The 57671-nt window shown below is 42.0% G+C and carries 59 protein-coding genes and 1 other annotated feature (2 of these 60 only partly in view); of the genes, 54 read left to right on the forward strand and 5 right to left on the reverse strand.

Annotated features, from left to right (window positions below):
* Positions 1 to 889: the 3' portion of a CAP domain-containing protein gene (locus ACQKIC_RS09410; RefSeq protein ID WP_402956176.1), read on the forward strand. The gene continues 152 nt to the left of window position 1, outside the view; the window shows 889 of its 1041 coding nt (coding positions 153–1041); its start codon lies off the left edge, out of view; the stop codon is at positions 887 to 889.
* Between the two features lie 23 nt (positions 890 to 912).
* Here the strand turns inward: ACQKIC_RS09410 and ACQKIC_RS09415 are convergent, their stop codons facing one another.
* Positions 913 to 1413 (reverse strand): PaaI family thioesterase, encoded by a 501-nt coding sequence (locus ACQKIC_RS09415; protein ID WP_402987768.1) that lies wholly within the window; start codon positions 1411 to 1413, stop codon positions 913 to 915.
* 126 nt (positions 1414 to 1539) lie between these two features.
* On the opposite strand from ACQKIC_RS09415, the gene ACQKIC_RS09420 reads away from it, so the two are divergent.
* From ACQKIC_RS09420 to ACQKIC_RS09440, 5 genes are all read left to right on the forward strand, one after another.
* Positions 1540 to 1974, forward strand: coding sequence for a YlbD family protein (locus ACQKIC_RS09420; protein WP_402868128.1), 435 nt, complete (start codon positions 1540 to 1542; stop codon positions 1972 to 1974).
* A gap of 24 nt (positions 1975 to 1998) precedes the next feature.
* Positions 1999 to 2241 (forward strand): YlbE-like family protein, encoded by a 243-nt coding sequence (locus ACQKIC_RS09425; protein ID WP_402868130.1) that lies wholly within the window; start codon positions 1999 to 2001, stop codon positions 2239 to 2241.
* A 60-nt stretch (positions 2242 to 2301) separates the two neighbouring features.
* Positions 2302 to 2721: a hypothetical protein gene (locus ACQKIC_RS09430; RefSeq protein WP_402987771.1), complete on the forward strand. Its 420-nt coding sequence runs from the start codon at positions 2302 to 2304 to the stop codon at positions 2719 to 2721.
* A 60-nt stretch (positions 2722 to 2781) separates the two neighbouring features.
* Entirely contained in the window at positions 2782 to 3231 is a 450-nt protein-coding gene (locus tag ACQKIC_RS09435) for a YlbF family regulator (RefSeq protein WP_402868134.1), read from the forward strand.
* 249 nt (positions 3232 to 3480) lie between these two features.
* The gene (locus tag ACQKIC_RS09440; RefSeq protein ID WP_402868136.1) at positions 3481 to 3756 is read left to right on the forward strand and encodes a YlbG family protein; all 276 of its coding nucleotides are present in this window, start codon (positions 3481 to 3483) and stop codon (positions 3754 to 3756) included.
* A gap of 40 nt (positions 3757 to 3796) precedes the next feature.
* Here the strand turns inward: ACQKIC_RS09440 and ACQKIC_RS09445 are convergent, their stop codons facing one another.
* Entirely contained in the window at positions 3797 to 4186 is a 390-nt protein-coding gene (locus ACQKIC_RS09445) for a DUF7147 family protein (RefSeq protein WP_402868138.1), read from the reverse strand.
* Positions 4187 to 4653: 467 nt separating this feature from the next.
* Here ACQKIC_RS09445 and rsmD point away from each other — a divergent pair, with 467 nt between their 5' ends.
* On the forward strand, positions 4654 to 5217 hold the full coding sequence (rsmD, locus tag ACQKIC_RS09450; protein WP_402868565.1) for a 16S rRNA (guanine(966)-N(2))-methyltransferase RsmD: 564 nt from the start codon (positions 4654 to 4656) through the stop codon (positions 5215 to 5217).
* A 12-nt stretch (positions 5218 to 5229) separates the two neighbouring features.
* Positions 5230 to 5721, forward strand: coding sequence for a pantetheine-phosphate adenylyltransferase (gene coaD / locus ACQKIC_RS09455; RefSeq protein ID WP_402868140.1), 492 nt, complete (start codon positions 5230 to 5232; stop codon positions 5719 to 5721).
* A gap of 39 nt (positions 5722 to 5760) precedes the next feature.
* Here coaD and ylbJ read toward each other — a convergent pair whose 3' ends face one another.
* Positions 5761 to 6990: a sporulation integral membrane protein YlbJ gene (gene ylbJ, locus ACQKIC_RS09460; protein WP_427591068.1), complete on the reverse strand. Its 1230-nt coding sequence runs from the start codon at positions 6988 to 6990 to the stop codon at positions 5761 to 5763.
* Positions 6991 to 7233: 243 nt separating this feature from the next.
* On the opposite strand from ylbJ, the gene ACQKIC_RS09465 reads away from it, so the two are divergent.
* Both ACQKIC_RS09465 and ACQKIC_RS09470 read left to right on the forward strand, forming a co-directional pair.
* On the forward strand, positions 7234 to 8031 hold the full coding sequence (locus ACQKIC_RS09465) for a patatin-like phospholipase family protein (protein ID WP_402956184.1): 798 nt from the start codon (positions 7234 to 7236) through the stop codon (positions 8029 to 8031).
* Positions 8021 to 9046 carry a SepM family pheromone-processing serine protease gene (locus tag ACQKIC_RS09470; RefSeq protein ID WP_402868146.1) on the forward strand — a complete coding sequence of 342 codons (1026 nt, stop codon included), beginning with the start codon at positions 8021 to 8023 and terminating at the stop codon, positions 9044 to 9046. The genes ACQKIC_RS09465 and ACQKIC_RS09470 overlap by 11 nt, the downstream gene beginning before the upstream one ends.
* Before the next feature lie 63 nt (positions 9047 to 9109).
* Here the strand turns inward: ACQKIC_RS09470 and ACQKIC_RS09475 are convergent, their stop codons facing one another.
* Positions 9110 to 10333: a nucleotidyltransferase gene (locus tag ACQKIC_RS09475; protein ID WP_427591069.1), complete on the reverse strand. Its 1224-nt coding sequence runs from the start codon at positions 10331 to 10333 to the stop codon at positions 9110 to 9112.
* 217 nt (positions 10334 to 10550) lie between these two features.
* On the opposite strand from ACQKIC_RS09475, the gene ACQKIC_RS09480 reads away from it, so the two are divergent.
* From ACQKIC_RS09480 to ACQKIC_RS09495, 4 genes are all read left to right on the forward strand, one after another.
* A complete protein-coding gene (locus ACQKIC_RS09480) occupies positions 10551 to 11072 on the forward strand; it encodes a YceD family protein (RefSeq protein ID WP_402868149.1) in 522 nt (173 codons plus the stop codon).
* A gap of 65 nt (positions 11073 to 11137) precedes the next feature.
* Positions 11138 to 11311: a 50S ribosomal protein L32 gene (rpmF, locus tag ACQKIC_RS09485; protein WP_402868151.1), complete on the forward strand. Its 174-nt coding sequence runs from the start codon at positions 11138 to 11140 to the stop codon at positions 11309 to 11311.
* Positions 11312 to 11451: 140 nt separating this feature from the next.
* The gene (locus ACQKIC_RS09490) at positions 11452 to 12210 is read left to right on the forward strand and encodes an enoyl-CoA hydratase/isomerase family protein (protein ID WP_427591070.1); all 759 of its coding nucleotides are present in this window, start codon (positions 11452 to 11454) and stop codon (positions 12208 to 12210) included.
* 79 nt (positions 12211 to 12289) lie between these two features.
* On the forward strand, positions 12290 to 12922 hold the full coding sequence (locus ACQKIC_RS09495) for an RsfA family transcriptional regulator (RefSeq protein WP_427591071.1): 633 nt from the start codon (positions 12290 to 12292) through the stop codon (positions 12920 to 12922).
* Positions 12923 to 12959: 37 nt separating this feature from the next.
* On the opposite strand, the gene ACQKIC_RS09500 is transcribed toward ACQKIC_RS09495, so the two are convergent.
* Entirely contained in the window at positions 12960 to 13445 is a 486-nt protein-coding gene (locus ACQKIC_RS09500; RefSeq protein WP_402868156.1) for an N-acetyltransferase, read from the reverse strand.
* Between the two features lie 443 nt (positions 13446 to 13888).
* Between ACQKIC_RS09500 and ACQKIC_RS09505 the strand changes: the two genes are divergently transcribed.
* The 40 genes from ACQKIC_RS09505 to pyrE form a co-directional block, all read left to right on the forward strand.
* Positions 13889 to 14770, forward strand: coding sequence for a 2-dehydropantoate 2-reductase (locus ACQKIC_RS09505; RefSeq protein WP_427591072.1), 882 nt, complete (start codon positions 13889 to 13891; stop codon positions 14768 to 14770).
* Positions 14771 to 14774: 4 nt separating this feature from the next.
* Entirely contained in the window at positions 14775 to 15167 is a 393-nt protein-coding gene (locus tag ACQKIC_RS09510; RefSeq protein WP_402868159.1) for a DUF3397 domain-containing protein, read from the forward strand.
* Positions 15168 to 15276: 109 nt separating this feature from the next.
* Positions 15277 to 16905: a bacillithiol biosynthesis cysteine-adding enzyme BshC gene (gene bshC / locus ACQKIC_RS09515; RefSeq protein ID WP_402868161.1), complete on the forward strand. Its 1629-nt coding sequence runs from the start codon at positions 15277 to 15279 to the stop codon at positions 16903 to 16905.
* A gap of 277 nt (positions 16906 to 17182) precedes the next feature.
* The gene (gene mraZ, locus ACQKIC_RS09520; protein ID WP_402868162.1) at positions 17183 to 17614 is read left to right on the forward strand and encodes a division/cell wall cluster transcriptional repressor MraZ; all 432 of its coding nucleotides are present in this window, start codon (positions 17183 to 17185) and stop codon (positions 17612 to 17614) included.
* Between the two features lie 50 nt (positions 17615 to 17664).
* Positions 17665 to 18597, forward strand: a complete 933-nt coding sequence (gene rsmH, locus ACQKIC_RS09525) for a 16S rRNA (cytosine(1402)-N(4))-methyltransferase RsmH (protein ID WP_402956194.1) — start codon at positions 17665 to 17667, stop codon at positions 18595 to 18597.
* 32 nt (positions 18598 to 18629) lie between these two features.
* Positions 18630 to 18986 carry a cell division protein FtsL gene (ftsL, locus tag ACQKIC_RS09530; RefSeq protein WP_402868166.1) on the forward strand — a complete coding sequence of 119 codons (357 nt, stop codon included), beginning with the start codon at positions 18630 to 18632 and terminating at the stop codon, positions 18984 to 18986.
* Positions 18986 to 21145 carry a penicillin-binding protein gene (locus ACQKIC_RS09535; protein ID WP_402956196.1) on the forward strand — a complete coding sequence of 720 codons (2160 nt, stop codon included), beginning with the start codon at positions 18986 to 18988 and terminating at the stop codon, positions 21143 to 21145. Before ftsL ends, ACQKIC_RS09535 begins: the two co-directional genes overlap by 1 nt.
* A 120-nt stretch (positions 21146 to 21265) precedes the next feature.
* The gene (locus ACQKIC_RS09540; protein WP_402868170.1) at positions 21266 to 23188 is read left to right on the forward strand and encodes a stage V sporulation protein D; all 1923 of its coding nucleotides are present in this window, start codon (positions 21266 to 21268) and stop codon (positions 23186 to 23188) included.
* A 153-nt stretch (positions 23189 to 23341) separates the two neighbouring features.
* The gene (locus ACQKIC_RS09545; protein ID WP_427591073.1) at positions 23342 to 24814 is read left to right on the forward strand and encodes a UDP-N-acetylmuramoyl-L-alanyl-D-glutamate--2,6-diaminopimelate ligase; all 1473 of its coding nucleotides are present in this window, start codon (positions 23342 to 23344) and stop codon (positions 24812 to 24814) included.
* Between the two features lie 75 nt (positions 24815 to 24889).
* Positions 24890 to 25867, forward strand: a complete 978-nt coding sequence (gene mraY, locus ACQKIC_RS09550; RefSeq protein ID WP_402868174.1) for a phospho-N-acetylmuramoyl-pentapeptide-transferase — start codon at positions 24890 to 24892, stop codon at positions 25865 to 25867.
* Position 25868: 1 nt separating this feature from the next.
* Positions 25869 to 27221: a UDP-N-acetylmuramoyl-L-alanine--D-glutamate ligase gene (murD, locus tag ACQKIC_RS09555; RefSeq protein WP_402987778.1), complete on the forward strand. Its 1353-nt coding sequence runs from the start codon at positions 25869 to 25871 to the stop codon at positions 27219 to 27221.
* Between the two features lie 162 nt (positions 27222 to 27383).
* Complete coding sequence (gene spoVE, locus ACQKIC_RS09560; protein ID WP_427591074.1) at positions 27384 to 28490, forward strand: stage V sporulation protein E; 1107 nt, start codon at positions 27384 to 27386, stop codon at positions 28488 to 28490.
* A 361-nt stretch (positions 28491 to 28851) separates the two neighbouring features.
* Positions 28852 to 29763 carry a UDP-N-acetylmuramate dehydrogenase gene (gene murB, locus ACQKIC_RS09565; protein ID WP_402956204.1) on the forward strand — a complete coding sequence of 304 codons (912 nt, stop codon included), beginning with the start codon at positions 28852 to 28854 and terminating at the stop codon, positions 29761 to 29763.
* Between the two features lie 113 nt (positions 29764 to 29876).
* On the forward strand, positions 29877 to 30653 hold the full coding sequence (locus ACQKIC_RS09570; RefSeq protein WP_403080034.1) for a cell division protein FtsQ/DivIB: 777 nt from the start codon (positions 29877 to 29879) through the stop codon (positions 30651 to 30653).
* Positions 30654 to 31030: 377 nt separating this feature from the next.
* Positions 31031 to 31264, forward strand: a complete 234-nt coding sequence (locus tag ACQKIC_RS09575) for a DUF1290 domain-containing protein (RefSeq protein WP_403080066.1) — start codon at positions 31031 to 31033, stop codon at positions 31262 to 31264.
* A gap of 225 nt (positions 31265 to 31489) precedes the next feature.
* Positions 31490 to 32788 carry a cell division protein FtsA gene (ftsA, locus tag ACQKIC_RS09580; protein WP_402868185.1) on the forward strand — a complete coding sequence of 433 codons (1299 nt, stop codon included), beginning with the start codon at positions 31490 to 31492 and terminating at the stop codon, positions 32786 to 32788.
* A gap of 41 nt (positions 32789 to 32829) precedes the next feature.
* Complete coding sequence (gene ftsZ / locus ACQKIC_RS09585) at positions 32830 to 33993, forward strand: cell division protein FtsZ (RefSeq protein ID WP_402868187.1); 1164 nt, start codon at positions 32830 to 32832, stop codon at positions 33991 to 33993.
* A 493-nt stretch (positions 33994 to 34486) separates the two neighbouring features.
* On the forward strand, positions 34487 to 35413 hold the full coding sequence (gene spoIIGA / locus ACQKIC_RS09590; RefSeq protein WP_407407287.1) for a sigma-E processing peptidase SpoIIGA: 927 nt from the start codon (positions 34487 to 34489) through the stop codon (positions 35411 to 35413).
* Positions 35414 to 35470: 57 nt separating this feature from the next.
* Positions 35471 to 36190: an RNA polymerase sporulation sigma factor SigE gene (gene sigE / locus ACQKIC_RS09595; protein WP_230158218.1), complete on the forward strand. Its 720-nt coding sequence runs from the start codon at positions 35471 to 35473 to the stop codon at positions 36188 to 36190.
* Positions 36191 to 36299: 109 nt separating this feature from the next.
* Positions 36300 to 37121 carry an RNA polymerase sporulation sigma factor SigG gene (sigG, locus tag ACQKIC_RS09600; RefSeq protein WP_402868568.1) on the forward strand — a complete coding sequence of 274 codons (822 nt, stop codon included), beginning with the start codon at positions 36300 to 36302 and terminating at the stop codon, positions 37119 to 37121.
* A 216-nt stretch (positions 37122 to 37337) separates the two neighbouring features.
* Positions 37338 to 37607, forward strand: a complete 270-nt coding sequence (locus ACQKIC_RS09605) for a YlmC/YmxH family sporulation protein (protein ID WP_402868193.1) — start codon at positions 37338 to 37340, stop codon at positions 37605 to 37607.
* Positions 37608 to 37676: 69 nt separating this feature from the next.
* Entirely contained in the window at positions 37677 to 38510 is an 834-nt protein-coding gene (gene pgeF / locus ACQKIC_RS09610; protein WP_402868194.1) for a peptidoglycan editing factor PgeF, read from the forward strand.
* On the forward strand, positions 38507 to 39184 hold the full coding sequence (locus ACQKIC_RS09615; RefSeq protein ID WP_402868195.1) for a YggS family pyridoxal phosphate-dependent enzyme: 678 nt from the start codon (positions 38507 to 38509) through the stop codon (positions 39182 to 39184). The genes pgeF and ACQKIC_RS09615 overlap by 4 nt, the downstream gene beginning before the upstream one ends.
* 15 nt (positions 39185 to 39199) lie before the next feature.
* Entirely contained in the window at positions 39200 to 39667 is a 468-nt protein-coding gene (locus ACQKIC_RS09620) for a cell division protein SepF (protein ID WP_402956212.1), read from the forward strand.
* A gap of 6 nt (positions 39668 to 39673) precedes the next feature.
* Complete coding sequence (locus ACQKIC_RS09625) at positions 39674 to 39940, forward strand: YggT family protein (protein ID WP_402868199.1); 267 nt, start codon at positions 39674 to 39676, stop codon at positions 39938 to 39940.
* Between the two features lie 152 nt (positions 39941 to 40092).
* Positions 40093 to 40866: an RNA-binding protein gene (locus tag ACQKIC_RS09630; protein ID WP_402956214.1), complete on the forward strand. Its 774-nt coding sequence runs from the start codon at positions 40093 to 40095 to the stop codon at positions 40864 to 40866.
* An 85-nt stretch (positions 40867 to 40951) separates the two neighbouring features.
* Complete coding sequence (locus tag ACQKIC_RS09635; protein ID WP_402868201.1) at positions 40952 to 41467, forward strand: DivIVA domain-containing protein; 516 nt, start codon at positions 40952 to 40954, stop codon at positions 41465 to 41467.
* A gap of 63 nt (positions 41468 to 41530) precedes the next feature.
* Positions 41531 to 41778: a binding site (T-box leader), on the forward strand.
* 89 nt (positions 41779 to 41867) lie between these two features.
* On the forward strand, positions 41868 to 44633 hold the full coding sequence (ileS, locus tag ACQKIC_RS09640) for an isoleucine--tRNA ligase (protein ID WP_427591075.1): 2766 nt from the start codon (positions 41868 to 41870) through the stop codon (positions 44631 to 44633).
* Between the two features lie 208 nt (positions 44634 to 44841).
* Positions 44842 to 45312, forward strand: coding sequence for a signal peptidase II (lspA, locus tag ACQKIC_RS09645; protein ID WP_402868205.1), 471 nt, complete (start codon positions 44842 to 44844; stop codon positions 45310 to 45312).
* Positions 45305 to 46222 carry an RluA family pseudouridine synthase gene (locus tag ACQKIC_RS09650; protein WP_402868207.1) on the forward strand — a complete coding sequence of 306 codons (918 nt, stop codon included), beginning with the start codon at positions 45305 to 45307 and terminating at the stop codon, positions 46220 to 46222. The genes lspA and ACQKIC_RS09650 overlap by 8 nt, the downstream gene beginning before the upstream one ends.
* A gap of 195 nt (positions 46223 to 46417) precedes the next feature.
* Positions 46418 to 46960: a bifunctional pyr operon transcriptional regulator/uracil phosphoribosyltransferase PyrR gene (pyrR, locus tag ACQKIC_RS09655; RefSeq protein WP_402868570.1), complete on the forward strand. Its 543-nt coding sequence runs from the start codon at positions 46418 to 46420 to the stop codon at positions 46958 to 46960.
* Positions 46961 to 47115: 155 nt separating this feature from the next.
* Positions 47116 to 48426: a solute carrier family 23 protein gene (locus tag ACQKIC_RS09660; protein ID WP_402868208.1), complete on the forward strand. Its 1311-nt coding sequence runs from the start codon at positions 47116 to 47118 to the stop codon at positions 48424 to 48426.
* Between the two features lie 191 nt (positions 48427 to 48617).
* Positions 48618 to 49553 carry an aspartate carbamoyltransferase catalytic subunit gene (locus ACQKIC_RS09665; protein ID WP_402956219.1) on the forward strand — a complete coding sequence of 312 codons (936 nt, stop codon included), beginning with the start codon at positions 48618 to 48620 and terminating at the stop codon, positions 49551 to 49553.
* The gene (locus ACQKIC_RS09670; RefSeq protein WP_407407294.1) at positions 49516 to 50802 is read left to right on the forward strand and encodes a dihydroorotase; all 1287 of its coding nucleotides are present in this window, start codon (positions 49516 to 49518) and stop codon (positions 50800 to 50802) included. The genes ACQKIC_RS09665 and ACQKIC_RS09670 overlap by 38 nt, the downstream gene beginning before the upstream one ends.
* On the forward strand, positions 50799 to 51905 hold the full coding sequence (locus ACQKIC_RS09675; protein ID WP_427591076.1) for a carbamoyl phosphate synthase small subunit: 1107 nt from the start codon (positions 50799 to 50801) through the stop codon (positions 51903 to 51905). The genes ACQKIC_RS09670 and ACQKIC_RS09675 overlap by 4 nt, the downstream gene beginning before the upstream one ends.
* A complete protein-coding gene (gene carB, locus ACQKIC_RS09680) occupies positions 51884 to 55090 on the forward strand; it encodes a carbamoyl-phosphate synthase large subunit (protein WP_402956225.1) in 3207 nt (1068 codons plus the stop codon). Before ACQKIC_RS09675 ends, carB begins: the two co-directional genes overlap by 22 nt.
* Positions 55087 to 55866, forward strand: a complete 780-nt coding sequence (locus tag ACQKIC_RS09685) for a dihydroorotate dehydrogenase electron transfer subunit (RefSeq protein WP_402956228.1) — start codon at positions 55087 to 55089, stop codon at positions 55864 to 55866. The genes carB and ACQKIC_RS09685 overlap by 4 nt, the downstream gene beginning before the upstream one ends.
* A complete protein-coding gene (locus ACQKIC_RS09690; RefSeq protein ID WP_427591077.1) occupies positions 55863 to 56804 on the forward strand; it encodes a dihydroorotate dehydrogenase in 942 nt (313 codons plus the stop codon). The genes ACQKIC_RS09685 and ACQKIC_RS09690 overlap by 4 nt, the downstream gene beginning before the upstream one ends.
* Positions 56776 to 57492, forward strand: coding sequence for an orotidine-5'-phosphate decarboxylase (pyrF, locus tag ACQKIC_RS09695; protein ID WP_427591078.1), 717 nt, complete (start codon positions 56776 to 56778; stop codon positions 57490 to 57492). Before ACQKIC_RS09690 ends, pyrF begins: the two co-directional genes overlap by 29 nt.
* On the forward strand, positions 57486 to 57671 hold the start of the coding sequence (gene pyrE / locus ACQKIC_RS09700) for an orotate phosphoribosyltransferase (protein ID WP_427591079.1). 450 nt of this gene lie beyond the right edge of the window; only the first 186 of its 636 coding nucleotides appear in the window; its start codon is at positions 57486 to 57488; its stop codon lies beyond the right edge, outside the window. The genes pyrF and pyrE overlap by 7 nt, the downstream gene beginning before the upstream one ends.

Genomic DNA, 57671 nt, shown 5'->3' on the forward strand with positions numbered 1-57671 from the left:
AATGGCTAAAGAAGGATTAGCGATTACAATTGGGAAGAATATAAAAGAGGTCAAAAAGGAATTCGGTGAACCGGATCGAATTGATATGTCCGCATATGGATATGATTGGTGGATATATAATAAAGATTATAATGACTATTTTCAATTGGCCATGGAAAATGGGAAAGTCGTTTCTGCATACGGAATCGGGGACAATGTGAATATTTCCCCTTTTAAAATCGGCCAATCCATTGATGCTATCTATTCTAGCTTATATATAGAACCAACGGTTGATATAGAGGCTGGCGATAGCGTCTACCGTTTCGAATTGTCTGAAGAGGATATGAATATGAGACCATTGATAGAACTTGGGGATATTCATGTTCAGTTGTATTTAGATAAGTTTTCTGGAACCGTTTCGAGTGTCCGGTTTTTGGATGATTCCACTCTTTTAAAACAGCAGCCATATGAGCTGACCTATCATGGTTCGCTAGTGCCTGTTAAGGATCTTTCCGAAGAGGAATGGACTAATGTGAGAGTAGGGAATGAACGGCAAATATTTGATATTGCGAATATCATGCGTAGTAGGTTTGATTTGAAGCCATTAAATTGGAATGATTCAATTGCAAAGATTGCTTACCTTAATAGCCAAGAGATGAAAGGCACTCAGGAAGAAACACAAGTCTCTGAAACCAAAGGGGATTTAGCTGACCGATTAAAAGCGGGGAATATCCAGTATAGTGCGGCAGGCGAAAATATTGCAGCAAATTATGTGGACGCAGCGGCTGTTATGGAAGGCTGGCTGAATAGCGAGGGTCATCGGGAAACGATGTTGAGTGAAGAGTTTACCGATTTAGGTGTAGGGGTTTATAAAAAGTATTACACACAGAACTTTATTGCGAAGAAATAAAACGGATCCTTCTGGGATCCGTTTTATTGTCCTTTCATATTCACGATGAAAAAACTACCAGTGGAAACGGCACAAAGTAATCCGTCATCTCGATAAACCTTTCCTTCAAGAATGATGGTTTTATTGCCTGTATGCATAATGTTACACGTACAAGTCAACTGTTCACCGATAGCAGGTTTTACATATCGTACCTGAATGTCCGTTGTCAAAGTAGCATAACCCTTTGGGACTGTCGAGCCGGCAAGAGTGCCCATTGCTGAGTCAATTAGTGTGGCGATGATTCCTCCGTGAGTGATGTTCAATTCATTATGGGATAAAGGGGTGATAGGCATCACCATCGAAAGAGATGTGCCGTCGTGGCTAACCTGTTTGTTAAGCTTAAGGAGATTGGAGATATAGGAGTATTTTTCATTTTTTCTTTTCTCCTTCAGGCTGGAGATGATTCCTGATAATACGCGTAGATCTGCTTCATCGGCCGTGATTGCCAAGTTCTTGAAATCCTCGACAAGTGCTTCTATACTCATAAAAAAACATCCTTTTTTCCAATATTATACTATATGTAGCCGGATGAATGAATAAGATCCATGCACTTTTTCATACATAGAGGCATATCGTAAAATAGGCGATGTCTTAGTGTGAGGTGAAGAGTAATGGCAAAAAAAAAACGCCCCTCCATTGATGGATTTAGGGAGTTTGTCAAGGTGCATCCATATTTAGTGAATGAAGTGAGAAATAAGCAAGCAACATGGCAGGAGCTTTTTGAAGAATGGTACCTACTCGGTGAAGATCATCCACGCTGGCAGGCTGAGGACAGTGTGCAAGCTTCTGTAGGAAAGACTGAACCGGTGGTAACCGCCACAGAAAAGGGAGAGCAGAGCTCTGAGTTACTGGGTACGGTTATGAGTGCCGTTAAAAACATGGATATCGGACAAATACAACAATATATTTCAAGTGCCAACCAAGCAATTGGAGCCATTCAAGGTGTGCTATCGGCTTTCCAGGGAAATAAATCGGGCGGGGACTCCACTCCTCCGCCAAAAGCACCTGAGCAGAGAAGTAATCCATTTTTATTTAACAAGGATTAAGTAGCGGGAGGGAGGAAGGATTCCATGCGTCAAAATGTGTATGACTTCATCCAGACTAATGAGGATATGAAAAAGTATTTAAGGATTCAGCCTGCTTGGTATAAAAGGTTAATGCGTAATCCCCATGAGTTGGATAAATTTGAAACAGAAGCAAAGTACTTTTTTGAAAAATCAATTCCCCATCGAATCTCTAAATTCTCCGATAGTGTTCAGGTTGCTTCGATGATGCTCCATATGTTCCAAGCGATGAATGTACCAAGCGAATGAAGAAAAAAAGAGTAAATTACTCCTTTTGGCAAATAATATTGACAAAAGGGGGACGATGTCATGAAGAGAATGATTATAGTTCTAACAGTGCTGATGGCAGCAACAGGTTGTGGAAAGAAAATCCCTGAACCCAAAAATGTCTCGGCTGCTAGTGTTTCTGACCTTAAGGCTGCCACCACTGTACAAAGCGCCCAAACGATGGATGAGGATTTTCAAGTGAAGACTTTTGTCAAAGGAAACTCTGTATATGTGGAATGTTACCTGAACGACTATAGTTTTTCAGGAGATACTTCAAAACAGTTGGCCACTGTTTCTGTCCTTTTAGATGATAAAAAGAGAATCAATAAGCATACGGCAGCCTTTATCCTAAAAGATATTCCACATGGCGCGCATAAGATCAGGCTGGAGATATTGAATGACTCGGGTCAAAAAACGGGTCTGAATAAAGAGATCGAAGTACATATCACGTCCACTATGTAATCATAGCAATGGCATATGAAAAGAATAAATGGTAAAATGATGGTGGAGGTGAGCTTATTTATGCTTGCTACTATGGAAATTGTTGATATTTTACAACATGCAGACGGATTAGCAGAAACGATCCTTCATTCTGATATAGGGGAAAATTATCTTCTTAGTTTATATAAATTACAAAGCGATAAAGAGGCGCAAACAAAAATCTCCAAGTTTACTTCTCTAAAGGATCTTTTTGAAGATGTACAAAGGTTCGGTAAGTATCATCCGGACTATAAGCGCATCAATATGGAGACCCGAGAGGCAAAACGGGATATGGATATGCACCCTACCATTGCTGAGTTCAAGATGGCAGAAACGGAATTGCAGAGTATCCTAGATGAAATTAGTGGCTTAATCGGCCATGCTGTTTCGGAACAAGTGAAAACACCTGCAGGAAATCCATTTTTCGTATCTTCAGGCGGCTGCTCTTCAGGAAGTTGCGGAACAGGTGGAAGCTGTGGTTGTTCTGCATAAGATGATGAAAGCCTGGACATTTCACCAGGCTTTTTTTTTCGGCAAATGTTCATTTCACTCACGAGCAAGATACAGTCTGGACAATCATTACTTCTTAGTCACTCAATGGTTTTTATCCCCTTTTACTCATGACCCCGAAATGATTCATAATAGTAAGAGAATTTTGTTTATAATCATTTTTCTTGGTTGAAAGAAAGGATTCTGCTATGCTAAAATTAGTTAAAGCCTTTATAAAAGGGAGTTATTGATATGCTTGGAGCAAGACAAGGAATTATCGTCTATTTACATACATTAAAACAAGCCAAAATGCTTAGGAAGTTTGGAAATATCCATTACGTTTCAAAGAAGCTGAAATATGTCGTCCTTTATACGAACATGGATGAAGTTGAACCATTGGTTGAAAAGCTGAATAATTACTCCTTTGTCAAAAAGGTTGATCTTTCTTATAAACCTTTCCTTAAAATGGAATTCGAAAATTCTAAACCGGATAAGGCTAAGGAATACGATTATAAAATGGGTATCTAAAAAGTGCTGACTCGAGGAGTCAGCACTTTTTTTCATCTCTTCAGCCCAATGGCGGTAGGTATCTATTCATACGCAAAATACCTATCAAGTGCTGATAGTACAATTCTATTTCGGCGAAAAGTTTTGAAGACTTCACATCTATTTCTATAATTGGTCTGTCTAGTTCTTTAGCCAGATCTTCAAATAGTTGATATCGTTTATTGGCGGTAAAATGAGGGTTTGGGATCCCCTCACGGCAAATATATAGAGGTTGGAATTTTCCCGGATCTGTTGGTTGCATGACGATAACCAATGAAGTTACCTTTTTATCATCAAGCGTAGTATGCATGGCCAGCATCCTAGCTACACGGTGTTGCTGATTGCGCCCTACCTCGATCAGTTCATATATATCTGAATAACCTTGTCCAAGTTCTATAAAACGTTGAATCAATTAAACCTCTCCTCACTAACTTATCTTTCATTACTTTATCATTTTATCCCGTAAAAGAGAAGAGCCAACTTAAAGCTGAATCGGTTCTAAAAGCCCATGATAACGGCAGTTTCATAAAAAAAACCCTGCACTTTCATGCAGGGTCCTTCTATGTCTAATTAAGGACCAGAAGGCAAAGGGAGAGGAGAAACCGGAGGAAGACTTATGGGGAAACGTAAGCCTTCTCCGCGGTTGGCAACAACACTTAATAAGTCATGTTGTTATTTTCATTATGACCAAAATCAGCTTATCTATTCAAACTATTAGAGATTTTAATGAGGAGGATATGCCCTTTTTATTTAAAGGGGGAATGTATTTAAATTGTTCTCGCTTAAACGGGTGTATTTGGCTTTTGTTATTGGCTAGTAATTTCTAATATGTTAGGATAGGAAAGTAACAGAAATTTGTCATAAAATGTGGTGAGAATGATGAGGGTCGTTTCCGGAAGTTGCAAAGGAAGACCACTTAAGGCTGTACCGGGTACAGGAACCCGGCCGACTACGGATAAAGTCAAGGAATCCATTTTTAACATGATTGGTCCTTATTTTGAGGGCGGGATTGTTTTAGACTTGTTTGCCGGCAGTGGTGGATTGGGAATCGAGTCCTTGAGCAGGGGGATGGATCGAGCTATCTTTGTAGACCGCGATTTTAAAGCTAACCAAACTGTCAAGGCGAACTTGGAATTATGTAAATTCACGGACTGTGCTGAGGTTTATAAAAATGATTCAGAACGTGCTTTAAAGGCGTTGGTGAAAAGAGAAATGATCTTTGATTTGATTTTTCTTGATCCACCTTATAAAAAGCAAAAGCTCGTGGATTTATTGGAAGAGATACATAAAAACCGCTTGCTCAGCGATATGGGGTATATTGTTTGTGAGCATGGCGATGATGTTTCGTTGCCAGAACAAATTGGCGACTTTACAATCAAGAGAAAAGAAGTATATGGGAGTATTGCGGTAACGATTTATCAGTGGGGGAACGTACACGAATAGGGGGAACGATGAATGTCGAAAATAGCGATTTGTCCGGGAAGTTTTGATCCGATTACTTTTGGCCATCTTGATATCATTCAAAGGGGAGCTAACGTATTTGATGAGGTCTATGTAGTTGTTGTGAACAATTCAGCAAAACATTCACTGTTTACTGTAGAAGAGAGATTGAAGTTAATCACTGAAGCAACGGCTCATATGCCGAATGTTAAGGTGGATTCCTACCAGGGATTGACGGTCGATTATGCTGAAAGCGTTTCCGCCAATGCAATTATCAGGGGCTTGAGGGCGACTTCAGATTTTGAATATGAGATGCAAGGAACCTCGATGAATAGATTTTTGAACAACAATATTGAGTCATTTTTCATCATGACGAAAAATCAATATTCATTCTTAAGTTCCAGTATCGTAAAAGAGGTCGCGAAATATGGTGGGGATATAACAGAATTAGTACCGCCTGTTGTTCAGAAAGCTTTGACACAAAAGTACGAAGAACAAAAAGCATAGGAAAGAGAGCATGGCCCGCTTTGTGGACTGTGCTCTTTTTTATTTATGAAAGTCGCTGATGAGACGTTTAGCGAATAAGATGATGTAAATCATGAGAAAAGCGAGTGTGAGAAGCGGACCAAAATCCAACATGTATTGGTAAAGAGAATGTGCACGTTCTCCTGTAAATCCATTGACCGGGAAATCATTAATTACATTTCCATTGTAATCAGTGCCTCTATAGAAGGGTTCCCAGAGTATAACGGTAAAAATGGCGGCAAAGAAGCCATGTGCAATTCTGGCCAGGAAAAATGGCATAAAACGAATATCGGTCGTTGCGATGATACTGGCCACTTGGGCTTGAATGCTAAATCCATTGAAAGCAAGGATGAAACTAGTCATGATTGTCTGTTGCAGGAGGCTCGCATTTTCTATCTTGCTGGTTAATTTAGATCCAAGAGTCATTTCAAACATGCCTGAGATGAATGGAAGGCTTAAAGAATCGGGAAATTTCATGAGATGCAATATCCCTCCGATTCCTGTCGCAAGCAGGCTGGTTATATTCATATGAAATAAAAGTCGATTGACAACAGAAAATAGGATGATGAATCCACCTATCATAAGGAGCGTTTGAATGGAGGATAGAACGGCATCACCAAGCAACGTTCCAAACGGCCGGGTTTCTTTTAAGCGTGTGCGGTGCATTTGACTAAAGGCTTGTCTGATGGAAGGCAGTTTAGCTGTGCTTTTGGGCTGGAGTTTCCCCTTTTCCTCTTTTCTCCGATAAAAGCGCATCAAAATCCCTACACACAGATTGCCTAAATAATGGGCAAGTGCCAGGATGATGCCCAAGTGGGGATTGTGGAAAAATCCTACGGCAACTGCAACGAATAGGAACAGAGGGTTGGATGAATTAGTGAAGCAAACGAGTCTTTCCGCTTCAATTTGGCTGACTTGTTTCTCTTGACGGAGCCTTACCGTGAATTTGGCTCCTGCCGGAAAACCTGATGCAAGCCCCATAGCCCATACAAACCCTCCAACACCGGGTACGCGGAATAAGGGTCGCATGAAAGGTTCGAGTATCACACCGATGAACTTGACTACGCCAAAGCTAATTAATAACTCCGAAAAAATCAAGAAAGGAAGGAGGGAGGGAAAAACAATTTTCCACCACATATTTAATCCACCTTTAGAAGCGTCAAAGGATTCCTGGGGGAAGATGACTAAGCCAACTGCCATCATGGTAACCGTGATGGCTAATACTATTGTTTTAGATTTTGATTTAAGCAAGTTCTGAGCCTCCTCCTAAAAGGGTTACGAATAGCGTAGGGTCTACTGGTAAAACATGATAAAATGTAGATAATAGATACAGTGAAAGGCTATATGCTTCGGAAAGTTATCTGAATCTTCTGTTGTTTGGCTTGTTTTACTGTCAATATAAACAATATGCTTCTATAAAACTGTTTAAGACCATAACTTTGTATGAGTACGATTTTGAAAAGAATTGAACTTTTATAGTGAGGGGAGATTTTTATGCCGCATCCAAAGATCGGGTTAGCACTCGGGTCGGGGGGAGCGAGAGGTTTTGCACATATTGGAGTAATTAAGGTGTTGCAAAAAGAAGGCATTCCAATAGATATGATCGCCGGAAGCAGTATGGGAGCGATGGTGGCTACCTTTTATGGCGCGGGTTCAGATATTGAGAGGCTTTATACACTTTCGCGAGCATTTAAACGTAAATATTACTTGGATTTTACGATACCAAAAATGGGCTTTATTTCAGGTAAACGAACGAAGGATTTAATCCGGGTTTTCACATACGGCAAGAATCTTGAAGATTTGGATATACCGGTGGCTGTTGTTGCCACGGATATCAGGACGGGGGAAAAGGTCGTATTTCGTGAAGGACCGCTAGCCCCTGCGGTAAGAGCCAGTATCTCGGTCCCGGGAATTTTCGTTCCTGAGAAAATTGGAGATCGACTCCTTGTCGATGGAGGGGTAATTGATAGGGTCCCGGTTTCGGTCGTAAAGGAAATGGGAGCGGATATTATCATTGCTGTGGATGTTGCACATGTGAAACAGGACGTAGAAATAAATTCGATATATGACGTTATCATGCAGAGTCTCGACATCTTGCAAATGGAATTGGTCGAAAGTAGAGTAGTTGCCTCGGATGTCATGATCCGACCAAGAGTGGAAAAATACAGTTCAAAGGCATTTACAAATATACAGGAAATAATTAGTATTGGAGAAGATGCTGCTAGGGATAAGGTAGATCAGATTAAGCAAAGTATCAGTGCTTGGAAGGAGTCTTATGTAGATGAATCGTAAAATGTTTGTACGCACTATCCTGGTGGCCGCTATACTCCTTATAGCCTCGGCGCTATATTCTCTCCCATATTATGTGACGAAACCAGGAATGGCTAAAGAATTGGAGCCGATTATTCAAGTATCGGGTGCGGACGAAGAGCAAGGGAGCTTCATGTTGACTACCGTAAGGATGGGGAAGGCGAATATTTACTCCTATTTATTAGCTAAGTGGAGTAAGTACCAGGAAATTTATCCGGAGACCTCGATTCGTAGTCAAGATGAAACAGACGAAGAATATAATGTCAGGCAGTTGCATTTAATGGACGGGTCTAAAAATAACGCAATTAAGATTGCTTATGATAAAGCGGGCAAAGAGGTAGATTATCAATACTTAGGTGTATATGTTCTGGATGTACTCGAAGAAATGCCGGCAGCGAAGGAATTGAAGGCGGGAGATCAGATTATACAAGTCGATCGTGTGAGATTCAAGTCAGCCCAAGAGTTCATGGACTATATCAATGGTAAGAAAGCTGGAGACGAGATTGATTTGGTGTTTAAAAGGGAAGGTGAAGAGAAAAAGGTCACGATTCCTTTAAAAACATTCAAGGATGATTCCAGTAGGGTAGGAATAGGCATCTCCCTTGATGATTATCGTAAGGTTATCACGAAGCCGACCGTTACGATCGATACGGATCAAATTGGTGGGCCCTCAGCTGGATTGATGTTCTCCCTTGAAATTTACAACCAATTAACAGAGGGGGATATTACAAAAGGCTACGATATAGCGGGGACAGGAACCATAACGGATGATGGGACGGTTGGTCCAATCGGCGGAATCCAGCAGAAGATTGTCGCAGCTGATAATTCCGGAGCCGAAATCTTTTTTGCCCCTAATGAAAACGGCGCGTCAGGGTCGAACTATGAAGAGGCGATGATAGCAGCGAAGGACATTAAAACGAAAATGAAAATCATCCCCGTGGATAGTTTTGATGACGCATTAGAGTATTTATCCAAGATCAAGGAAACGAAAAAATGAAAAAAAGCGCAAGCAGTCTAACTGTTTTGCGCTTTTTTGTGTGATAGGGAGAGGATCTGCCTTTCATGTGTCCAACGAATTGGTTTTTATGATTGGAGCTTCAAACTCCCTCTTCATTAGCGCCGTTTGATAAGGTTCGCGTAGCCCCATTGCATATACCTGTGCAGCTCGCATGTCCGTATCGATATGATGATCTTGATAGGCTGAAAGCCTGGATATGAGCGGGACCGGCAACTCTTTTTTTACTTTTCGAAGGTGAGCTTGCCCCCTACGATTCATCCCAAGCAACCTGATATAAGAAGGTTGCTCGGCATGAATCATATCTTCTTTTAACGTATGGGTCAAAATATGGACACACATCCGTTGAATTCGGGTCCAGGTATAGCGTTTTGTTTTCATGGCGGTCATGAAGTCATGAAAGTTCATAGCTTCCTTTGCCATTTCCTTCATCCGATACTCGATTCCTTCCTCTATTTCATAGATGTCGGCCAACTCTGTCAGGGAGGATGCGAGAATCCGATACTTCAATAAAGGCCAATACATATTCCATTCATGTAAAGCATGATAGGTGGCTAGGTAATGTTGAAGCCCATGCAAGGTTGAAGGGGGGATATAAGTCCCCACTGCCTCTAATTCCTGTTTTTGTTCTAGTAGCGCCTTGCGGATCCCTGTTGCGCTCGCGATGGGGCTTGAAGATAGCTGGACATCATGGTAGCCAGCGGCCACCCGTTGTATCGTATAGGGTTCAATCGAGAATCCATTGGATAGGGCCGTACTAACATACTCTTTACCAAGGATATTATTTGGCTTTGTTAAATCCAACATCTCCGTGTTCTTGCTTATCGCTTGGAATGCCTTTGATGCACTTGCAGGGTAACTGTTTCCCTTTTCCATCAAAGATTTAAGAGTTTCGTTATATGTTTCGGCATTTTCAGATAGAATGCCATGGGCCTCGATGAAGGGTTCGATTCGGCCATCTTCACTGCCGAAACAGAAGGAGTCACAGCCCAAATATTCGAGAAGGGATATGGAACCTTTCGCGAATAGTTCCGCTTTTTGGACAGCAAAGGAATAGGGAAGTTCAATGACAAGGTCAATGCCACCCAGTAGGGCCATTTCCGTTCGTGACCACTTACTGACAAGCGCCGGTTCACCTCGCTGTAAAAACGGTCCGCTCATCACAGCAACTACTATATCCGACTCTGTCTTTTGTCTGCTTTCTCTGGCATGGAGTGCATGGCCATTATGAAATGGATTATATTCGACTACTAAACCGCAAGATTTCATTCAATCACCTCAGAGAAAAACTTTGTATTTTTCCAACTTAGTGCTAAAATAGTATTTCAAGTAAGAGAACTAGAATGTTTCGTCCTGATTTTTTGTTTGAAATGATTTTAAACTTGGCAAATCAGTTAGGATGACTACATTATAGTGTAAAGAAAAAATATTGACAAACTTATAATTGAAAGCTATAATTATTTTTGTTGCCTTGAGGTGATTTCATATGAAATGGACAATTAGTCAACTTCAAAAAATTCGGGACAAAAATTTGCAGTTAGATGAATTGGTGGATGTCTTAGACATTAAGGAAAGAGACAAGCAAATACGCGACGTTTCTCCAATTAGAGTAACAGGAAGAGCTGATATCAACTCGACCGAGATTACTTTTCACTTACATCTTACAGGTGAATTAACATTACCTTGTTCCCGTACACTGGTAGACGTGAAATATCCGATTGATATTGATACAAAGGAAACCTTTCTTTTAAAAGCAGATGGCGATCATTTCTACGGAGAAGACGTTACTGTGGTGGAAGGCGATGTTGTAGATCTTATACCGGTAATTAAAGAAAATTTATTGCTAGAAATTCCGATGCAGGTTTTTTGTGAGGATGTCGATCCTAATGAAGCTGCTCCTCAATCCGGGAAAGACTGGGCTGTTATTTCTGAAGAAGAAACTAAACATAAGGTTGATCCTAGATTTGCAAAGCTTGCCGACTTTTTTGACAACAATAAAGAATCTTAATTGGAACGAAAAATCGCTAATCCGATTTTTCCAGCTTTTTTATATTTTTTAAGGAGGTGGGAATAATGGCTGTACCTTTTAGAAGAACGTCGAAAACTGCAAAAAGAAAACGTCGTACGCACTTCAAGCTTCAAGTACCTGGTATGGTAGAATGCCCGAGCTGTGGTGGAATGACTCTTTCACATCACGTGTGTAAAGAATGTGGAACATATAAAGGAAAAGAAGTTGTCGCAAAATAATTTCTTGACCTACTCGAAAGCATTGCTTTCTTGATTATGCAACACGCTAATCAAAGCGCAGAGATAAATCTCTGCGCTTTTTTTACAAATTAATTTAATTGAATATTTAGAATAAATAGAGACATGGAGAAGGTGTTCACGTGTATAACACATTAATCGTTGAAAAGAATGCAAAAGGATACTTGAAGATTTCATTTAATAGACCTGAGAAAAGAAATGCGGTTAATTTTCAGTTGATGGATGAACTAGGAATAGCTTTATCACAAGCGGCTAGTGATAAGGATGTCAAAGTATTACTCTTGACGGGAGAGGGCTCACAGGCTTTCTGCTCGGGGGGCGATTTAAGTGAATTTCAAAATCTTTATACAGAGGAAGAGGCTTTTTCCATGCTATCGAGGATGGGGAAAATCCTGTATGAACTGGCGATCTTTCCGAAACCTACAATTGCCCTACTCAACGGAAGCGCTATCGGAGGCGGGTGTGAAATTGCCACGGCTTGTGATTTCAGATTGGCGAAAAAGGGAATAAAGTTAGGGTTTGTTCAGGGAACGCTAGGGATAACAACAGGCTGGGGGGCAGCGTCACTCTTGTTTGAAAAACTTCCGGAACAAAAAGTGATGAAGTTACTGCTTGATGCTAAAGTACATAGCTCCGAGGATGCAAAGGAATTTGGTTTCATAGACGAGATAATTGATATGGAAGACTGGGAAGGATTTCCCCAACATTTCCTACGCCATGAACTCGGGGTTTTAATGGCTTATAAAAAAATACTGGTTAAGAAATGGGAAGATGGAGGCCTGAAAGAAAGAATGGATGCGGAAATCCGTGAATGTTCCAAACTATGGGCAACGGAAGCCCATCATGACGCAGTCAGCCGTTTTTTAAATAAAAAAAAATAAATCTTTATCGCTTCTATATTCCGTCTATCTTTCCTATCAAGTGCATATCATGAAGTAAAACTTGCTTGGAGGTAGAGAGATGACGATTGCGAGACAAGATGCATGGACACAGGACGAGGATTTATTGTTGGCTGAAGTGGTGCTAAGGCATATTAGGGAAGGCAGTACGCAGCTGAAGGCATTTGAAGAAGTGGGGAAACAGTTAACAAGAACGTCTGCAGCCTGCGGTTTTCGTTGGAATTCTTTTGTCAGAAAGCAATATAAGTCAGGTATTGAGTTGGCTAAAAAGCAGAGAAAAGAACAGGCCATGCGGGATAATGGTTTCGAAGGGGAAGCTGTTGAGAATGAAGAAGTCCCGAACGAACAAGAGGTAGCAGCGGAGTGGAAAAGGGAATTGCCATCATCGCAATCTACTCCTCTCCAAGACGTTATTTCATATTTAACGAAGGTGGATGAAACCTTTAAAATTGATAGGGAAGAAATGGAAAGGAATGCCCGGCATTCTTATAATCTTGAACAGGAAAATGAAAGGCTTCGGGAAGAGAATGAGTTATTACGGGATAATTTAAGAGTAGTGGAAGAAGATTATCGGGCTCTCATGCAAATTATGGAGCGGGCTAGAAAACTCAGTGTCCTAGAAGATGAAAAGTTAAATCCAAAGGTGAGTTTTCAAATGGATAAGAACGGTAACTTGGAAAGGGTAAATAAATGAAAAATGCGGGTGGAAAAAATCCGCCCGCATTTTTCATTTATTCTTGCGTATCTATGATTTCATCTTGTTTTTCAATGGGGGTCCAAATCAAAGGATTTTCTCCGTAGTCACGATCCATTTCATAGGATGCGGGAGAGAAGCCCATCTTTTCCCAGAACGCTTGGGAGTGTACCCTGGAATTCGTTTTGATTGGCATATTAAAGCTTTTGGCGAAGTCGACTAAAGCTTTGCCGTATCCTTTGTTTTGGTAGTTGGGAAGAACTTCGAGCTTCCAGAGGACAAGAAAGTCTTTTGTTTTATCAAAATATCGGTCGAATTTAGCATCTTTTTTGTATAGGCTCATTCTAGCAACCAACATGTCACCATAAAAGATGCCGTAGAAAGGCGATTGACTGTCGTTCTCAATGATATTTCCCTCTAAATCATCGAGCATGGATAATTCTTGCATCCCATATTCCTTGAACTTCTTGAACTCCTCAAGCGTCTTAAAATTCACAAGTAACCGTTCCACCTTGTATTCCATATAAAACTCCCCCTCATTCTGATAAACTACTCCCGTCATGCTTTTAAATCAACAAGTAACCCTAACTACAGTCACCATTTAAAACCTTTCCTCACTAAATCGAGTCTAACAAGCCGTTTGATCATTATCCCTTTCCTTTTCTTTATATCGATCATCAAAGAATAAAGATAGGTATCATTCGTTCATGTTTAAAAACTTTAAGGAATCCACGACTTTTCATATATAATATACCATTAATTTAGCTCGTGAAGAAGGAGTTATACCCATGGCTGGCGTATTTATACTTCTCTATGTTTTTGTGCGATTAGCTGTTGAAAGACGGAAATGTGATAACGATTTGTTTGTAGCATTTGGTGGTCCACCTTGATATGGAAAAAGCAAGGTAGCGAAAAAAGAAAATGTGTTAAAATAGTCAGTATATGAGAAAAGTTAGGAAGGGTAATATGAAAATCGGCGTAATTGGAGGCGGCTCCGTCGGGTTGTTATTCGCCTCTTATTTAAGTGAGAGGCACATTGTAACGATTTATACACGTACAGAGGAACAGGCATCATGTATTAATAGTGAGGGTCTCCGTTGCATCGTGAATGGAGTGACCAGGAAAAGAAATATAACATCCAACGCAATCGAAAGTGGAATAAGGGGAGAAGAGATAATCCTAGTCGCGGTTAAACAGTATCATATACCGCAAGTCCTGCCAGTGATCGAGGGGATGGATGTACCTTTGTTGTTTTTGCAGAACGGCTATGGGCACATTTCTTATTTAAAGGAGTTGAAGTCAGCGACCGTTTGTGTTGGTGTGGTGGAACATGGGGCGTTGAAGCTCGACCCGAATACAGTGGAACATACCGGGTTTGGTATAACCAGAGTTGCGTCTTTCAGGGGGAACTTGAATGTACTTCCTTTTCTGGATGCGAACAACGACTATTTTCCATTCCGTAAGTGTGAGGACTACCATGCCATGCTAATGGATAAGTTAATCGTTAACGCTGTAATCAACCCTCTGACCGCGTTATTGGAAGTGGAAAATGGGCGTTTGATCAGTAATCCGTTTTATTACCGATTATTCCAGGAACTATTTGCTGAAATATCGTCTGTACTGGAATTACCAGATGCAGAGGAATCTTTTAACCACGTAAAATCCGTGTGTTCGAAGACCTCAGAAAATAGATCTTCCATGCTGAAAGATATTGAACTTGGAAGAAAAACGGAAATCGACGCAATCTTAGGTTATATCATTTCGGAGGCAATACGAAAAGAGAAAAAGGCATGTTTAACGTCTTCTCTTTATGCAATGATCAAAGGAAAAGAGTTCCAAGGGGGATGAGGGTATGCCAAACTTTGTTTCAAGTCTTGCCGCGATTTTCATTACACTTCCATTTATAGGTTATGTCATATTTTTTATTAGTGCCAAGCAATTCACAAGGAACCATAAGCGTTCCGTTCAATTTGCCATGGATATGAGTACTTTGTTTTTTGTATTATCGGTCCATTATTTAATAGTGACAATTTGGGACATACATATTTTTTGGGTGATCATGCTCATCATGATAGCCAATGCATTCGTTGTTGTTCTTGTCCATTATCAAGTTAAAGGAGAAATCATTTTTCAAAAAGTATTGAAAGGATTTTGGAGAGTGAACTTCGCATTCTTTTTTTGCGCGTACCTTCTTTTATTTTCTATAGGATTTATTACGAGAATTACTAGAATCTTTACTGCATAATGAATGGCAAAGCATCAATTTTCTGCTCCTGGGCAACATTTTTTGTTTTCTTAAAACAGAATGTTATACTCTAAAAAGAATTGTAGTTGCAGAGAAAGGGAGAACATACATGGAGATGAAAGATCTCGCGTTACCATCATTAAACCGTTTCGCATCGGACTATTTACAGGGCGAGCTTGAAACGGAAGATTATTTTCACTATGACTTGTCCAACCCGGACATCTATCGCAATAGATATCAAGAGCTGATGAACAGGACTTTTTCACGAGAAGCATTATCGAATTACATACAGACATATATGTCTCGTTTTTCAAGCAGTGAGGCTGTTAATAAAAACATTGAAGAATTACGACGTGATGATTCGGTCGTTGTCGTTGGAGGACAGCAGGCGGGCTTGTTGTCTGGTCCCCTTTATACGATACATAAAGTGATTTCAATCATTAAGCTTGCACTAGAACAAAGGAAGTCACTGGGAAAACCGGTCATTCCTGTGTTTTGGATAGCTGGTGAAGATCATGACCTAGCTGAGGTCAACCATGTGTATGTCATGAAAAATGGTAAACCGGATAAAAAATCTTATCCTTCTTATCAGCCTTTCAAGACCATGATCACAGATATAGAAATCGATGAAAAAAAGATGGAGCAATGGTTCGAAGAAATCATTGAAACATATGGGGAAACCGCCTTTACGAATAAACTCCTTATTGATATGAAGGAAACCGTTAAGCAATCGAATACATTCGTCGACTTTTTTGCTCGTTTGATTCACGAATGGTTCCAAGAATATGGCCTCTTGCTTGTTGACGCAGGTGATCCAGCCCTTAGAAAATTAGAAACAGGCTTTTTTGAGTCGTTGATAGGAAAAAGCGAAAAGATTGCGGAAGAGGTTGGAAAGCAACAAACTTTCATGCAAGAACAAGGTTATTCCAAAATGATTGAAATGGGAGAACAGCCAGCCAATCTGTTTTATTACGATACTGCAAAAAAAGATCGCTGCCTACTTAAACGGTCGGAGGGCAGGTTCACTGCCAGAAATGGTGAGCTCTCTTTCTCGGAGCAGGAACTCTTGCAAATGGCGAAAACCCATCCAGAGCAATTAAGTAATAATGTCGTTACGCGCCCACTCATGCAGGAAATGCTCTTTCCCGTTCTAGCCTTCATTTCTGGACCGGGTGAAATTGCCTATTGGGCAGAATTGAAACGAGCATTTGAACTATTTGCTATGAAGATGCCACCCATCATCCCAAGATTGAATATAACAATCGTTGAGCGGGGTATCCAGACGGACTTAGATGAAACGGAAATAACGTTGAAGACAGTGCTGACCGAAGGGACGGCAAAAACCGTACAGCGTTATCTCGATTCTGTGAAAGATGAAACGGTCGATCACTTATTCCAAACGATGAAATCCCAACTTGAAGAGAACCATCAAAAGTTATCGATGCATGCTGTTTCATTGGATAAGGGGCTTGAACCGATTCTAAATAAAAATATAGAATTCATCCAGAAACAATTGGCATTCATGAACGGTAAGATTGGGGAAAGGACGAAAGAACGTCACTCGTTCGTCTTGAAAAAATATGAACGTATCGCCAATTCGCTGTATCCTTTGGAATCTCCCCAAGAGAGAACCTGGAATGTTTTTTATTACTTGAATCAATATGGACCCGATTTTATAAAGGAAATCATGAAACTGGACTATCAGTTTAATAACCAGCATAAACTGATTTACTTGTAAGGTCTCCGCGGTGGAGAAAAGTGGAGGATATAAAGAAGATTAAAGACAGGTGATTCGCCTGTCTTCTTTTTGTTTTCCGAAAACTTTCGACAGGAAAAGAGGAACACTCTCTTAGTTTGTGCCCATTCGAGAAGAAGAGAGGTTTTCGATAAGAATATTGGCTAAATAAACTTCTATGTAAAAGAAGGGGATTTTTACAATAAAGGCGAAAGTAAAAACAAGTGGAGAAAGGTGGGGGAATGTGGTACATTGAGATTAGAATGTGGGGGTAGTGGGTATGTTCATGGGAGAGTACCATCATAACATCGATATAAAAGGCCGTCTGATTGTCCCGGTGAAATTCAGGGACAACCTAGGGGAACAATTTGTGCTTACCCGCGGACTCGATCAATGCCTATTTGGTTATCCTATGAATGAGTGGAAGCTATTGGAAGAGAAGCTGAAAGCCCTGCCCATAACCAAAAAAGACGCTCGTGCCTTTACCCGTTTTTTCTTTTCCGCTGCAACAGAATGCGAAATTGATAAGCAAGGGCGAATTAATATTCCCACTCCGCTTACTTCATATGGCCAATTGGAAAAAGAATGTGTAATTCTTGGTGTTACCAATCGAATTGAGATTTGGAGCAAATCCCTTTGGGAAAACTATTTTTCAGCTTCAGAGGATTCTTTCGCTGAGATAGCAGAAAATATGATTGGCTTTGAAATTTAAGGCTGCCCTCGAATAGAGTGACTCAATTACCGATTGGAAGGATGTCTAACATGTTTCAACATACAACAGTGTTATTAAAAGAGACGGTTGATGGCTTGAACATCAAACCTGATGGAATTTATGTAGATTGTACTTTAGGAGGAGCAGGTCACAGCGAATACTTGCTGTCACAGCTCTCTGACAAAGGCAGATTGTATGCTTTTGATCAGGATGAAACGGCGATTCAGAATGCTAAAGCTAAATTAGAAAGCTATGGGGACCGTGTCGTACTTGTTCCTAATAATTTTAAATATCTTCAAGAAGAGTTGAATGCTCGTGGAGTCAATAAGGTAGATGGGATCCTTTATGATTTAGGTGTGTCCTCTCCACAACTAGATACACCTGAACGTGGATTCAGCTACAATCACGATGCTCCACTGGATATGAGGATGGATCAAAGTGCGGCGACTTCAGCTTATGATGTGGTGAATTCATGGTCTTACCATGACTTGCTCAGGATTTTCTTCCAGTATGGGGAAGAGAAATTCTCCAAGCAAATTGCCCGGAAAATAGAAGCGGCCCGTGAAATAAAACCGATTGAAACGACATTTGAGTTAGTGGAATTAATTAAAGAAGGAATTCCTGCCCCGGCCCGACGTAAAGGTGGACACCCTGCGAAACGAGTATTCCAGGCAATCAGAATCGCTGTAAATGATGAATTGGGCGTATTTGAGGATTCCCTTGAACAAGCGATATCCATGTTGAATCCCGAGGGAAGAATATCTGTCATCACTTTCCATTCATTGGAAGATCGGATATGTAAGACGGTATTTAAAAAAGCCAGCGCCCTACCAGATCTTCCGCATGGCCTACCGATCATCCCTGATGAATTCAAACCGACTCTGAAATTAATTACAAGAAAACCGATTTTACCTTCGGAAGAAGAGCTGGAAGGTAATAACCGATCACGCTCGGCGAAATTAAGGATTGCCGAAAAACAGTAAACTACAGAAAAAAACAGTAAGGGGGAGCATGAATGAGTGCCATAGCAAAAAAAATACAAGAAAAGCAATATGAAGATCAACAGCAACAATCCCAGCAAACTGTTGTCATCCGTAAAGCGAAAATATCGATTGGTGAAGTGTTATTACTATGCGCCATTGCTATCATGATTACCTTTGCGTGTGTGAAGATAGTTTCCAATCAAGCTGCCATTTATGAAACGAATAAAGAAATCCAACAGGTTGAAGCGACCATTGAAGAACAAGGTAAATTGAATGATGATTTAATGGTGCAGGTCGACGAACTTAGTAGATATGAGCGCATTTGGGCAATCGCTGCCAAATTAGGCCTTGGATTGGATGATAATAACGTGAAGGTTGTGCAGAACTGATGCAGAAACAAAAAAATATGAAGCTTGGAGCAGCTGGATTATTCTTCGTATTCAGCCTGCTCTTCTTTGTATTAATCTGCCGCTTTTTATATATTGGTGTGACGGGTACAGCCGGGGGAGAGGTACTTGCTTCAAAAATCGATAAGAAATATGAGAAAGAGCAGGTTATTGAAGCGAAACGTGGCAGTATTCTAGATACTAAGGGAGACGTCATCGCTGTGGATACTTCCTCCTATATCTTACGTGCCATCTTGAGCGAAAAAGAAAGCGAACGGGTGAAAGACCCAGAAATGACCGCGAGTAAGCTTGCTAAATATATAGATATGGATGAACAGGCCATTTATGAACGCCTATCAAAAAAAGGGGCGTATCAAGTGGAGTTTGGGAGTGCTGGAAAAGACTTGACGCAGGACACCAAACAGAAAATCGAAAAATTAGAGTTGCCAGGAATCACGTTTGGAAGAACGAACAAACGCTTCTATCCAAATGGGGTCTTTGCTTCTCATTTGATTGGATATGTAGAAAAGGATGAAGAAACAGAAGAGATGACAGGGAAATTCGGTATCGAAAAGTACCTTAATAAAGAATTGCAGGAAACGGATGGAAAGCTGACCTATGAAAGTGACTTTTGGGGATTGATCTTGCCAGGGGCGGAGGAAAAGGTATCAGCTCCCCATAATGGGAATAATGTTTCGCTCACAATCGATAAGAAAATACAAACATTCCTGGAAGATTCCATGAATAAAGTCCAGGGGAAATATAAACCGGAACAAATCATCGCCATCGTTTCCAATCCTAAAACAGGCGAAATATTGGCGATGGGCCAAAGGCCGACATTCCATCCGACGACGAAGGAAGGGCTTACGGATACTTGGCGCAACCTGGCCATTGAAGAAACCTATGAACCCGGATCCACCTTTAAAACATTTACTCTAGCAGCGGCTGTAGAAGAAGGGGTCTTTAATCCCAACGATAGTTTTACAACAGGTAGATACAAGGCTGCAACAGGTTCCATAGGCGACCATAGCGGGATCGAGCCAGGCAAGACCATGTCCTTTCTTGAAGGGGTTCAACGGTCTTCCAATGTCGCTTTTGCAACCTTAGCCATGGATAAAATAGGTGCGGATACATTCCGCGACTATTTGACGAAGTTTGGCTTTGATAAAAAGACGGGAATAGATCTGCCGAATGAGATTACAGGCAAGATTCAATATAAGTATAAAATGGAAAAAGTCACTACCGCGTTTGGGCAAGGGACAACGGTCACACCAATCCAACAGATACAAGCGGCTTCAGCGGTAGCTAATGACGGAAAGATGATGCAACCCTATGTCATTAAAAGTATTTCCAATCAAGATACCGGAAAAGTGTTGAAAACGACCAAACCGAAAGTGGCGGGGGAACCGATTTCGGCAGAGACGGCAAAACAAGTTCGTGAATATTTAGAAACGGTCGTCTCGGCAAAAAAAGGAACGGGCAAGAAGTACGCGATCGATGGGTATGACGTAGCCGGAAAAACGGGGACTGCGCAGATTCCTGGGCCGACTGGTCGATATCTTGAAGGTAAGGACAACTATTTCTTTTCCTTCTTGGGAATGGCTCCAGCCGATGACCCGCAACTTGTCGTATATGTGGCTGTCAAACAACCGAAATTAGGTGTTTCCTATGTAGGAGCTGATCCTCTTTCTGAAATATTTAACCCGGTCATGCAAAACAGCCTCATGTATTTAAACATAAAGCCATCCGATTTGAAAAAGCAGGAAACTAACAAGATTGAAGACTATACGGATCAACCTATTAATTCGTCCGTTAAAGAACTCGAGGAGTTAGGATATGAAGTGGAAGTAATCGGAACGGGACGGAAAGTTCTCGACCAATCCCCTAAATCGGGTAGTTCCCTTCTTCAAGGGGAAAAAATTATTCTCCGTTCTGAAGGGGCAATGAAGGTTCCGGACATGGCTGGTTGGTCACTGCGTGATGTTATGAAGGTAGCTAGCATTGCCAAGCTTAATCTGAATACGTCAGGCACAGGATATGTGGGTAAACAGAGTCCTAAAGGTGGCACAAAGGTTAAAGAAGGAGACTCTTTCAAAGTCGAATTAAGGCAGCCGGAAAAGCCACCGAAGGATTCGCCAACAAAAGAGACGACTGTAGAGTAAAATAAGCATGCAAGAAAAAGAGTGGCTCATATGGGTCACTCTTTTTCTTGCATGTTTTTATTCTACCACCAAGTAGACAAGCATATATATTGAGCATGTATGAAATGGAGGTGCCTGTTTTTGCGTGTTTCAAATGTTACCGTCCGAAAACGGCTCGCAATCGCATTGGCAATAGGATTAGTCGTCTTTTTTATCATTGACATTCGCCTAGGGATCGTTCAGTTTTATCTAGGAAATGATTTGACAAGCTTAGCTAAGGATTCGTGGAGTAGGAATATCCCCTTTGAAGCCAAACGTGGTGAAATATTGGATCGAAATGGAGTCGAGTTGGCAACGAACATCTCAGCACCGACAGTATATGTCATCCCACGACAAATAGAGAATCCAAGTGAAACCTCTGAACAGCTAGCTTCCATATTGAATATCACGAAGGAGAAAGCCTTTGAATGGTTAACCAAACCGGCGATGAGCGCCAGGATTCCCGAGGGAAGGAAAATTTCTCATGAAAAGGCAAAGGAAATCAAGGCCCTCGGCATAAAAGGTATATATATCGCGGAAGACTCCAAGCGGCATTACCCATTCGGTGAGTACTTATCACATGTACTGGGGTTCACAGGCTCGGATAACCAGGGATTGATGGGAATCGAACTATCGTATGATAAGGAACTTAATGGAGAAAGAGGGTTTGTGAAATTTTATTCGGATGCAAAAGGGAAAAGACTTGAGAATATGGCGGATGATTTCAAGGCTCCAGTAGACGGAGATAATTTGAAACTGACGATTGATAGCCGAATTCAGACCATTGTGGAACGGGAACTGGATAATGCGGAGGCCACTTATGATCCAGATGGACTCATAGCCATTGCAATGGATCCGAAGACGGGCGAAATACTGGCCATGTCAAGCAGGCCCACCTTCGATCCAGCGAAATTCCAAGATGTACCTGCAGAAGTATATAACCGTAACTTGCCGGTATGGAGCATTTATGAGCCAGGTTCAACTTTTAAAATCATCACCCTTGCCGCTGCTCTAGAGGAAGGAAAGGTGAATCTACAAAACGACCATTTTTATGATCCCGGCCATGTGGAGGTTGCAGGTTCTACATTGCATTGCTGGAAAAGCGGAGGTCATGGTGACCAAACTTTTCTGGAAGTCGTAGAAAACTCATGCAACCCGGGTTTCGTTGAGCTAGGGAACCGGCTTGGTAAAGATAAATTGTTCCAATATATAAATGATTTTGGTTTCGGTCAAAAAACGGGCATTGATTTATCTGGGGAAGGTAGGGGGATCATGTTCAATATGGATCGTGTTGGTCCCGTTGAACAGGCAACCACGGCTTTTGGACAAGGTGTTGCCGTCACGCCCATCCAGCAGGTCACGGCTGTATCGGCAGCTGTGAATGGAGGGACACTATATACCCCTTATATTGCAAAAGAATTGGTCGACCCGAAAACGGGGGAAGTGGTCATGCGGAAAACCCCACAGGCAAAAAAAAAGGTGATTTCCGAAGAAACCTCGAAGAAAGTTCGGGAAGCACTTGAATCCGTTGTGGCAAAAGGAAGCGGTAAGGGAGCTTTCGTGGAATCGTATCGGGTCGGGGGGAAAACAGGAACAGCCCAAAAAGCCGAGAACGGGAGATATTTAGACAATAATTATATACTCTCATTTATTGGTGTCGCCCCAGCGGATGATCCCCAAATCGTCGTGTATATCGCTGTGGATAATCCGAAAGGGACCGTTCAATTTGGTGGTGTGGTCGCTGCCCCGATTGTTGGGAACATCATGGAGGATTCACTAAGGGCGATGGGTGTCAAACCGAGGAAAAACCAGATTGAAAAAGAAAAAGTCTGGACCGATCCGGTGATGATCGAGGTACCAAATGTTGTTGGAATGAGCAAAAAAGAGTTACAAACCCAACTTCTGGACCTTAAGATAGACATGGCCGGTAAGGGGGATAAAGTCATAAAACAAGCTCCTGATGCAGGAGTGAAATTAAAAGAAGGTTCAACAATTAGAATTTATCTTGGCGAACAAACAGAATAAGTATAAAATAAGAATAGTGAAAAGCGGCTGAAAAAAATCAGCCGCTTTGTTTACGGAGTCGATTAAACCCCGTATAATAAAAGCTGGTTTCTCGACAAGCCAAAACTAATCACATATAATTAATCCTCAAATTAAGTTGAGAGGGATGGAAAAATGAAGCTTCACGCATTACTAACTTATTTACACTCCTTGGATGCGCATGAAGGAGAAAATCCGGAGATTACCTCCATTGAAAATGATAACCGTAAAGTTAAAGACGGAAGTTTATTCGTTTGCATAAAAGGTTATACAGTGGATGGTCATGATTTTGCCCAATCAGCCGTAGAAAATGGCGCTGCAGCTGTCATTGCTGAACGACAGCTTAACTTAAATGTACCTGTGATTGTTGTCCGTGACTCAAGTAGGGCCATGGCCGTTCTCGCTGATGCATTTTACGGTCACCCAACCCAAAGGATGAACCTGATAGGAATCACCGGTACGAACGGAAAAACGACCACAAGCCATTTGCTTGAAAAGATTTACGAAGATCAAAAGAAAAAAACGGGCTTGATCGGTACGATGTATACAAAAATCGTCGATAAAGTATTTGAAACGAAGAATACGACGCCAGACAGTGTCACGCTTCAGAAGGCTTTTCATGATATGGCTGAAGCTGGTGTCTCAACGGCCATCATGGAGGTCTCTTCGCATGCTCTTGAACTTGGCCGTGTTCATGGATGTGACTTTGATATAGCAGTATTCACTAACTTAACGCAAGATCATTTAGATTTCCATAAAACGATGGAGCGATATAAACATGCGAAATCATTGTTATTTTCCCAGCTGGGCAATGCGCAATTGGAAAATCGCCCTAAATATGCAGTCCTAAATGCGGATGATGAAGCAACAGCCGATTTTATTAAGGCGACTGCCGCTACAGTTGTTACATACGGAATTGATAAAGATGCTGACATTAGGGCGAGTGATATACAGATTGGCGCTCAAGGCACGACTTTCACTCTAAAAGCTGGCAAGGATATACGTAACGTTAAGTTGCAGTTAATTGGGAAATTCAGCGTTTATAACGTCCTTGCTGCCATTGGCGCGGCTTTGTGTGGGGGAATTAATCTAGATGAGACCATAGCATCAATTGAATCAATAAAGGGTGTTACTGGTCGTTTTGAGCTTATTATGGCGAATCAGGATTTCCCCGTCATAGTTGATTATGCGCATACACCAGATAGTCTTGAAAATGTCTTGAAGACCGTAGGGGAGTTTGCAAAAAGTAAAATTTTCGTGATTGTAGGTTGTGGTGGGGATCGGGATAAGACAAAACGGCCCATCATGGCAGCGATTGCCTGCAGATTGGCAACTGACCCTATATTCACTTCCGACAATCCGCGCAGCGAGGATGCATTGCAAATCCTTCGTGATATGGAAGCGGGAGTTGAAGGAGAAGAATATACGGTGATAGTGGACCGAAGAGAAGCGATTGAGTATGCCGTTTCAAAAGCCGAAGCGGGAGACGTCATTTTAATTGCAGGAAAAGGGCATGAAACTTACCAATTGGTCGGAGATGCCATCCTTCACTTTGATGATCGTGAAGAAGCAGAAAAAGCAATTCAAACAAAATTGGGTGCAAATTAATTCACGCCCGCCAAACAAAGAAATAGCAACAAGGATAATGTATATTTGAATTGTGTTAGGAATGAGGGAGTAGGAATGTTGGAACAAGTAATTTTTTATACAATTTTGATGGCATTTTTAGTAACGGTTCTTCTATCACCAATCTTCATACCGTTTTTAAGAAGGCTGAAATTTGGGCAAAGTATCAGGGAGGAAGGCCCACAATCCCATCTAAAGAAGACAGGAACGCCTACTATGGGCGGATTGGTGATTCTATTATCAGTCACCATCGCCACATTAGTTATGACATTTAAATTTTCAGAACCATCCACTGAAACGTACTTATTATTATTCGTTACCTTAGGATTTGGTTTACTAGGGTTCTTGGATGATTTTATCAAAGTCGTCATGAAACGGAACCTAGGCTTGACTTCAAAGCAAAAACTTCTAGGCCAAATCGTGATATCCGTCATTTTTTACTTCGTTTTCAAACAGACTGACGGCTTCAACCCTGAATTAACGATTCCAGGTACTGATTTTTCCATTAATTTTGGTTGGGCGTACCTAATTATCGTGATTTTCTGGTTGGTAGGTTTTTCTAATGCCGTCAATTTGACTGATGGATTGGATGGTCTCGTTTCAGGAACGTCCGCGATTGCTTTCGGTGCTTTTGCCATACTTGCTTGGAGCCAGTCACAATACGACGTGGCGATATTCTCAGTGGCAATCGTCGGCGCAGTCTTAGGCTTTCTAGTTTTTAATGCCCACCCAGCAAAGGTGTTTATGGGGGATACAGGATCGCTAGCCTTAGGGGGAGCGATTGCTACGATTGCTCTATTAACCAAACTTGAATTGCTGTTGGTCATTATTGGTGGAGTCTTCGTCATTGAAACTTTATCCGTCATTTTACAAGTAGGATCGTTTAAGCTTAGAGGTAAGCGTATTTTTAAAATGAGCCCGCTTCATCATCATTATGAGCTTTCTGGCTGGTCTGAATGGCGCGTGGTCGTGACGTTTTGGACAGTTGGATTATTGTGTGCGGTACTCGGAATCTATTTAGAGGTGTGGATATAAATTGAAAGAGACAGAAAAATACTCAGAGAAAAAAGTATTGGTATTAGGTTTGGCAAAAAGCGGAGTCACGGCAGCTTCGCTTCTACATAAATTAGGTGCGTTCGTAACAGTCAATGATATGAAGCCACTATCGGAAAATCCGGAAGCACAAGGGCTTCTTGAACAAGGGATAAAAGTCATTTGTGGCAGCCACCCGATTGAGCTATTGGATGAGGGATTCGAATTCATTGTGAAGAACCCAGGCATTCCTTATAGCAACCCGCTTGTTAAGGGTGCAATGGAGAAAGGCATTCCGGTCATCACAGAGGTAGAACTCGCTTACCAAATAAGTGAAGCACCATTTTTGGGAATCACGGGTACAAATGGGAAAACGACCACTACTACGTTAATATTCGAAATGATGCAAGCTGGTAAGAAGTCACCACTTATTGCTGGAAATATTGGAACGGTAGCATCCGGTGTTGCTGAAAAGGCAACAGCTGCAGATACGATCGTCATTGAATTGTCATCCTTCCAATTGATGGGAATTGAAGAATTCCGGCCAGAAATCTCAATCGTGACGAATTTGTATGATGCCCATTTGGATTATCATAGTTCCAAACAAGAATATGCTGAGGCAAAAGCGGCGATTGCAAGAAATCAAACGGCTTCTGATTTCATGATTTTCAATGCAGATCAAGTGGATGTTAAAAACATGACCAAGAAGACGAAGGCAGAACTTGTACCATTTTCTACAGAAGTGAAGCATGAGAATGGGGCCTATGTAGAAGACGGAGCGGTGTATTTTCGCGGTGAAAAAGTGATTGCCGTTTCGGATATTGCCCTCCCGGGAAAACACAACTTGGAAAATGTGCTGGCTGCTATTTCTGCAGTGAAATTGAAAGGTGTGTCTAATGAGGCCATTCATACCGTTTTGACGACTTTCGGCGGTGTGGAGCACCGTCTGCAATATGTTGCAACGATTGAAAAACGTAAATTTTATAATGATTCCAAAGCGACGAATATCCTTGCAGCATCCAAGGCGCTTACTTCATTCACTGAACCGGTTATTTTGTTGGCTGGCGGATTGGACCGAGGTAATGAATTCGACGAGTTGAAACCGGCTATGAAACACGTCAAAGCGGTCATCACATTTGGTGAAACGGCAGAGAAAATTGAACGGATAGCTAAAGAATTAGGAATAACCCATATAAAACGTGTCGATAATGTAGTAAAGGCCGTACCTGTTGCTTTTGATTTATCGAATGAAGGCGACTGCATCCTCCTCTCTCCTGCTTGTGCAAGCTGGGATCAATATAAAACTTTTGAACAAAGAGGAGACATGTTTATGGAGGCTGTGCATAAACTTAAGTAAGAGCTTTCGCAGAAGGAAGTGAACCTGCTTCTACGTTGACACCTTGAAAAAAAAGCGATAATGAGCCGTTATCGCTTTTTTTTGACTTAAGTGCCACTAAAAAAGTGGCATATCAGGTAGTGTTTTATATTCGTACAGGCTCGAAAAACTTCCTAGAGGTGGATGTCCGTGCCATTAAAAAAATCCAATCCTGATCTTATTCTCATTATCGTCACCTTAAGCCTTTTGACAATTGGTTTAGTTATGGTTTACAGCGCCAGTGCAATTTGGGCAGACTATAAATTCGATGACTCCTTTTATTTTGCTAAAAGACAGTTGCTGTTTGCCTGTGTAGGTGTCGTAGCCATGTTTTTTATCATGAATGTCGATTACTGGACATGGCGCACTTGGGCCAAATTGCTAATTATTATCTGCTTCATCTTACTGTTGGCCGTTTTGGTACCAGGTATCGGGATGGCAAGAAACGGGTCCCGGAGTTGGATTGGCGTGGGAGCTTTCTCCGTACAGCCGTCCGAATTCATGAAGTTAGCGATGATTGCTTTTTTAGCTAAATTCTTATCGGAAAGACAAAAACTGATCACTTCCTTTAAAAAAGGGATGATGCCATCGTTGGGCATTGTATTTTTAGCATTTGGGCTTATCATGTTACAGCCTGATCTCGGTACAGGAACAGTGATGGTTGGAACATGTATCGTGATGATTTTTATTTCAGGTGCGAGAATCAGTCATTTTGTTGGCCTAGCCCTACTCGGAGTAGCTGGTTTTGTCGGCCTTATTTTATCGGCCCCATATAGGATAAAACGGATTACCTCCTTCCTCGATCCTTGGGAAGACCCGCTCGGAAGTGGATTTCAAATGATCCAATCATTTTATGCAATCGGCCCCGGTGGGTTGTTCGGCCTCGGATTAGGACAAAGTCGTCAAAAGTTTTTCTATTTACCAGAACCGCAAACCGACTTTATATTCGCGATACTATCTGAAGAATTAGGGTTCATTGGAGGTTCACTTGTGATTTTATTATTCGCTCTCATGCTATGGCGTGGGATACGGATCGCCCTTGGTGCGCCAGACTTATATGGTAGCCTGGTAGCGGTCGGGATCATTGCAATGGTAGCTATTCAAGTCATGATCAATATTGGCGTGGTCACTGGTTTAATGCCGGTTACAGGTATCACCTTGCCGCTATTAAGTTATGGTGGCTCCTCCCTGACACTCATGTTGATGGCCATTGGCGTACTGCTGAATATCAGTCGGTATTCAAGGTTTTAAAGCAAGATGATATACATTTCTTAAAGAGGAAGCCCGTCATAAAATCGGGCTTCTTTTTTGGTGGAATGGATGGATTGGAATGGTTGCCGGTGATTTGCCAGGCCCCGTATGAGAAGATTTTGAAAAAAATGAAATGGTGCTTAAATATTACCAAAGAGGAATGTGGGGATATCTACAATAAATATTGGCAATACGGCCTTGTTTAGACTATAGTATAAGAGGGTTCGACCGAAGAGGCGCTTACTCTTGCTCATTTTCAAGTTAAACAAATAGTGTTTTTGATATTGCATAATTAGAGGCCTCATTAGGTGGGGAAATGAAACTTATAATGTTAAAATCTAGGTGCACAAGGAGGTTAATCATGGATAAAGCGATACAACAATTAACCGACATGCAAATCGGCAAGATACTGGAACATGAGCCACTTGCTAATCATACGACAATGAAAATTGGTGGACCCGCGGATCTATTCATCGAGCCATCCTCCATTGAAAATATTGAAAAAGCGATGAAGGTCATCAAAGATAATAATTTGCCATGGAGAGCAATAGGAAGAGGTTCAAACCTCCTTGTCAGCGATGATGGAATCGAAGGTGTGGTACTGAAGTTAGGTAAAGGTCTGGATCATCTTGAAATCAATGGGACGGAAGTGAAGGCTGGAGCTGGTGTTTCCCTTGTAAGTTTATCAGTGAAGATTAGTAAAAAGGGATATGCCGGGCTGGAGTTTGCCAGTGGAATTCCAGGTTCCGTTGGTGGTGCTGTGTATATGAATGCAGGTGCACACGATTCGGATATGAGTGCCATCCTTAAGCAAGTGCATGTCCTATTTGAAGATGGAACCTTGGCTTGGCTTTCTAAGGAGGAAATGGAGTTTTCGTATCGAACATCTCTCCTTCAAAAGAAAAAACCTGGTATCGTGCTGGAGGCCATCTTTCAATTAGAAGAGGGTAACCGAAGTGAAATCGTCGAGAGAATGCAGAATAACAAAAACTATCGTAAAGATACCCAACCATATAACTTGCCATGTGCTGGAAGCATTTTCAGGAATCCACTGCCAAGACATGCAGGAAGGTTAGTGGAGGATGCTGGCCTTAAGGGGCATTCGATAGGCGGGGCCCAAATTTCCCCTATGCATGGAAACTTCATCGTCAACACTGGTAATGGAAGTGCGGCAGACGTGGAAGCTCTGATTCAACACGCGAAGGATACGGTATATAGCAAGTATGAAATTGAATTGGAAACAGAAGTAGAAATCATCGGGAGAAAACAATAGGATATTCATTCTTCATATCCAAATATTGTGGTATAATGTGTTACTTGAAAAATTCTATTTCTTATTTTTTGGTGAGTGTCACCAATCATCCATTTTAGGAAGAGGTGAAATAGGTGGAAAAGGGGAAAATCGTTTCCATTGAGGACCGCATTCCTAAGCTAAAGCAAATTAGAAAGAGCAAAGCAAATAGACGACTTGTTCTATTGCTTTCCCTTTTCTTCATTTTGGTTGCTTGTGTATTATATTTTTTATCCCCGCTAAGCTATGTGAAGTCCATAAAGGTAGAGGGAAACCAGTATATTACTTCCAAGCAAATTATTAAATTAAGTAACATCAAGAAAGACCGAAGCATCTGGAAAGTTGACACGGGAGAGACTGCCGCCAACATAAAAAAAAATCCGGATATAAAAAGTGCCAGTGTTGTACCTGTTTTTCCTAATTCCGTTAAAATAATGGTTTCTGAGCATACTAGAATTGCCTATTTATCCATGAATGGTAAATTCGCTCCGATATTGGAAAACGGTGACATCCTAAAAGAGTTAGAGAGTGGTGAAAATCCAGTATTTGCCCCTGTTTTAATTGGTTTCAAAGAGGGTAAAGCATTAAAGTTACTTTTGGAGGAACTGGACAAGCTTCCTGTGGCCATACAAAATGCTATTTCCGAAATTCACCATGACCCGACTAAAACGGATAAATACCATATTGTTATGTACATGAATGATGGATTTGAAGTTAGTGCGACAAGTCGTACTCTATCTGAGAAAATGATACACTATCCATCCATTATCAGCCAATTGGATCCCGAGGTAAAGGGAGTCATCGATCTAGAGGTCGGTTCCTACTTTAAAGCCTTTGATGAGTCTGAACAAAAGGAAGACGGGCCGGAGTGAATCCGTTGCTTTAACAACAATGATTGAACTAAAGTTAGCGTACATTTTCGGAAAAGAATAAGTGTTTGACCAACATAGAAAAGGCAAGTACAGGATGACCGAATGTAATCCGGTTTTAGCTAAAAATAGAAGTGAATAATGTGGGTCTGCAGGTGATTTTGCTGATAGTGCCAGTAAAAATGAGACTCCAAGAACTATACATATATGGGGCCTTCTCCGCCTTTAATGGGATAGGGGACCATGCCCCAACTGGTTGATTCTCTTGAGTGCTAAAATCCATGGATTTTAGTTGGACCTGATATTCATTTTGTAGTCTTTGTTGCATGCGGAATTTTTAATGTGGGGAGTTGCGGGGACGTTTCAAACTTTCCGTGAAGATGTGGTATTGGCCGTTGTATTCTTATTTAATAATAGTTTTATCTGCAAGTTTGACTTTTCTAGGTGTACATCTTGGTGTAGACTTGTATTTAGCTGGAATCTTTGTATTTACGTGTGAAACTTTCAAAATACGGGTGAAATTCAAAGGATACAGTTGGATAAGAGATTTTTTTCTGAAAAAAATGGAAAAAATCTATATTATTAGAGGGAATTGCGGTATAAATGCCGAATAGATTAAGTCAGTATTAAGTTTAGGTAAGACATTTAGATACTAAGAGACGAACGATAACTATTATAAAGATTGTAAACCTACGAGTTTTCTCTTAATAATACGAGATGACACTTTATTATAATATTAGCGAGTTGTAATTAGGTCTGTTATTCTAAAATGAATAGGTCTTTTGATAGGATAATGCTATTCTACTAATATATGTATAAACTGAAGGAGGTGCCATGGAATGAACAGCAACGAAATCTACGTAAGTCTTGACATCGGTACATCCAGTGTAAAAGTAATCATTGGGGAAATGGTCAATGACACATTAAATATCATAGGCGTAGGAAATGTAAAATCAGAAGGGCTAAAGAAAGGCTCCATCGTCGATATAGATGAAACAGTCCAATCCATTCAAAAGGCCGTAGAGCAAGCTGAACGAATGATAGGAATGGAAATTAAAAAAGTGATCGTCGGTATCAGCGGGAACCACGTAACGCTTCAGCCTTGCCATGGGGTAGTAGCCGTATCTAGTGAAAATAAAGAGATTAATGAACACGATGTATTCCGTGTTAGAGAAGCCGCTGAGTTAATTACCATACCATCGGACCGGGAAATTATCGATGTGGTGCCGATTCATTATAAAGTTGATGAGTTGGATGAAATTAGCGATCCAAGGGGCATGATTGGCGTCCGTCTGGAAATGAGAGGCATATTAATAACAGGTCTTCGGACAATTTTACATAATTCCTTGCGGTGTGTGGAACGAGCAGGGTTAGAAATAACGGATATTGCCCTTCAGCCATTGGCAGCAGGTGGGCTGGTTTTATCGAAGGATGAAAAGGAACTTGGAGTAGCGCTTGTCGATATTGGGGGAGGTTCTACCACTCTAGCGATTTTCGAGCAAGGCTATCTACAATATACTTCCGTGATTCCTATAGGCGGGGAGACGCTTACAAAGGATCTCTCCATTGTACTAAGGACTACCATGGAGGAAGCTGAAAAAATTAAAATTAAGCATGGCCATGCCTTTTATGATGATGCGTCAGAAGACGAAGTATTCCAGATACCCATCATCGGCAGCGACCAGCAACAACCATGTAACCAGCTGATGCTCTCAGATATAATTGAGGCGAGGTTGACCGAAATTTTCGAGTTAATACAAGATGATTTGAGGAGACTTGGTTTTCAGGAAGTACCGGGAGGGTTCGTATTGACCGGTGGGGCCGTTAAGATGCCAGGAGTACTGGAACTTGCTCAGTATGTATTCCAAAATCGTGTCAGGACAGCCGAACCAAATTATATTGGTGTCAGAGAACCGCAATATACGACAGCTGTCGGTCTAATTAAACATGCGTGCAAGAAAGAGAGAATGCAAAAGAACACCACAAATAAAACTCCTGTACCAGCTGGTCAGGCACAAGAGAATAATGACCAGCGGAGCCAGAAGTCCTCTCAGAAACATAAAGAGAACACGGCTAAAAAACAAGGTGAAAAAGGTGAATCGAAATTCAAAAAAATCTTGGGTTACTTTTTTGAATAAAAACAAAAAATCGGGAATTTCGTCAAAATAGGAGGATTGTCATGTTGGAGTTTGATTCTAATTTAGAACAATTAGCAACGATAAAGGTTATAGGTGTTGGCGGCGGCGGTAACAATGCGGTAAACAGAATGATCGAACATGGTGTACAAGGTGTCGAATTTATTTCTGTCAATACTGATGCGCAGGCACTTAATTTATCAAAAGCAGAAGTTAAAATGCAAATCGGCGGTAAGCTTACTAGAGGATTGGGTGCTGGTGCGAATCCTGAGGTAGGGAAAAAAGCGGCAGAAGAAAGTAAAGAACAAATCGAAGAAGCGCTAAAAGGCGCTGATATGGTTTTCGTAACGGCTGGAATGGGCGGCGGAACTGGTACGGGTGCTGCCCCAGTTATCGCGGGTATTGCTAAAGATCTTGGTGCACTGACAGTTGGTGTCGTTACACGTCCTTTCACATTTGAAGGACGCAAACGTGCAACCCAGGCGCAAGGTGGCATTGCCTCCATGAAAGAATCGGTCGATACGCTTATCGTCATTCCGAATGACCGACTTCTTGAAATTGTTGATAAAAGCACACCTATGCTTGAAGCATTCCGTGAAGCGGATAATGTCCTTCGTCAAGGGGTACAGGGGATTTCAGATTTGATCGCTGTTCCTGGTCTTATTAATTTGGATTTTGCCGATGTTAAGACCATCATGTCAAATCGTGGATCGGCCCTGATGGGTATCGGGATCTCTTCTGGAGAAAACCGCGCCGCTGAAGCAGCTAAAAAAGCGATTTCCAGTCCGTTGCTTGAAACGTCCATCGATGGGGCTCAAGGGGTTCTATTGAACATTACTGGTGGAACGAACCTAAGTTTATTCGAGGTCCAAGAGGCAGCCGATATTGTGGCCACCGCTTCTGATCAAGAGGTAAATATGATTTTCGGTTCTGTCATCAATGAAAACTTAAAGGATGAAATTGTTGTTACAGTTATTGCGACGGGCTTTACCGAAGCTGAAACGTCCATGCGAGCTCCGGGTCGTTCAACACTTGGACAACAACAACAGCAAACGAGACCTCAAACACAAGCGCCTACACCTAGTGTAAATCGTGAAGTGAAGAGAGAAGAAGTGAACGAACAGCCTACAAGGAATAATAATCAAGGACAAGGTGAGGAAGCTTTGGATATTCCAACCTTCCTACGCAATCGTAATAGAAGGCGTTAATCTGAAAGAGAAATGGTCGTTCCCTATGGGAGCGGCCATTTTTTTTGCTTTTTTCGGAAAGATGTTTCGATTGATTATTACTGGTTAATCGCCATATGGACTTTTAAGGCCCTAAGAGCTGCTCTCCACCTGTTTGAACCGTTGGGCTATGCCCCTTATCCATAAAATTCATGAAAGGACGTAAAGGCGGCTGGAATGGATAATGGATTTCCAACTTGAATTTGGAGATGGTCCTTTATAACAATGGAACTCTGAGAAGAGAAGCTGAAAGAAATTCTATCTTCTACAACCCATAAATCGACAGCTTTAAATGAGGGAGCGTAACTGGTATGAAGCAGTATTGAAAAAATCAATAGCTGTTTTTCTACAAAAAGGATAAAAAAGACTGAAAAACTCTTAAGTTTCCTGTACAAAAAGTGACACACTTTCTATTATCAGGTGCGTTATACTTTTTGCTAGTGGAAGGTTAGATTCTAAAAGGAGGGGTGAGTGTTTGACCTTATATTTAGATGTGATTTGGTTATTGAATTGGTTATTTGACTGCCTCCTCTTATATTGGACTGCAATCATTCTCAAACGGCGGGTCGCCCTTTGGCGGGTTTGTGCCGGCGGGCTGATAGGTTCTCTAATCATCGTATTGGCATTTACCCCTTTTTACGCAATGGCTGACCAATTTTATATGAAAATCGCATTTTCTCTTTTTATGGTCCTGGCCACCTTTGGGTTCATCAGATTCAACCTTTTCCTGAAGTCATTAGCCACTTTATACTTTGTCACGTTTTTATCAGGTGGGATCCTCCTTGGCCTTCACTATCTATTCGAATATCAAATCGTTTCCAAAAACCCTGGTCAATATGCCGGAATCAATCGTTTTGGTGACCCCGTCAGCTGGATTTTTGTGATGGTTGGCTTCCCGCTTGCCTGGCAATTTTCCAAGCGTACTCTAGAAGGAATGGAGATGACAAAACTAACGCATGAGCAACTGGTGTCAGTCACGGTGAAAGTATCAGAGTTTGAAGGGACTTTTCAGGGGCTTGTTGACAGTGGGAATCAATTATATGATCCAATAACCCGTTCGCCTGTTATGATCATTTCACTTTCTGGAGATGAAGCTGGAATCCCTTCGGATATGGTTGAATTGTTCAAGAATCCGGACATCCTGGTCCGACAGGAAGAACAGCCTGAATATACATGGACGGGCCGTATGCGCGTAATTCCATATAAAGTGGTGGGGCATGAACATCAATTGCTAACAGCCATCAAGCCGGACTTCATTAAAATATCCCAAGGGGAAAACGAGTATCAAGTCAAGCAGGGCCTTGTGTCGTTTACCTTTCAACAACTTTCTGCGGACAATAGCTATCAATCTATCGTCCATCCAAAAATGTTAACCGGGATTCCGGTGAAAAATGCCTCATAACATTTTGCTCTTTCAATTTGGCTCCACAATTCGTCTATTTTAGAAGGGAGAATTATTTTGAAGAAATTTATTCTTCGGCTCACCTATTTTTGGTACAAACTCTTGTTCAAGCTCGGATTGAAGACGGACGAAATATTTTATATAGGAGGAAGTGAGGCGCTCCCGCCCCCACTTTCAAAAGAAGAAGAGGCAATATTGATCAATAAGTTACCAAAAGGCGATGAAGCTGCCCGCTCTATCTTAATCGAGAGGAATCTAAGGCTTGTCGTCTATATTGCAAGGAAATTTGAGAATACGGGAATCAATATCGAAGATTTAATTAGCATTGGGACCATTGGCTTGATTAAGGCAGTCAATACATTCAATCCCGAGAAAAAAATAAAACTTGCTACATATGCTTCGAGATGCATCGAGAATGAAATATTAATGTATTTAAGGAGAAATAATAAAATCCGTTCGGAAGTTTCTTTTGATGAGCCCTTGAATATCGATTGGGATGGAAATGAACTCCTGCTCTCAGATGTTCTGGGGACTGATGACGACATCATCACTAAGGATCTAGAGGCGAATGTGGATCGGAAGCTACTAACGAAAGCCCTGACGCAGCTCTCTGATCGGGAAAAACAAATAATGGAACTTCGATTTGGACTTGCTGGCGGAGAAGAAAAGACGCAAAAGGATGTTGCGGATATGCTCGGGATTTCCCAATCCTATATTTCAAGGTTGGAGAAAAGAATTATTAAACGGCTAAGAAAAGAATTTAATAAAATGGTGTAAAAAAATATTTCGAGTATAAAGCTTTTGAGACCGTACTTTCTTGTGCTTGGATGAAGAGATGTTTTGATTTTTCAAAAATACCCTATGCATATTTTTCCCTCCCGCGGAAATACTGTTTTTTGTACAGCACTCCTGTGAGGAGGGAAGAATTTTGTCTCGTAACAAGGTTGAAATCTGCGGTGTGGATACATCGAAATTACCGGTTTTGAAAAATGATGAAATGAGAAAACTCTTTAAAGAATTGCAAGGTGGCGAGCTTTCAGCAAGAGAGAAACTGGTAAACGGGAATCTTCGACTCGTTTTGAGCGTCATTCAACGCTTTAACAATCGGGGAGAATATGTAGATGATCTATTTCAGGTAGGCTGTATAGGGTTGATGAAATCGATAGATAATTTTGACTTGGGTCAGAACGTAAAGTTTTCAACGTATGCTGTACCAATGATTATTGGAGAAATCAGAAGGTATCTTCGTGATAATAATCCAATACGTGTTTCCCGGTCTTTAAGGGACATTGCTTATAAAGCATTGCAGGTTAAGGAAAAACTTATCAGCCAGACTTTACGTGAGCCCACAGCTGAAGAAATCGCCAAAGTGTTAGGATTACCGCACGAAGAAATTGTTTTCGCGTTAGATGCAATCCAAGATCCAGTATCCCTTTTCGAACCGATTTATAATGATGGCGGGGATCCGATTTATGTACTAGACCAATTAAGTGATGAAAAAAATAAGGATAGTACCTGGATTGATGAGATAGCCATAAACGAAGGGATGAGACGGTTGAATGACCGTGAAAAAATGATCCTTCGTAAACGATTTTTCCAAGGGAAGACCCAAATGGAGGTAGCCGAGGAAATCGGCATTTCACAAGCTCAAGTCTCCCGCTTGGAAAAAGCGGCAATCAAGCAAATGAATAAAAACATTCAACAGTAAAAGCTGAGCACGAGTGACAGTTGACTGAAGCGGGTAAGGGATGATTCTCTTGCCCGCCAATCAGCAACCTAGCCGTAGCGGCTTTTTTTTAGTTTGCTCAAGCCACTGCATAAAGACCTTTATTTCCCGATTCCTTCATTCTTGAACAAAACCAGTCATATACATAAAAAAAGGTTTTTTATCTGGAGAAACACATTTCAGGAGGAGCTGAATGGCGTGACTAGAATTTCTGAATTTCAAATTAAGGATATCGTCAATATAGCAGATGGAAAGAAATTGGGGAATATGACAGACTTAGAAATCAATACGGGGACGGGAATGATTGAAGCAATCATTGTTTCGAATAGTACCAGGCTAATGGGCTTTTTTGGGAGGGAGCAAGATATCGTGATTCCTTGGCGAAAAATAAAAAAAATTGGGGCGGATGTCATCCTTGTCGAACATCAGACGATATTTCAAACAGAGCTGAAAGATGAACGGTTATAGGGGTACCTTTAGAGGGTATTAGAGGGATATTTATGATACACTAAACTAAAAATAAAGAGGAATGAAAGCATGAAAGAACCTTTTGTTTTAGTCGAAGATCAATATTTGCTTGTTGATAGCTGGAGACAACAAAATCTCCAGCTTGTGGCGGGCTTTACAACGAAAAACGGAGGAGTCAGTTCTGGCTGCTTTACATCATTGAATACCGGCTTTCATGTTGGGGACAAGATAGGGGATGTACAGGCAAACCGCCGAATTCTTGCTGAAAAACTATCTTTTCCGCTTAATCATTGGGTAGGGGCCGAGCAGACTCATGAAACTCATATCCAGCAAGTAACGACTCGGGATTGTGGGAAAGGCGCCACTGATTATCCTTCTGGTTTTAGGGCGACAGACGGTTTTTATACGAGAGATAAAAATGTCCTACTGACCCTTTGTTATGCGGATTGTGTGCCTTTATATTTTTATGCTCCTACACATGGAATGGTTGGGGTGGCACATGCCGGCTGGAAGGGAACCGTTAATGGCATTGCGCACAATATGGTAGAGGCGTGGATACATGAAGGTATAAAACCATCAGAAATATTTGCCGTAGTTGGGCCCTCTATTTGTTCGAAATGTTATGTTGTAGATGATAAAGTCATAGATTTAGTGCGGAATTTGCTGGAAGAAAATGACGAGAAGCCCTATAATTTAATTAGTGAAGGACAATATCAACTAGATCTTAAAGAACTGAACGCTATGATCATGGAGAAATCTGGAATCCCGAGGGAGCAGATTGCTGTGACTTCATATTGTACAAGCTGTGATGAGGATTTATTTTTTTCCCATCGCCGGGATAATGGGAAAAGTGGTAGGTTGATGAGCTTTATTGGTTGGAAGGAGGATCTTGAAAAGCGATGAAAGTTGCAGAAAATCTAAAAAACATCGAAGAAAAAATAAATGAAGCGTGTAAAAATAGTGGCAGGCATCGGGAAGATGTCAAATTAATCGGGGTTACAAAATATGTTTCCATCGAGAGGGCAAAAGAGGCATTGGAAGCCGGTGTCACTGATTTAGGTGAAAATCGCGATCAAGGTTTATTGAATAAATATGAAGTGTTGAAGGATACACCGAACTGGCATTATATCGGTTCCATGCAGACACGTAAGGTTAAGAATGTCATTGATAAAGTTGCTTATATTCATTCTTTGGATCGTATATCGTTGGCAGAAGAAATACAAAAACGTTCAAAAGAGCCGATAAACTGTTTAGTGCAGGTCAATGTTTCTGGTGAAGAGTCTAAACACGGTCTGAATCCAGAGTCGACGCTTGAATTTATTAAAGAACTAGGGGCTTTTGACAAGGTGAAGGTCGTTGGGTTGATGACAATGGCACCTTTTACAGAGGACGAACAGGTACTCCGAGGTTGCTTCCGTACATTAAAAAACCTCCAACTGGAAATTCAAAAAGCGGAATTGACTCATGCTCCATGCTCGGAATTATCCATGGGGATGTCCAATGATTTTATGATTGCCATCGAGGAAGGTTCTACCATGATTCGGATTGGTACTGCACTGGTAGGCGAAGAATTATAAGGAGGTACGTAAAAGATGTCATTCGTATCAAAGTTTAAATCCTATTTCGCGCTGGATGATGAGTATGAATATAAGGACGAAGTGGTGGAGGAAGAGGAGATGGAGCGTAAAGCGGTAAAGCCTGCAAAACAGCAGACCCCACCTGCTTCTACAGGAAATAATCCAAATCAAAATATAGTAAGTTTGCAAAGCGTGCAAAAATCTTCTAAAGTAGTATTATTGGAGCCTCGTGCTTATGCAGAAGCTCAGGATGTCGCTGACCATTTGAAAAACCGTCGTGCAGTCGTTGTAAATCTTCAGCGAATCCCGCATGACCAAGGAAAGCGGATTATCGACTTTTTAAGCGGCACTGTATATGCAATCAGTGGGGATATCCAAAAAATCGGTACAGACATATTCTTGTGTACTCCGGATAACGTTGATGTTTCCGGTAATATTACCGGTTTTGAAGTGGATAAGGAGTACGAAGAAGCGAGGTGGTAATGGTTAATGGCTCTAGTGCTTCAAGGTTTATATTATTTAGTTGAAATTTATTCAATGGCATTAATTGTTTACATATTAATGTCTTGGTTCCCTAATGCCCGGGAAACATCGATTGGCCAATTCCTGGTAAAAATTTGCGAACCATATTTAGAACCGTTCAGAAAATTCATCCCACCACTCGGCATGATCGACATATCACCACTTGTAGCCTTGTTGGTTTTAAATTTTGCGAAGAATTATGGGATTTTTTATCTACAAAGCTTATTCGGATGATTTGTAGTTCATACTAAAGACGTAAAATAATAGAATGGCCAGTAACTACACAGCTAGGTGAATTCTTGGCTGTGTAGTAGTAACGAAGGTGTAAGTTACGATTCATTCTTGTGTACAACCATTTATCCATATGTAAGGAGCATGCATTCTACATGAGTATATATCAACATTTCAGGCCGGAGGAAAAGGAATTTATCGACCAGGCAATGAATTGGATTGACCAGGTTAGAGATTCTTATGCTCCTAAACTTTCTGACTTTCTGGATCCGCGTCAGCAGGAAATCCTCACATCCCTATTAGGAAACAAACAGGATGTGCTACTGCAATTTCACGGCGGGAGTGATTTCGTTGAACGGAAACGTGCCCTCATTTATCCTGATTACTACTCTCCTGAATCATCTGATTTCAATATCTCCTTATATGATATCTCCTATCCAAAAAAATTTGTTACACTTGAACACAGGCAAATACTTGGAACCTTGATGTCACTGGGGGTAAAACGTGAAAAATTCGGTGATATTATAGTGACAGAGGAGCAAGTCCAATTTATTGCAACAGGGGAAATGGATTCATACCTTACGGGAAACCTGGATAAGATAGGCAATGCTTCCGTAACCATTAAAAGGATTCCGATTGAGGATATCCTTGTGGTGAAGGACAACTGGGAAGAGCAGGTCAGTACCGTTAGCTCATTAAGGCTTGATAGCGTACTTTCGGCTGTTTTGAATATTTCCCGGCAAAAAGCCCAGACGTTGATATCGTCGGGGAAAACCAAGGTTAATTTCAAGCAAACGGAGAGCGTTTCTGAAGAATGCCGTGAGGGGGATACTCTATCCATCAGGGGTTTCGGTCGATGTAAAATCACTTCAATCGATGGGAAAACGAAAAAGGATAAGTGGAGAATCTCATTAGGTAGGAAAAAATAATTTAGTTGTTAGCAGGATTCACATATTTTTTGTCGAATATAGAGTTTTAATGTAATAGAGTAGAAATTGTTCTGGAGGTGCAACAATGCCCTTAACCCCGATAGATATACATAACAAGGAATTTAGTAAAGTATTTCGAGGGTATGATGAAGATGAGGTTAACGAATTTCTAGACCAAGTCATTAAAGATTATGAATTGATTCTAAGAGAAAAGAAAGAAATGGAAGAAAAATTGAACGAGACGTTCGATCGTTTAGGTCATTTCACGACTATCGAGGGCACGCTTAATAAGTCTATCATTGTCGCGCAGGAAGCTGCAGAAGAATTAAAGCGCAATGCCCAAAAAGAAGCCAAACTGATCATCAAGGAAGCAGAAAAGAATGCTGACCGGATTGTCAATGAGTCGCTTGTGAAAGCAAGAAAAATAGCGATGGATATAGAAGACTTGAAAAAACAATCGAAGGTTTTCCGTACTCGCTTTAAAATGCTTGTCGGAGCACAGCTCGATTTGTTGGATAATGACGACTGGGATCATCTGCTTGAATACGAAGTGGATGCATCTGAAATAGAATTAAATGATGGAGTAGATGAGGAAAATTAAACGTTTCCTTGACTTCAAGCACTTTTTTCGCATATAATTTTTTAACAATACTATTCATGATGACATTAGACGATGACAGGGACAGTAAATTCCTCATATCCTTATATGTAGCGACCCGGGGACGGTGTAAGCCCGGGATAAGAGAAGGAATTGAACATCACCCTTGAGTTCTGAATTGAACCTGCTTATGCAGCAAGTAAACGATGCGTATCATTCACGTTACGAATGCTCGAGAGGAAAGGATTCAGCCGTTTTGTGAATCTTTCTAACCAGGGTGGTACCGCGGGAAGCAAAGCTTTCTCGTCCCTTTTTCAGGGATGAGAAGGCTTTTTATTTTGTCTGCGAATCGGGTCAATCAACTCAAATGAAGTTATGGATAGATGGATGGAGGAATTTTATAATGGAATATAAAGATACTTTATTAATGCCTAAAACTGAATTTCCAATGAGGGGCAACCTTCCGAAGCGCGAGCCTGAAATTCAGGAAAAGTGGAAAGAGATGGACATCTATAAAAAAGTGCAAGAGCACACTGAAGGGCGACCGTTATTCATTTTACATGATGGACCTCCATATGCAAACGGTGATATCCATATGGGTCATGCCTTGAATAAAGTTTTAAAAGATTTCATCGTCCGTTTTAAGTCCATGAGCGGTTACCATGCACCGTATGTTCCAGGCTGGGATACGCACGGTCTCCCAATTGAAACGGCTTTGACTAAAAAAGGCGTGAACCGTAAAGAAATGAGCGTCGCTGAATTCAGAAAGCTATGTGAAGAATATGCATACGTACAGATTAACAATCAACGTGAGCAATTCAAGCGGATTGGTGTTCGCGGGGATTGGGATAATCCTTATATTACGTTAAAGCCTGAATATGAAGCACAACAGATCAAGGTTTTTGGTGAAATGGCGAAAAAAGGCTATATCTATAAAGGGAAGAAACCTGTTTACTGGTCCCCTTCGAGTGAATCGGCTCTTGCTGAAGCGGAGATTGAATACCAAGATAAACGTTCGGCTTCAATCTATGTAGCATTTGAAGTGACTGATGGTAAAGGTGTCATTGATGAAGGTGTAAAAATCATCATTTGGACGACAACACCATGGACGATTCCGGCCAACCTTGGAATTTCCCTACATCCACAATTGAATTATGTGGTCGTTGCAGTGGAAAATGAAAAATACTTAGTGGCAGAAGCCTTATTGGAATCTGTTAAAGAAACGCTTGGATGGGAAAACCCAACTATCGAGAAAACGGTAAAAGGCAGTGAGTTGGATCGTGCTGTAGCGAAACATCCTCTATATGATCGTGAATCACTAGTGATGTTAGGTGAGCATGTAACGACTGAAGCTGGAACAGGTTGTGTTCATACAGCTCCAGGACACGGGGAAGATGACTTTATCATCGGTCAGAAATATGGCTTGGATGTTCTTTGCCCAGTCGATGAAAAAGGTGTCATGACTGAAGAAGCAGGGGAGTTTGCTGGATTATTCTATGATAAAGCAAATAAAGCGATTTCCGAAAAATTAACTGAAGTGGGAGCCCTGTTGAATCTTACATTCATCACACATTCATTCCCACATGACTGGCGGACGAAGAAGCCGACGATCTTCCGTGCAACTGCACAGTGGTTCGCTTCAATCAAGGACTTCCGTGATGATTTGTTGAAGGCAGTCGAAGAAACGAAATGGGTACCGGCATGGGGTGAAACACGCCTATTCAATATGGTCCGTGACCGAGGAGATTGGTGTATCTCCCGACAACGTGCATGGGGTGTGCCAATTCCAGTATTTTACGCAGAAAATGGCGAACCAATCATCACGGACGAAACAATCAATCATATTTCAGAATTATTCCGTGAGCACGGTTCAAATATCTGGTTTGAAAAAGAAGCAAAAGATCTTCTACCACAAGGCTTTACACATGAAGGAAGTCCAAACGGTATCTTCACTAAAGAAACGGATATCATGGATGTATGGTTCGACTCCGGTTCTTCCCATCAAGCGGTTCTTGAAGAAAGAGAAGAACTTCAACGTCCGGCTGACCTTTATCTTGAAGGGTCCGATCAATATCGCGGTTGGTTCAACTCATCACTTTCAACAGGTGTTGCCGTGACAGGAAAAGCACCATATAAAGGTGTACTTAGCCATGGGTTCGCATTAGACGGCGAAGGACGTAAAATGAGTAAATCTATTGGTAACGTGGTCCTTCCATCTAAAGTTATGAACCAGCTTGGTGCTGATATTTTACGTCTTTGGGTTGCTTCTGTTGATTATCAATCTGACGTTCGGGTTTCAGATCCTATCTTAAAACAGGTTTCCGAAGTGTATCGTAAAATCCGTAATACATTCCGCTTCCTACTAGGAAATCTGGATGGCTTTAATCCGGAAACGGATAAAGTGGCGGTAGAAGATTTGCGTGAAGTGGATCAATATATGCTAGTAAGATTGAATAAGCTGATCACTCAATCAAAACAAGGCTATGAAAATTATGAATTTGCTACCATTTATAATATGGTCAACAATTTCTGTACGCAGGATTTAAGTTCGTTCTATCTTGATTATGCTAAAGACATTCTTTATTGTGAAGCGCCAAACGGGAAAGACCGTTTAGCAATCCAAACTGTCCTTTATGAGTCCTTAATCAGCTTAACGAAATTAGTGTCTCCAATCCTGTCTCATACTGCGGATGAAGTATGGACGTTCATTCCGGGTGTAACGGAAGAGAGTGTACAGTTGACATTGATGCCTGAGGAAATCTCTGTGGATAATGCCGAAGCGATTGAGGAAAAATGGACGGCATTCATGCATGTTCGTGATAATGTCCTGAAAGCATTGGAAGAAGCACGTAACCAAAAAGTAATCGGGAAATCACTGAACGCAAAAGTGACCGTTTATGTAAACGAAGAGACAAGGAATCTTCTTGATAGTATCGAGGAGAGCTTTGAACAGTTATTCATCGTATCCGAATTTGATATCGCGGGCGATGTGGCCAGTGCCCCATCCGAAGCTGTTAAACTTGAGGATATGGCCATCCTGGTAACTAAAGCAGAAGGAGAAACTTGTGAACGTTGCTGGAATGTTTCTCAAGATGTAGGTCAAGTGGAAGAACATCCAACACTTTGCCCACGCTGTGCAACAGTCGTGAAAGAGCATTATACGAATTAATCATTTTAGAACGACCGGTTCCCAGTTAATATGGGAGCCGGTTTTTTATTTGAAATGAGAGCGCATTTGAATAAAGACCGGAATAAAGTTCCTTTCTATTCTAATATTCTTCACCAACTGCTAGATGTAATGCTTTTGGTATTAGTCATTATTTCTAGTTTATGCTACAATTCAAAAGTGAAGATTTGATTAGTTTGGGGGAAGAAATGTGTTTTATTACTTAATTGCCCTTTTGGTCATAGCTTTCGATCAGCTGACAAAATGGATGATTGTGAAAAAAATGGAGTACGGAGAAAGCATTGAAATTATTGAAAACCTTCTATATATTACCTCGCATCGTAACCGTGGGGCAGCATGGGGAATTCTACAAGGTCAAATGTGGTTTTTCTACATCATCACCATCGCTGTCATTATTGGAGTCGTCTATTATATTCAGAAAATGGCGAAGAACAGCCGTCTGCTTGGAGTTTCCCTAGGTCTTATGCTAGGTGGGGCAATAGGAAACTTCATTGACCGTGTTGCTCGCCAGGAAGTAGTCGACTTTGTCCATACTTATATTTTCAGCTATAGTTTCCCGGTATTTAATATTGCCGATGCCGCCCTTTCGATTGGTGTCGTGCTGCTCGTGATTCACATGTTCTTGGAAGAAAAAAACGCTAAGGAGAAAGATAATGGATAAAAAGCTATACAGCATCGACGAAACACTAAAAGGTACAAGGATTGACAAGGCTCTATCTACTTTAAATGAGGAATGGTCACGCACTCAAGTTGCACAATGGATCAAAGATGATCATGTGTTAGTGAACGGGGCTGCCATTAAGTCCAATTATAAATGTAGCATAGGTGACGAAATTGAAGTGCTGATTCCGGAACTTGTGGAGTTGGATGCAGTCGCTGAAGAAATGGATTTGGATATCTATTACGAAGATGAAGACGTACTGGTTGTCAATAAACCGAGTGGTATGGTTGTCCACCCTGCACCGGGGCATGTAACAGGTACTCTTGTTAATGGGTTGATGGCCCATTGTAAGGATCTTTCTGGAATCAATGGCGTTATGCGTCCAGGTATTGTCCACCGTATTGATAAGGATACATCAGGTTTATTGATGGTTGCGAAAAATGACATGGCACACGAGAAACTTGTTCAGCAACTTGTTGATAAAACAGTAACCCGTAAGTATCAAGCTGTGGTCCATGGAGTGATTCCCCATGATTTCGGAACGGTTGATGCCCCGATAGGCCGTGATAAAAAAGACCGTCAGAGCATGACGGTTACGGATTCAAACTCTAAAAATGCGGTAACTCATTTCCGTGTGGTTGAACGTTTCACCGCGTTTACATTAGTAGAGTGTCAGCTTGAAACAGGACGGACCCATCAAATCCGTGTTCATATGAAATATATTGGATTCCCTCTTGCAGGAGATCCTAAATATGGTCCTAAAAAGACGTTGAAATTGGACGGACAAGCGTTACACGCAGGTCTTCTTGGTTTTGTTCATCCACGGACGAATGAATATATGGAGTTTGAAGCGCCAGCTCCTAAAGAATTTACGGAGCTAATCGAACAACTACGTAGAAGTAGTATTTGACAAGACTATTTTTATGAGATAGTATTATATTAACTTAATGAGAACCTTTAACACAGTCCAGAGAGACTGAGAAGGAAACGGATAGCAAAAGGGGAACATATACCCTTTTTTAGGAAAATCCTCACACCTTCTTGGTGTGAGGATTTTTTGTTGAAGGAGAGCTCTCACAGTTCAAAAGAAATTGAGGTGGTCCATTTGAATGAGAAAGCAATCGTGCTTGATGAAAAGGCCATCAGCAGAGCCTTGACGAGAATTGCACATGAGATTATTGAAAAGAATAAAGGGATTGAGGATTGTGTCTTAATCGGGATTAGGACCCGGGGGATCTTCCTTGCTGATCGACTTGCCAAGCGCATCGGTGAAATAGAAAATAAAGTAATTCAATTAGGTGAATTAGACATAACGCTTTATCGTGATGATTTATCGAAAAAGACGAACGATGGTGAACCGGTTGTAAAAGGCTCGGACATTCCGGTCCCAATAACTGATAAGAAAATCATCTTAGTGGACGATGTACTATTTACGGGAAGAACCGTAAGAGCTGCTATGGACGCTTTGGTGGATATGGGAAGACCTTCGCAAATCCAACTTGCTGTATTAGTTGATAGAGGCCATAGGGAACTTCCAATCCGTGCCGATTATGTCGGTAAAAATATTCCAACTTCACAATCCGAGAAGATTACGGTCACTTTAACGGAAGTTGACGAGCTCGATCAAGTCACCATACTAGCGAAATGAAAAATTAAATATTGCCCTTTTAAAAACGGTCCAGAGAGGCCGGCAAAGGGAGTGAAATGGAAAGGGACCTTAGCCTGACAGGTATAGGGCAGGCCCATCCGTGAAACCCTCTTTGTATATGCTGCAAAGAGGTTTTTTTTTGTGGCTTAGATGCAATGTTCATAGGGGGAAAAGAAATGGAAGACGAAAGAAAAGACATCATCCTCGACGTGGAAGACGTACCAAGGTTTGGTCAATGGGTGACATTAAGCATCCAGCACCTGTTTGCGATGTTTGGTTCAACGGTGCTAGTGCCATTCCTGGTCGGTCTGAGCCCTGCGGTAGCATTGGTTTCCAGTGGGGTAGGGACATTATCATACTTATTAATTACGAGAGGCCAAATCCCTGCTTATCTTGGTTCATCATTTGCTTTCATAGCACCCATAATCGCGGCCAAGTCACTTGGTGGACCGGAAGCGGCCATGATCGGCTGTTTTGTAGCAGGACTCATATATGGAATAGTGGCGTTGGTCATTCATAAAGTCGGTTTACGCTGGTTGATGGTTCTATTGCCACCGGTGGTCGTCGGTCCCGTCATCATAGTAATCGGGCTGAGCCTCGCTGGGACAGCAGTTGACATGGCCATGTATGATCCGCAAGACAAGTACAGCGTTACTTACATCATCATAGCACTCATCACCTTGGCAGCTACGATTATCTGTAACGTGTTTTTTAAAGGCTTCCTTAACCTGATTCCAATATTGATGGGGATCATAGTCGGATATGGCTGCTCGGCAATTGCAGGCATTATCGATTATGGACCGATTGAAACGGCAAAATGGTGGGAAATGCCGGAATTCATGATTCCTGGAATAACCTATACACCCACCTTTTCATGGGAAGTCATCGCCATCATGGTCCCGGTCGCCATCGTCACCTTATCTGAACATATCGGACACCAAATGGTATTAAGTAAAGTGGTAGGTAGAAACTTTTTGGAAAAGCCGGGTTTACATCGATCCATCCTTGGTGACGGCGCAGGCATCATGATCGGTTCCATTATCGGGGGACCGCCACTTACATCGTATGGAGAAAATATCGGGGTTCTGACGATGACAAAGGCATTTAGCGTCTACATCATCGGTGGTGCGGCTTTGACTGCTATGATCTTCGGTTTCAACGGGAAGATTTCAGCGGTGATCGGATCAATACCAACGGCCGTCATGGGGGGGATTTCCATTCTTCTCTTTGGTATCATCGCTTCAAGCGGTTTAAGGATGTTGATTGATAATAAAGTGGATTTTGATAAAAAACGTAATTTGATGATTGCTTCGGTCATCTTAGTAATTGGGATTGGTGGAGCATTCGTACAATTATCCGCAAATGTTTCTTTATCCGGAATGGCGCTATCAGCAATAGTGGGGATTGTACTTAACTTGGTATTGCCGGACAGAGAAAAAGTGACCGGAAACATCTTTGAAAAATAAACATTAAATAAATCACCTTTTAAAAGAAGTCCAGAGAGACTTAGAAGGGTGTTGCAGTAAAGACGGAAGAGGAAAGGAAAGGGGGAATTTCCCGAGTACTCCAAGTCTTTATGACCTTCACCCTGTCCTTAAATGACGGGGTTTTTTTATGCCCCGCATCACAAAAAAAGATTGTGAAAGGAGCAGGAATGATGAAAAAATTATTGACGATGAATGAGCTATCTTTAACTGAAATCGAAACGATCTTATACGAGGCAGAGGGGTTTGCCAATGGAACGAACTGGATGCCTATGCAGCAGACGATGGTCGCCAATCTGTTCTTTGAGCCAAGCACGCGAACCAAATCAAGTTTTGAAATGGCTGAAAGGAAATTAGGACTTGAGGTCATTCCTTTTGATGCGGGGACATCATCCGTGTTAAAAGGAGAAACCTTATACGACACAGCGAAAACATTTGAATCGATTGGAGTCAAAGCTCTCATCATCCGTCATGAGCAGGACAACTATTTTGATGAGTTGAGAGGCAAATTACATATCCCCATCATCAATGCGGGTGATGGTTGCGGAAATCATCCGACACAGTCTCTGCTCGATTTATTGACGATAAAGCAAGAGTTTACTAGTTTTAAAGGTCTGAAAATTTCGATTATTGGAGATGTTAGGCATAGCCGTGTGGCTAAATCCAATGCAGACGCACTCACCCGCCTAGGTGCAGAAGTTGTATTCTCAGGTCCTCCCGAATGGTTTGACGTAAACAATGGATTGGCGAAATACGAAGATATCGATCAAGCTGTAGCGACAGCGGATGTGGTCATGTTGCTCCGAATCCAACATGAAAGGCATAGTGATAAATATGACGTGGAAAATGGGGAGTATTTGAAAAGGTTTGGCTTGAATAAGATTCGTGAAAAAACGATGAAACCATGTGCCATCATCATGCATCCAGCCCCCATTAACCGCGGAGTTGAGATTGACAGTGATTTGGTCGAATGCAGCCGCTCAAGAATCTTCAAACAAATGCAAAATGGCGTTTTTATCAGAATGGCTGTGTTAAAAAATGTGCTTGAAAAAAATAAGGGAGGAAACACTCATGAAAACTGTCATCAAAAATGGAGTATTGCTAGATAATCAAAATCAATTCAAGAAAGCAGATATAGAAATAGAGGGAAGGTTCATCACGAAAATAGGGGAGAACCTGGCTACGGAAGATAGTAAAGTAGTAGATGCTGATGGGCTGCTTGTTACAGCAGGATTCATAGATCTTCATGTACATTTACGTGAGCCGGGGGGAGAACATAAAGAAACCATTGAAACGGGAACCTTGGCGGCGGCCAGAGGTGGCTTTACGACAGTAGCAGCCATGCCCAATACAAGACCTGTACCTGATACTGTGGAGCACCTTGGGGCGTTGAATAAAAAAATTGAAGAAACGGCACATGTTCGCGTGTTGCCCTATGCTTCGATCACGATTAGAGAAGCTGGCAAGGAGCTGACTGATTTTTCAGCACTGAAGAAGACAGGGGCATTCGCCTTTACGGATGATGGTGTTGGCATTCAAGAGGCAGGAATGATGCTTGAAGCGATGAAGCGGGCAGCTGCCATTGATATGGCTGTGGTCGCCCATTGTGAAGATAATAGCTTAATCAATAAAGGCTCCGTTCATGAGGGGAGATTCTCCAAAGAAAATGGAATCAATGGAATTCCTTCTGTATGCGAAGCTGTACATATTGCCCGTGACATATTGCTTGCGGAAGCGGCAGGCTGCCATTACCACGTCTGCCATATATCAACGAAAGAATCGGTAAGAACCGTAAGAGACGCTAAACGTGCCGGTATCAAAGTCACTGCGGAAGTGACCCCACATCATCTATTACTTTCAGAAGATGATATACCAGGGCTTGATACGAATTATAAAATGAACCCTCCTTTAAGGGGACGCGAAGATCGTGATGCTTTAATCGAAGGCTTGCTTGATGGAACCATCGATTTCATCGCAACAGACCATGCCCCTCATAGCGTCGAGGAAAAAAAGCAAAGGATGCAGCTTGCTCCATTCGGAATTGTAGGTCTAGAAACGGCCTTCCCGCTGCTTTATACGGAATTGGTCAAAAAAGAAATCATCACTCTGAAACAGTTGGTAGACTTCCTGACCATCAAACCAGCTGATTGCTTCTCGCTTCCATTCGGCCAGCTAAAAGAAGGAGTTGTGGCAGATATCACGTTAATCGATTTGAATGCAAAACAGGCGATCAATAAAGAAGAATTCGCTTCAAAGGGAAAAAATACACCTTTCCATGACAAGAAATGTCAGGGGTGGCCGGTCATGACGATTTCAGAAGGAAAGTTAGCTTGGGAAAAAGGACGTGTTCAGGGATGAAAAGACAGCTTATTTTAGAAGATGGTACGGTTTTCATTGGCGAAGCATTCGGTGGAGACGTGGAGAAAATCGGGGAAGTCGTATTTAACACAGGGATGACAGGCTATCAAGAAATTTTATCTGATCCATCTTATTGTGGTCAAATTGTTACTTTGACATATCCGCTAATTGGGAACTATGGAATCAACCGAGACGATTTTGAATCGATCAATCCAGCCATAGCGGGATTCGCCGTGAAGGAAACTGCAGAATTTCCTTCTAACTGGCGCAACCAATTATCACTTGATGACTATTTGAAAATGAAGAATATCCCTGGAATCTCCGGGATTGACACGAGAAAGCTGACAAGGATCATCAGAAAGACAGGTGCTCTTAAAGGGGCGCTCTGTAATATGAATAAGAAGGCCGATGAGGTTATTGCCCAGCTTAAAGCAACGGTACTCCCGACCACTCAAGTGAAACAGGTATCTACTAAAACGGCCTACTCAAGTCCAGGTAGGGGACCGCGAGTGGTTCTAGTCGACTACGGAATGAAGCATGGTATTTTACGAGAGTTGACGAAACGTGGGTGTGACGTCGTGGTCGTTCCTTATAACATCACGGCACAGGAGATCATGAACTATCATCCGGATGGAGTGATGCTGTCCAATGGACCTGGAGACCCAAAAAGCGTTCGGGAAACGTTAGAAATGATTCGGACAATCCAGAAAGAAGTCCCACTATTCGGAATTTGCCTGGGCCATCAGCTGTTCGCGCTTGCAAACGGGGCAGATACAGACAAACTAAAATTCGGTCATCGCGGATCCAACCATCCAGTAAAGGATCTTCGTACGGGAAAAGTGTCCATTACTTCGCAAAATCACGGTTACACAGTCGAAACGGATTCAATCGAACATACCGACCTTACCGTTACACATACTGCCTTGAATGATGATACCATCGAAGGTTTACGCCATAAACATTACCCGGCCTTTACGGTTCAGTACCATCCGGAGGCGTCACCAGGACCGGAAGACGCCAATTATCTTTTCGATGAATTTTTACGGAACATTGAAGTTGCCACTACAAAGGGGGAAGAAACATGCCAAAACGCACAGATATAAAAAGCATCTTAGTTATTGGTTCTGGTCCAATCGTAATCGGCCAGGCCGCTGAGTTCGATTATGCAGGAACTCAAGCATGCATCGCATTAAAAGAAGAGGGCTACCGGGTAATTCTGATCAACTCAAACCCCGCGACGATCATGACCGACAGTGAAATGGCTGATGCGGTTTATATCGAACCGATCACCCTGGAATTTGTTAGTAAAATCATCCGCAAAGAGCGTCCGGATGCCTTGCTTCCGACTTTGGGCGGACAGACGGGATTGAATATGGCCGTAGAATTGGCCAATGCGGGGATATTGGAAGAATGCAACGTCCAGATTCTGGGCACGAAACTTTCTGCCATCCAACAAGCGGAAGATAGGGATTTGTTCCGCACGTTAATGAATGAACTCGATGAGCCGGTTCCGGATAGCGACATTATACATAATTTAGATGAGGCCTATGCGTTCGTGGAACGAGTCGGCTATCCAGTCATCGTTCGCCCCGCGTTCACATTGGGGGGAACAGGAGGCGGTATCTGTGAAGACGAAGAGCAATTGATTGAGATTGTTGAAGGCGGCTTGAAAAGCAGCCCTGTCCATCAATGCCTTCTTGAGAAAAGCATTGCCGGTTTTAAAGAAGTGGAATATGAAGTGATGCGAGACTCCAATGATAATGCGATAGTCGTATGTAATATGGAGAACTTCGATCCAGTCGGTGTACATACAGGTGATTCGATTGTTGCGGCACCAAGTCAAACGCTAAGTGACCGAGAGTACCAAATGCTTAGGAACACGTCATTGAAAATCATTCGTGCCTTGAAAATCGAGGGTGGTTGTAACGTTCAGCTGGCCCTTGACCCAGATAGCTACCAATACTATGTGATTGAAGTCAATCCACGGGTAAGCCGTTCATCGGCACTCGCATCGAAAGCGACAGGATACCCGATAGCCAAACTTGCGGCTAAGATTGCAGTCGGTTTGACGCTAGATGAAATGATGAACCCGGTTACGGGCAAAACGTATGCCAGCTTCGAACCGGCGCTAGATTATGTCGTCACGAAAATCCCTCGGTGGCCGTTCGATAAATTTGAAAGTGCCAACCGTAGACTCGGCACGCAAATGAAGGCAACTGGAGAAGTCATGGCGATTGGCCGAACATTCGAGGAATCGATACTTAAAGCTGTTCGTTCCCTTGAAGCCGGGGTATTTCACCTCGAGTTGAGTGAGAATTTCAATGATGAATTAATTGAAAAAAGAATCCGGAAAGCGGGAGATGAACGGTTATTCTATATCGGTGAGGCATTAAGAAGAGGAAAAACGATTGAAACCATTCACGAATGGAGTCAAATCGATTTATTCTTCCTTCATAAACTGAAGAAAATCATCGACTTTGAACAAGAGTTACGTACTCATATTTATGACACGGAAGTCCTGCAGAAGGCTAAAGAGCTTGGCTTTTCCGACAAAACCATTTCGGAAATCTGGGAAGTCGCTGAAATCAATGTATATGAATATCGAAAACAGCATGGAATCATACCAGTCTATAAAATGGTTGATACTTGTGCCGCAGAATTCGAATCAGAAACGCCGTATTTTTACGGAACGTATGAAGAGGAAAACGAATCGGTGGTAACGGATAAAAAAAGCGTCATCGTACTGGGGTCTGGTCCGATCCGAATTGGTCAAGGTGTAGAGTTCGACTATGCGACCGTACATTCCGTGTGGGCCATTAAGGAAGCGGGCTATGAAGCAATCATCATCAATAATAATCCTGAAACGGTATCAACAGATTTCAGTATTTCCGATAAGCTTTACTTCGAGCCGTTGACACTTGAAGATGTGATGCATGTCATCGACTTGGAGAAACCAGAAGGGGTCATCGTCCAATTTGGCGGGCAGACCGCCATCAATCTTGCAGAGGGATTAGTTCATCGGGGTGTAAAAATACTCGGTACCTCTTTAGAAGACCTGGACCGTGCGGAGAATCGAAACAAATTTGAGACAGCGCTCCAAGAAATGGGCATTCCACAGCCTAAAGGGAAAACGGCCACGTCCGTCGAAGAAGCGATCATCATTGCTGAAGATATCGGATACCCGGTTTTAGTAAGGCCTTCCTATGTACTCGGAGGAAGGGCGATGGAAATTGTCTACAAACAAGAAGAGTTGCTGCATTACATGAAAAATGCGGTGAAAATCAATCCGGAACACCCGGTACTGATCGATCGGTATCTAACGGGTAAAGAAGTGGAGGTCGACGGCATTTCGGATGGCAAGACCGTGGTAATCCCTGGAATCATGGAACATATCGAACGGGCAGGGGTTCATTCGGGCGATTCGATTGCCGTCTATCCGCCCCAAAGCCTGACGGATAAGCAAAAAGAAGTGATCATCGATTACACCACCAGATTGGCAAAAGGATTGAAAATCATTGGTTTGCTGAACATCCAATATGTCATCAGTAATGACGAAGTGTATGTCATTGAAGTGAATCCACGTTCAAGTCGTACGGTACCATTCTTAAGTAAAATCACAAATGTACCCATGGCGAACCTCGCAACGAAGGTGATTCTGGGACAAAGCCTTGAAAGTCACGGGTATCAGTCAGGAATGGTTCCCGAACAAACCGGGGTCTATGTAAAAGTGCCTGTCTTCTCTTTTGCTAAATTGAGAGGAGTGGACATATCACTCGGGCCTGAAATGAAATCGACTGGGGAAGTCATGGGGAAAGATAGTACACTTGAAAAGGCCCTATACAAAGGACTTGTCGCTTCCGGCTTCACCATACAAAGCCATGGAACGGTCTTGTTAACCATATCGGATAAAGATAAGCAGGAAGCACTTCAATTAGCCAGACGCTTCCATAACATCGGCTTCAAGCTAATTGCCACAAGTGGAACGGCGAATATGCTGGAAGAGTCGGGCATCCCAACTGCTGTCGTAGGAAAAATCGGAGAAGAAGGCAGGAATCTGTTGGATGTCATCCGTCATGGCGAAGCCCAGTTCGTCATCAATACATTGACAAAAGGGAAGCAACCGGAGCGGGATGGGTTCAGGATTCGACGTGAATCGGTTGAAAATGGAGTTACCTGCTTGACATCATTGGATACAGCAGAAGCCATTTTAAGAGTGATCGAATCCATGACATTCTCGACGGAAGCCATGGGAAAGACGAAAAAAAGTCGTGAGGTGAGCTATACATGATCAAGAAGGAAACAATGAAGGTGTTGACACATAAAGAGCTGGCTCCATCTATCTTTGAGCTAACCCTACAAGGTGAGTTAGTTTCTGAAATGAAGCAGCCGGGGCAATTTGTCCAAATTAAACCGACGGAAGGTACCGAGCCGCTGCTAAGACGCCCGATTTCGATTTCTTCTTACAATAAAAGCAAAAAGGAATTCACGATGATTTACCGGGCTGAAGGGAAGGGAACAACATTATTGTCCCAGCGGAAGCAGATGGAAGGGGTAGATATTCTCGGCCCACTTGGCAACGGCTTTCCGGTTGATGAAGCGAAAGCTGGGGAGATTGCATTGTTGGTCGGTGGGGGGATAGGCGTCCCTCCCCTGTTCCAGCTCTCAAAAATGCTGGTTGCCAGAGGCGTTCGGGTTATTCATGTGCTTGGTTTCCAAACGATGGCTGCCGTTTTTTATGAAGAAGAGTTTAGTGAATTAGGAGAGACATATATTGCAACGGTGGATGGATCATATGGGACAAAAGGATTCGTTACGACGGTAATCGAGAAGCTGGGTGCGGAATTTGAAACGGTCTTTTCCTGCGGGCCAACGCCGATGTTGAAGGCGTTGGAAGCGGGGTATAGCGACAAAAAACTTTATCTATCGCTAGAGGAAAGGATGGGGTGTGGCATCGGTGCTTGTTTTGCCTGCGTATGTCACACTGCAGACGATCCGGAAGGCTTTAGTTATAAGAAGGTATGCAGTGACGGACCCGTATTTCGTTCAGGAGAGGTGGTACTATGAGCAGATTATCGGTAGAACTACCCGGTTTACACTTAAAAAATCCGGTCATGCCAGCTTCGGGCTGTTTTGGATTCGGGCGTGAATACAGCCAGTTCTTTGATTTGGATATATTGGGAGCCATCATGATTAAAGCGACCACACCAGAGCCTCGTTTTGGCAATCCGACACCGCGTGTCGCTGAAACCTCCTCAGGGATGCTGAATGCAATCGGATTGCAAAACCCGGGTCTGGATAAAGTCATCAGTGAAGAATTGGCGTGGCTCGATAAATATGATGTGCCGATCATCGCAAACATTGCCGGATCCCATATAGCCGATTATGTGAAAGTTGCCCGGGACATAAGCAAGGCAGAGAATGTCGTGGCACTTGAATTGAATATCTCCTGCCCGAATGTGAAAGAAGGCGGCATCGCTTTTGGGACGATTCCCGAAGTTGCAAAGGAAGTAACTAAGGCAGTAAAGGAAGTTTCCTCGGTCCCTGTTTATGTGAAGCTTTCTCCCAATGTCAGCGATATTGTAGCCATGGCCACAGCGGTTGAAGAGGGAGGGGCCGACGGTCTGACAATGATCAATACGCTAGTCGGCATGCGGTTGGATTTAAAAACGGGTCAGCCGATCCTTTCAAACAAGACTGGTGGATTGTCTGGTCCTGCCATTAAACCAGTCGCACTTAGGATGATTTATGAAGTGAGTCAGCAAGTTTCGATTCCAATCATTGGTATGGGCGGCATCTCTTCTGCGGAGGATGTCATTGAATTTTTCTATGCAGGTGCAAGCGCAGTTGCGGTGGGAACAGCAAACTTTGTGGATCCCTTTGTGTGCCCGACGATTATTGAAGAATTGCCCAAATTGTTGGATGAGTTAGGATTTGAGCATATTTCGCAATGTACCGGAAGGAGTTGGAAGCAGAATGAAGCAATCGTTAATCATCGCGCTTGATTTTCCTAGCCTGATTCAAACGAAGCAATTTTTACAACATTTTCATTCGGAGAAACTAGCAGTTAAAGTCGGGATGGAGTTGTTTTATCAGAACGGACCGGGAATCATTTCATTTGTAAAAGAACAAGGGCATGATATTTTTCTGGATCTGAAGCTCCATGATATCCCTAATACAGTCAAAATGGCAATGAGGGGGCTTGCTACATTGAATGTGGATATGGTGAATGTCCATGCGGCCGGCGGAAGCAGAATGATGGAAGCGGCACTTGAAGGCCTTGATAGTGGAACGGCTACCGGAGAAAAACGCCCATTATGCATAGGGGTGACCCAACTGACAAGTACGTCACAGGAACAAATGAATTTCGAACAAAACATCAACGGAACACTTGAAGATGCAGTACTGCACTATGCAAAGCTCTCAGGCCAGGCCGGCCTTGATGGTGTTGTCTGCTCGACGCATGAAGTAAGAAGGATCCATGAACATATCAGCGACCAATTTATGACGGTCACGCCAGGCATCCGTAATGCAGGTGGACCAACACATGATCAACACAGAATAGCCACTCCTGAGCAGGCAAGGATCATAGGGTCCGATGCAATCGTGGTAGGAAGAGCAATAACATCTGCAAAAGATCCATTACAAACATATTTAGACATGAAGGCATCTTGGGAGGGAATTCGATGTTAAACCAATTAATTGCAGAACGACTTTTAGAAATCAAAGCGGTATTCCTACAGCCAAATGAACCATTCACGTGGGCATCTGGAATCAAGTCACCCATTTATTGCGATAATCGTTTGACCCTTTCCTATCCAGCGGTTCGGAATGAAATCGCCGAGGGATTGAAAAAGTTGATTGAACAGAAC

This window comes from Peribacillus sp. NPDC046944 (assembly GCF_050272735.1).
In the GTDB taxonomy this organism is placed as follows: Bacteria; Bacillota; Bacilli; order Bacillales; family DSM-1321; genus Peribacillus.

Excerpts from the sequence above, each read along its gene's own strand:
- ftsA (WP_402868185.1), top strand. The coding sequence starts at position 31,490 with ATGAACAGCAACGAAATCTACGTAAGTCTTGACATCGGTACATCCAGT.
- ACQKIC_RS09685 (WP_402956228.1), top strand. The coding sequence starts at position 55,087 with ATGATCAAGAAGGAAACAATGAAGGTGTTGACACATAAAGAGCTGGCT.
- ACQKIC_RS09440 (WP_402868136.1), top strand. The coding sequence starts at position 3,481 with ATGCTTGGAGCAAGACAAGGAATTATCGTCTATTTACATACATTAAAA.
- ACQKIC_RS09535 (WP_402956196.1), top strand. The coding sequence starts at position 18,986 with ATGCAGAAACAAAAAAATATGAAGCTTGGAGCAGCTGGATTATTCTTC.
- ACQKIC_RS09500 (WP_402868156.1), bottom strand. The coding sequence starts at position 13,445 with ATGGAATACAAGGTGGAACGGTTACTTGTGAATTTTAAGACGCTTGAG.
- ACQKIC_RS09545 (WP_427591073.1), top strand. The coding sequence starts at position 23,342 with ATGAAGCTTCACGCATTACTAACTTATTTACACTCCTTGGATGCGCAT.
- mraZ (WP_402868162.1), top strand. The coding sequence starts at position 17,183 with ATGTTCATGGGAGAGTACCATCATAACATCGATATAAAAGGCCGTCTG.
- pgeF (WP_402868194.1), top strand. The coding sequence starts at position 37,677 with ATGAAAGAACCTTTTGTTTTAGTCGAAGATCAATATTTGCTTGTTGAT.
- ACQKIC_RS09675 (WP_427591076.1), top strand. The coding sequence starts at position 50,799 with ATGAAAAGACAGCTTATTTTAGAAGATGGTACGGTTTTCATTGGCGAA.
- ACQKIC_RS09505 (WP_427591072.1), top strand. The coding sequence starts at position 13,889 with ATGAAAATCGGCGTAATTGGAGGCGGCTCCGTCGGGTTGTTATTCGCC.
- pyrF (WP_427591078.1), top strand. The coding sequence starts at position 56,776 with ATGAAGCAATCGTTAATCATCGCGCTTGATTTTCCTAGCCTGATTCAA.
- ACQKIC_RS09495 (WP_427591071.1), top strand. The coding sequence starts at position 12,290 with ATGACGATTGCGAGACAAGATGCATGGACACAGGACGAGGATTTATTG.
- ACQKIC_RS09510 (WP_402868159.1), top strand. The coding sequence starts at position 14,775 with ATGCCAAACTTTGTTTCAAGTCTTGCCGCGATTTTCATTACACTTCCA.
- ACQKIC_RS09670 (WP_407407294.1), top strand. The coding sequence starts at position 49,516 with ATGAAAACTGTCATCAAAAATGGAGTATTGCTAGATAATCAAAATCAA.
- ftsL (WP_402868166.1), top strand. The coding sequence starts at position 18,630 with ATGAGTGCCATAGCAAAAAAAATACAAGAAAAGCAATATGAAGATCAA.
- mraY (WP_402868174.1), top strand. The coding sequence starts at position 24,890 with ATGTTGGAACAAGTAATTTTTTATACAATTTTGATGGCATTTTTAGTA.
- ACQKIC_RS09415 (WP_402987768.1), bottom strand. The coding sequence starts at position 1,413 with ATGAGTATAGAAGCACTTGTCGAGGATTTCAAGAACTTGGCAATCACG.
- ACQKIC_RS09480 (WP_402868149.1), top strand. The coding sequence starts at position 10,551 with ATGAAATGGACAATTAGTCAACTTCAAAAAATTCGGGACAAAAATTTG.
- ACQKIC_RS09470 (WP_402868146.1), top strand. The coding sequence starts at position 8,021 with ATGAATCGTAAAATGTTTGTACGCACTATCCTGGTGGCCGCTATACTC.
- rsmH (WP_402956194.1), top strand. The coding sequence starts at position 17,665 with ATGTTTCAACATACAACAGTGTTATTAAAAGAGACGGTTGATGGCTTG.
- ACQKIC_RS09690 (WP_427591077.1), top strand. The coding sequence starts at position 55,863 with ATGAGCAGATTATCGGTAGAACTACCCGGTTTACACTTAAAAAATCCG.
- ACQKIC_RS09620 (WP_402956212.1), top strand. The coding sequence starts at position 39,200 with ATGTCATTCGTATCAAAGTTTAAATCCTATTTCGCGCTGGATGATGAG.
- ACQKIC_RS09665 (WP_402956219.1), top strand. The coding sequence starts at position 48,618 with ATGAAAAAATTATTGACGATGAATGAGCTATCTTTAACTGAAATCGAA.
- coaD (WP_402868140.1), top strand. The coding sequence starts at position 5,230 with ATGTCGAAAATAGCGATTTGTCCGGGAAGTTTTGATCCGATTACTTTT.
- ACQKIC_RS09435 (WP_402868134.1), top strand. The coding sequence starts at position 2,782 with ATGCTTGCTACTATGGAAATTGTTGATATTTTACAACATGCAGACGGA.
- rsmD (WP_402868565.1), top strand. The coding sequence starts at position 4,654 with ATGAGGGTCGTTTCCGGAAGTTGCAAAGGAAGACCACTTAAGGCTGTA.
- ACQKIC_RS09615 (WP_402868195.1), top strand. The coding sequence starts at position 38,507 with ATGAAAGTTGCAGAAAATCTAAAAAACATCGAAGAAAAAATAAATGAA.
- bshC (WP_402868161.1), top strand. The coding sequence starts at position 15,277 with ATGGAGATGAAAGATCTCGCGTTACCATCATTAAACCGTTTCGCATCG.
- ACQKIC_RS09420 (WP_402868128.1), top strand. The coding sequence starts at position 1,540 with ATGGCAAAAAAAAAACGCCCCTCCATTGATGGATTTAGGGAGTTTGTC.
- murB (WP_402956204.1), top strand. The coding sequence starts at position 28,852 with ATGGATAAAGCGATACAACAATTAACCGACATGCAAATCGGCAAGATA.
- ACQKIC_RS09475 (WP_427591069.1), bottom strand. The coding sequence starts at position 10,333 with ATGAAATCTTGCGGTTTAGTAGTCGAATATAATCCATTTCATAATGGC.
- ileS (WP_427591075.1), top strand. The coding sequence starts at position 41,868 with ATGGAATATAAAGATACTTTATTAATGCCTAAAACTGAATTTCCAATG.
- ACQKIC_RS09660 (WP_402868208.1), top strand. The coding sequence starts at position 47,116 with ATGTTCATAGGGGGAAAAGAAATGGAAGACGAAAGAAAAGACATCATC.
- ACQKIC_RS09625 (WP_402868199.1), top strand. The coding sequence starts at position 39,674 with ATGGCTCTAGTGCTTCAAGGTTTATATTATTTAGTTGAAATTTATTCA.
- ACQKIC_RS09465 (WP_402956184.1), top strand. The coding sequence starts at position 7,234 with ATGCCGCATCCAAAGATCGGGTTAGCACTCGGGTCGGGGGGAGCGAGA.
- rpmF (WP_402868151.1), top strand. The coding sequence starts at position 11,138 with ATGGCTGTACCTTTTAGAAGAACGTCGAAAACTGCAAAAAGAAAACGT.
- ftsZ (WP_402868187.1), top strand. The coding sequence starts at position 32,830 with ATGTTGGAGTTTGATTCTAATTTAGAACAATTAGCAACGATAAAGGTT.
- spoVE (WP_427591074.1), top strand. The coding sequence starts at position 27,384 with ATGTCCGTGCCATTAAAAAAATCCAATCCTGATCTTATTCTCATTATC.
- ACQKIC_RS09650 (WP_402868207.1), top strand. The coding sequence starts at position 45,305 with ATGGATAAAAAGCTATACAGCATCGACGAAACACTAAAAGGTACAAGG.
- ACQKIC_RS09635 (WP_402868201.1), top strand. The coding sequence starts at position 40,952 with ATGCCCTTAACCCCGATAGATATACATAACAAGGAATTTAGTAAAGTA.
- ACQKIC_RS09630 (WP_402956214.1), top strand. The coding sequence starts at position 40,093 with ATGAGTATATATCAACATTTCAGGCCGGAGGAAAAGGAATTTATCGAC.
- carB (WP_402956225.1), top strand. The coding sequence starts at position 51,884 with ATGCCAAAACGCACAGATATAAAAAGCATCTTAGTTATTGGTTCTGGT.
- ACQKIC_RS09425 (WP_402868130.1), top strand. The coding sequence starts at position 1,999 with ATGCGTCAAAATGTGTATGACTTCATCCAGACTAATGAGGATATGAAA.
- ACQKIC_RS09575 (WP_403080066.1), top strand. The coding sequence starts at position 31,031 with ATGTGGTATTGGCCGTTGTATTCTTATTTAATAATAGTTTTATCTGCA.
- ACQKIC_RS09430 (WP_402987771.1), top strand. The coding sequence starts at position 2,302 with ATGAAGAGAATGATTATAGTTCTAACAGTGCTGATGGCAGCAACAGGT.